This is a genomic window from Pseudoalteromonas distincta, assembly GCF_005877035.1.
Lineage (GTDB): Bacteria > Pseudomonadota > Gammaproteobacteria > Enterobacterales > Alteromonadaceae > Pseudoalteromonas > Pseudoalteromonas distincta.
On the sequence record NZ_CP040558.1, the window covers coordinates 2,941,249 to 2,998,919 of the forward strand.

General features: G+C 39.2%; 54 protein-coding genes (2 of these 54 only partly in view). 21 read left to right on the forward strand and 33 right to left on the reverse strand.

Annotated elements, in window-relative coordinates:
• Positions 1 to 205 carry the 3' portion of a DUF5522 domain-containing protein gene (locus FFU37_RS13120; protein WP_138489670.1) on the forward strand. Its footprint begins 155 nt before the window's first position, so only the last 205 of its 360 coding nucleotides appear in the window; its start codon lies off the left edge, out of view; its stop codon occupies positions 203 to 205.
• A gap of 450 nt (positions 206 to 655) precedes the next feature.
• Here FFU37_RS13120 and FFU37_RS13125 read toward each other — a convergent pair whose 3' ends face one another.
• The 8 genes from FFU37_RS13125 to FFU37_RS13160 all read right to left on the reverse strand — a co-directional run bounded on the left by FFU37_RS13125 (position 656) and on the right by FFU37_RS13160 (position 8,559).
• Entirely contained in the window at positions 656 to 1,489 is an 834-nt protein-coding gene (locus tag FFU37_RS13125; RefSeq protein ID WP_138489671.1) for a sulfurtransferase, read from the reverse strand.
• Positions 1,490 to 1,492: 3 nt separating this feature from the next.
• Positions 1,493 to 1,918: an FAD synthase family protein gene (locus FFU37_RS13130; RefSeq protein ID WP_004335499.1), complete on the reverse strand. Its 426-nt coding sequence runs from the start codon at positions 1,916 to 1,918 to the stop codon at positions 1,493 to 1,495.
• Between the two features lie 76 nt (positions 1,919 to 1,994).
• Entirely contained in the window at positions 1,995 to 3,059 is a 1,065-nt protein-coding gene (locus tag FFU37_RS13135) for a CDP-glycerol glycerophosphotransferase family protein (protein WP_039488297.1), read from the reverse strand.
• Positions 3,060 to 3,123: 64 nt separating this feature from the next.
• Positions 3,124 to 3,543: a group I truncated hemoglobin gene (locus tag FFU37_RS13140; RefSeq protein WP_024597015.1), complete on the reverse strand. Its 420-nt coding sequence runs from the start codon at positions 3,541 to 3,543 to the stop codon at positions 3,124 to 3,126.
• A complete protein-coding gene (locus FFU37_RS13145) occupies positions 3,543 to 4,376 on the reverse strand; it encodes a DUF3034 family protein (RefSeq protein ID WP_138489672.1) in 834 nt (277 codons plus the stop codon). Before FFU37_RS13145 ends, FFU37_RS13140 begins: the two co-directional genes overlap by 1 nt.
• Entirely contained in the window at positions 4,363 to 6,678 is a 2,316-nt protein-coding gene (locus FFU37_RS13150) for a bifunctional diguanylate cyclase/phosphodiesterase (protein ID WP_138489673.1), read from the reverse strand. The genes FFU37_RS13145 and FFU37_RS13150 overlap by 14 nt, the downstream gene beginning before the upstream one ends.
• Positions 6,671 to 7,333 carry a methylamine utilization protein gene (locus FFU37_RS13155; RefSeq protein WP_004335512.1) on the reverse strand — a complete coding sequence of 221 codons (663 nt, stop codon included), beginning with the start codon at positions 7,331 to 7,333 and terminating at the stop codon, positions 6,671 to 6,673. The genes FFU37_RS13150 and FFU37_RS13155 overlap by 8 nt, the downstream gene beginning before the upstream one ends.
• A gap of 122 nt (positions 7,334 to 7,455) precedes the next feature.
• The gene (locus FFU37_RS13160; protein WP_004335513.1) at positions 7,456 to 8,559 is read right to left on the reverse strand and encodes a phosphoribosylaminoimidazolesuccinocarboxamide synthase; all 1,104 of its coding nucleotides are present in this window, start codon (positions 8,557 to 8,559) and stop codon (positions 7,456 to 7,458) included.
• Positions 8,560 to 8,737: 178 nt separating this feature from the next.
• Between FFU37_RS13160 and FFU37_RS13165 the strand changes: the two genes are divergently transcribed.
• The 4 genes from FFU37_RS13165 to FFU37_RS13180 are packed head-to-tail and all read left to right on the forward strand — an operon-like array spanning position 8,738 to position 12,284.
• Complete coding sequence (locus tag FFU37_RS13165; protein ID WP_004335515.1) at positions 8,738 to 9,811, forward strand: CDP-glycerol glycerophosphotransferase family protein; 1,074 nt, start codon at positions 8,738 to 8,740, stop codon at positions 9,809 to 9,811.
• A gap of 9 nt (positions 9,812 to 9,820) precedes the next feature.
• The gene (locus FFU37_RS13170) at positions 9,821 to 10,519 is read left to right on the forward strand and encodes an ABC transporter ATP-binding protein (protein WP_138489674.1); all 699 of its coding nucleotides are present in this window, start codon (positions 9,821 to 9,823) and stop codon (positions 10,517 to 10,519) included.
• Positions 10,516 to 11,769 (forward strand): ABC transporter permease, encoded by a 1,254-nt coding sequence (locus FFU37_RS13175; RefSeq protein ID WP_138489675.1) that lies wholly within the window; start codon positions 10,516 to 10,518, stop codon positions 11,767 to 11,769. The genes FFU37_RS13170 and FFU37_RS13175 overlap by 4 nt, the downstream gene beginning before the upstream one ends.
• Positions 11,770 to 11,783: 14 nt before the next feature.
• Positions 11,784 to 12,284, forward strand: a complete 501-nt coding sequence (locus tag FFU37_RS13180; RefSeq protein WP_004335523.1) for a DUF3299 domain-containing protein — start codon at positions 11,784 to 11,786, stop codon at positions 12,282 to 12,284.
• A gap of 69 nt (positions 12,285 to 12,353) precedes the next feature.
• Here the strand turns inward: FFU37_RS13180 and mutM are convergent, their stop codons facing one another.
• Both mutM and FFU37_RS13190 read right to left on the reverse strand, forming a co-directional pair.
• Positions 12,354 to 13,163 (reverse strand): bifunctional DNA-formamidopyrimidine glycosylase/DNA-(apurinic or apyrimidinic site) lyase, encoded by an 810-nt coding sequence (gene mutM / locus FFU37_RS13185; protein ID WP_004335526.1) that lies wholly within the window; start codon positions 13,161 to 13,163, stop codon positions 12,354 to 12,356.
• Positions 13,163 to 13,678: a hypothetical protein gene (locus FFU37_RS13190; protein WP_004335529.1), complete on the reverse strand. Its 516-nt coding sequence runs from the start codon at positions 13,676 to 13,678 to the stop codon at positions 13,163 to 13,165. The genes mutM and FFU37_RS13190 overlap by 1 nt, the downstream gene beginning before the upstream one ends.
• A 118-nt stretch (positions 13,679 to 13,796) precedes the next feature.
• Between FFU37_RS13190 and FFU37_RS13195 the strand changes: the two genes are divergently transcribed.
• Positions 13,797 to 14,723, forward strand: coding sequence for a manganese-dependent inorganic pyrophosphatase (locus FFU37_RS13195; protein ID WP_004335532.1), 927 nt, complete (start codon positions 13,797 to 13,799; stop codon positions 14,721 to 14,723).
• A 201-nt stretch (positions 14,724 to 14,924) separates the two neighbouring features.
• Here the strand turns inward: FFU37_RS13195 and rpmG are convergent, their stop codons facing one another.
• The 3 genes from rpmG to radC form a co-directional block, all read right to left on the reverse strand.
• The gene (gene rpmG / locus FFU37_RS13200; RefSeq protein ID WP_004335545.1) at positions 14,925 to 15,080 is read right to left on the reverse strand and encodes a 50S ribosomal protein L33; all 156 of its coding nucleotides are present in this window, start codon (positions 15,078 to 15,080) and stop codon (positions 14,925 to 14,927) included.
• A gap of 11 nt (positions 15,081 to 15,091) precedes the next feature.
• Positions 15,092 to 15,328: a 50S ribosomal protein L28 gene (gene rpmB, locus FFU37_RS13205; protein ID WP_004335549.1), complete on the reverse strand. Its 237-nt coding sequence runs from the start codon at positions 15,326 to 15,328 to the stop codon at positions 15,092 to 15,094.
• Positions 15,329 to 15,602: 274 nt separating this feature from the next.
• Positions 15,603 to 16,277, reverse strand: coding sequence for a RadC family protein (gene radC, locus FFU37_RS13210; protein ID WP_138489676.1), 675 nt, complete (start codon positions 16,275 to 16,277; stop codon positions 15,603 to 15,605).
• Between the two features lie 144 nt (positions 16,278 to 16,421).
• Here radC and coaBC point away from each other — a divergent pair, with 144 nt between their 5' ends.
• The 3 genes from coaBC (at position 16,422) to FFU37_RS13225 (ending at position 21,223) form a co-directional block, all read left to right on the forward strand.
• Positions 16,422 to 17,615, forward strand: coding sequence for a bifunctional phosphopantothenoylcysteine decarboxylase/phosphopantothenate--cysteine ligase CoaBC (gene coaBC / locus FFU37_RS13215; protein WP_138489677.1), 1,194 nt, complete (start codon positions 16,422 to 16,424; stop codon positions 17,613 to 17,615).
• A gap of 111 nt (positions 17,616 to 17,726) precedes the next feature.
• Positions 17,727 to 18,314, forward strand: a complete 588-nt coding sequence (gene slmA / locus FFU37_RS13220) for a nucleoid occlusion factor SlmA (RefSeq protein ID WP_004335558.1) — start codon at positions 17,727 to 17,729, stop codon at positions 18,312 to 18,314.
• A gap of 140 nt (positions 18,315 to 18,454) precedes the next feature.
• A complete protein-coding gene (locus FFU37_RS13225) occupies positions 18,455 to 21,223 on the forward strand; it encodes a S9 family peptidase (RefSeq protein ID WP_138489678.1) in 2,769 nt (922 codons plus the stop codon).
• Positions 21,224 to 21,508: 285 nt separating this feature from the next.
• On the opposite strand, the gene FFU37_RS13230 is transcribed toward FFU37_RS13225, so the two are convergent.
• From FFU37_RS13230 to FFU37_RS13245, 4 genes are all read right to left on the reverse strand, one after another.
• Positions 21,509 to 22,666, reverse strand: a complete 1,158-nt coding sequence (locus tag FFU37_RS13230; RefSeq protein WP_138489679.1) for an ROK family transcriptional regulator — start codon at positions 22,664 to 22,666, stop codon at positions 21,509 to 21,511.
• 74 nt (positions 22,667 to 22,740) lie between these two features.
• Positions 22,741 to 23,982, reverse strand: a complete 1,242-nt coding sequence (locus FFU37_RS13235; RefSeq protein WP_138489680.1) for a glycerate kinase type-2 family protein — start codon at positions 23,980 to 23,982, stop codon at positions 22,741 to 22,743.
• A gap of 10 nt (positions 23,983 to 23,992) precedes the next feature.
• Positions 23,993 to 25,573, reverse strand: coding sequence for a sodium:solute symporter family protein (locus FFU37_RS13240; RefSeq protein ID WP_033020476.1), 1,581 nt, complete (start codon positions 25,571 to 25,573; stop codon positions 23,993 to 23,995).
• A 197-nt stretch (positions 25,574 to 25,770) separates the two neighbouring features.
• Positions 25,771 to 28,212, reverse strand: a complete 2,442-nt coding sequence (locus tag FFU37_RS13245) for a TonB-dependent receptor (RefSeq protein ID WP_138489681.1) — start codon at positions 28,210 to 28,212, stop codon at positions 25,771 to 25,773.
• A gap of 196 nt (positions 28,213 to 28,408) precedes the next feature.
• Here FFU37_RS13245 and FFU37_RS13250 point away from each other — a divergent pair, with 196 nt between their 5' ends.
• The 4 genes from FFU37_RS13250 to FFU37_RS13265 all read left to right on the forward strand — a co-directional run bounded on the left by FFU37_RS13250 (position 28,409) and on the right by FFU37_RS13265 (position 33,410).
• Entirely contained in the window at positions 28,409 to 29,710 is a 1,302-nt protein-coding gene (locus FFU37_RS13250) for an MGH1-like glycoside hydrolase domain-containing protein (protein ID WP_138489682.1), read from the forward strand.
• A 16-nt stretch (positions 29,711 to 29,726) separates the two neighbouring features.
• Positions 29,727 to 30,704: a carbohydrate kinase family protein gene (locus FFU37_RS13255; protein ID WP_138489683.1), complete on the forward strand. Its 978-nt coding sequence runs from the start codon at positions 29,727 to 29,729 to the stop codon at positions 30,702 to 30,704.
• Positions 30,701 to 31,900, forward strand: coding sequence for an AGE family epimerase/isomerase (locus FFU37_RS13260; RefSeq protein WP_138489684.1), 1,200 nt, complete (start codon positions 30,701 to 30,703; stop codon positions 31,898 to 31,900). The genes FFU37_RS13255 and FFU37_RS13260 overlap by 4 nt, the downstream gene beginning before the upstream one ends.
• A 232-nt stretch (positions 31,901 to 32,132) precedes the next feature.
• Positions 32,133 to 33,410 (forward strand): purine-cytosine permease family protein, encoded by a 1,278-nt coding sequence (locus tag FFU37_RS13265; RefSeq protein WP_082007359.1) that lies wholly within the window; start codon positions 32,133 to 32,135, stop codon positions 33,408 to 33,410.
• Positions 33,411 to 33,422: 12 nt separating this feature from the next.
• Here FFU37_RS13265 and FFU37_RS13270 read toward each other — a convergent pair whose 3' ends face one another.
• Positions 33,423 to 33,953: an Lrp/AsnC family transcriptional regulator gene (locus FFU37_RS13270; RefSeq protein WP_002957736.1), complete on the reverse strand. Its 531-nt coding sequence runs from the start codon at positions 33,951 to 33,953 to the stop codon at positions 33,423 to 33,425.
• A gap of 195 nt (positions 33,954 to 34,148) precedes the next feature.
• Here FFU37_RS13270 and FFU37_RS13275 point away from each other — a divergent pair, with 195 nt between their 5' ends.
• The 3 genes from FFU37_RS13275 to FFU37_RS13285 all read left to right on the forward strand — a co-directional run bounded on the left by FFU37_RS13275 (position 34,149) and on the right by FFU37_RS13285 (position 38,756).
• Positions 34,149 to 36,290 (forward strand): TonB-dependent receptor, encoded by a 2,142-nt coding sequence (locus FFU37_RS13275; RefSeq protein ID WP_138489685.1) that lies wholly within the window; start codon positions 34,149 to 34,151, stop codon positions 36,288 to 36,290.
• 74 nt (positions 36,291 to 36,364) lie between these two features.
• Positions 36,365 to 37,471 (forward strand): S-methyl thiohydantoin desulfurase family protein, encoded by a 1,107-nt coding sequence (locus tag FFU37_RS13280; protein WP_138489686.1) that lies wholly within the window; start codon positions 36,365 to 36,367, stop codon positions 37,469 to 37,471.
• A 181-nt stretch (positions 37,472 to 37,652) separates the two neighbouring features.
• Positions 37,653 to 38,756, forward strand: a complete 1,104-nt coding sequence (locus FFU37_RS13285; protein WP_138489687.1) for a GGDEF domain-containing protein — start codon at positions 37,653 to 37,655, stop codon at positions 38,754 to 38,756.
• A 2-nt stretch (positions 38,757 to 38,758) separates the two neighbouring features.
• Here FFU37_RS13285 and FFU37_RS13290 read toward each other — a convergent pair whose 3' ends face one another.
• A complete protein-coding gene (locus FFU37_RS13290; protein ID WP_138489688.1) occupies positions 38,759 to 39,943 on the reverse strand; it encodes a BaiN/RdsA family NAD(P)/FAD-dependent oxidoreductase in 1,185 nt (394 codons plus the stop codon).
• Positions 39,944 to 40,271: 328 nt separating this feature from the next.
• On the opposite strand from FFU37_RS13290, the gene FFU37_RS13295 reads away from it, so the two are divergent.
• Entirely contained in the window at positions 40,272 to 42,398 is a 2,127-nt protein-coding gene (locus tag FFU37_RS13295) for a S8 family peptidase (RefSeq protein ID WP_002957741.1), read from the forward strand.
• 105 nt (positions 42,399 to 42,503) lie between these two features.
• On the opposite strand, the gene FFU37_RS13300 is transcribed toward FFU37_RS13295, so the two are convergent.
• The 7 genes from FFU37_RS13300 to rplU form a co-directional block, all read right to left on the reverse strand.
• Positions 42,504 to 42,977 carry a peroxiredoxin gene (locus tag FFU37_RS13300; RefSeq protein WP_024594812.1) on the reverse strand — a complete coding sequence of 158 codons (474 nt, stop codon included), beginning with the start codon at positions 42,975 to 42,977 and terminating at the stop codon, positions 42,504 to 42,506.
• Positions 42,978 to 43,107: 130 nt separating this feature from the next.
• The gene (gene galU, locus FFU37_RS13305; protein WP_024594811.1) at positions 43,108 to 43,992 is read right to left on the reverse strand and encodes a UTP--glucose-1-phosphate uridylyltransferase GalU; all 885 of its coding nucleotides are present in this window, start codon (positions 43,990 to 43,992) and stop codon (positions 43,108 to 43,110) included.
• A gap of 284 nt (positions 43,993 to 44,276) precedes the next feature.
• Positions 44,277 to 44,654: a DUF3718 domain-containing protein gene (locus FFU37_RS13310; protein WP_002957744.1), complete on the reverse strand. Its 378-nt coding sequence runs from the start codon at positions 44,652 to 44,654 to the stop codon at positions 44,277 to 44,279.
• 78 nt (positions 44,655 to 44,732) lie between these two features.
• The gene (folA, locus tag FFU37_RS13315; protein WP_138489689.1) at positions 44,733 to 45,224 is read right to left on the reverse strand and encodes a type 3 dihydrofolate reductase; all 492 of its coding nucleotides are present in this window, start codon (positions 45,222 to 45,224) and stop codon (positions 44,733 to 44,735) included.
• 73 nt (positions 45,225 to 45,297) lie between these two features.
• Positions 45,298 to 46,455: an Obg family GTPase CgtA gene (gene cgtA / locus FFU37_RS13320; protein WP_002957746.1), complete on the reverse strand. Its 1,158-nt coding sequence runs from the start codon at positions 46,453 to 46,455 to the stop codon at positions 45,298 to 45,300.
• Positions 46,456 to 46,593: 138 nt separating this feature from the next.
• A complete protein-coding gene (gene rpmA / locus FFU37_RS13325) occupies positions 46,594 to 46,851 on the reverse strand; it encodes a 50S ribosomal protein L27 (RefSeq protein WP_002957747.1) in 258 nt (85 codons plus the stop codon).
• Between the two features lie 16 nt (positions 46,852 to 46,867).
• Positions 46,868 to 47,179, reverse strand: coding sequence for a 50S ribosomal protein L21 (gene rplU, locus FFU37_RS13330; protein ID WP_002957748.1), 312 nt, complete (start codon positions 47,177 to 47,179; stop codon positions 46,868 to 46,870).
• Between the two features lie 422 nt (positions 47,180 to 47,601).
• Here rplU and ispB point away from each other — a divergent pair, with 422 nt between their 5' ends.
• Complete coding sequence (gene ispB / locus FFU37_RS13335; protein ID WP_024596483.1) at positions 47,602 to 48,573, forward strand: octaprenyl diphosphate synthase; 972 nt, start codon at positions 47,602 to 47,604, stop codon at positions 48,571 to 48,573.
• 85 nt (positions 48,574 to 48,658) lie between these two features.
• Here the strand turns inward: ispB and mdh are convergent, their stop codons facing one another.
• Positions 48,659 to 49,591 (reverse strand): malate dehydrogenase, encoded by a 933-nt coding sequence (gene mdh, locus FFU37_RS13340; protein WP_002957751.1) that lies wholly within the window; start codon positions 49,589 to 49,591, stop codon positions 48,659 to 48,661.
• A gap of 225 nt (positions 49,592 to 49,816) precedes the next feature.
• On the opposite strand from mdh, the gene argR reads away from it, so the two are divergent.
• Positions 49,817 to 50,284: a transcriptional regulator ArgR gene (gene argR, locus FFU37_RS13350; protein ID WP_002957753.1), complete on the forward strand. Its 468-nt coding sequence runs from the start codon at positions 49,817 to 49,819 to the stop codon at positions 50,282 to 50,284.
• A 7-nt stretch (positions 50,285 to 50,291) separates the two neighbouring features.
• Here argR and FFU37_RS13355 read toward each other — a convergent pair whose 3' ends face one another.
• The 4 genes from FFU37_RS13355 to FFU37_RS13370 are packed head-to-tail and all read right to left on the reverse strand — an operon-like array spanning position 50,292 to position 54,925.
• Entirely contained in the window at positions 50,292 to 51,191 is a 900-nt protein-coding gene (locus FFU37_RS13355) for a Dyp-type peroxidase (RefSeq protein ID WP_024604544.1), read from the reverse strand.
• Positions 51,192 to 51,239: 48 nt separating this feature from the next.
• On the reverse strand, positions 51,240 to 52,289 hold the full coding sequence (locus tag FFU37_RS13360) for an ABC transporter ATP-binding protein (RefSeq protein WP_138489690.1): 1,050 nt from the start codon (positions 52,287 to 52,289) through the stop codon (positions 51,240 to 51,242).
• Positions 52,290 to 53,921 carry an ABC transporter permease gene (locus FFU37_RS13365; protein WP_138489691.1) on the reverse strand — a complete coding sequence of 544 codons (1,632 nt, stop codon included), beginning with the start codon at positions 53,919 to 53,921 and terminating at the stop codon, positions 52,290 to 52,292.
• The gene (locus tag FFU37_RS13370; protein ID WP_138489692.1) at positions 53,921 to 54,925 is read right to left on the reverse strand and encodes a Fe(3+) ABC transporter substrate-binding protein; all 1,005 of its coding nucleotides are present in this window, start codon (positions 54,923 to 54,925) and stop codon (positions 53,921 to 53,923) included. The genes FFU37_RS13365 and FFU37_RS13370 overlap by 1 nt, the downstream gene beginning before the upstream one ends.
• 187 nt (positions 54,926 to 55,112) lie before the next feature.
• On the opposite strand from FFU37_RS13370, the gene FFU37_RS20485 reads away from it, so the two are divergent.
• Complete coding sequence (locus FFU37_RS20485; RefSeq protein ID WP_275404352.1) at positions 55,113 to 55,241, forward strand: hypothetical protein; 129 nt, start codon at positions 55,113 to 55,115, stop codon at positions 55,239 to 55,241.
• A gap of 620 nt (positions 55,242 to 55,861) precedes the next feature.
• Positions 55,862 to 56,377 (forward strand): hypothetical protein, encoded by a 516-nt coding sequence (locus FFU37_RS13375; RefSeq protein WP_138489693.1) that lies wholly within the window; start codon positions 55,862 to 55,864, stop codon positions 56,375 to 56,377.
• Positions 56,378 to 56,387: 10 nt separating this feature from the next.
• Here FFU37_RS13375 and FFU37_RS13380 read toward each other — a convergent pair whose 3' ends face one another.
• On the reverse strand, positions 56,388 to 57,068 hold the full coding sequence (locus FFU37_RS13380; protein WP_138489694.1) for a tRNA-uridine aminocarboxypropyltransferase: 681 nt from the start codon (positions 57,066 to 57,068) through the stop codon (positions 56,388 to 56,390).
• A gap of 136 nt (positions 57,069 to 57,204) precedes the next feature.
• On the reverse strand, positions 57,205 to 57,671 hold the end of the coding sequence (lpdA, locus tag FFU37_RS13385; protein WP_002957761.1) for a dihydrolipoyl dehydrogenase. The gene runs 958 nt beyond the window's last position; the window shows 467 of its 1,425 coding nt (coding positions 959–1,425); the start codon falls outside the window, past its right edge; the stop codon is at positions 57,205 to 57,207.

The following is a 57,671-nucleotide window of genomic DNA, read 5'->3' on the forward strand; positions in this document are numbered from 1 at the left end:
TACTTTTTTAGAGGGTGTTTATACACAACCTATTAAAACCCAAATAGACTTTGCAAAGCAATATAGAGGTAACGACAATTTAATTGAAGGGCTCGACTACACCATGCAAAGTGGTTACATGGTATTTAGTAAGTGGTTCTTTTTAAAGCGTGGTTCGTGCTGCAAAAATGGTTGTAAAAACTGCCCTTATGGTTTTAGAAAGTAAAAGCTATTTAATACAACTACGAGCAAACATTGGTTTTTACCTTCTCATTTTCTTCTCTTTCACTTCTCCTTGTGAATAATATTTTTAAGTACTGTTATTCACAAGGAGGTTTAGAGGCGCTGCGCTTTTAGAGTAAGTGATTGTATAAAAAGAGTATTCAAATGCGAGCAAGCACTGGTTTTTACCTTCTCATTTTCTTCTCTTTCACTTCTCCTTGTGAGTAATATTTTTAAATACTGTTATTCACAAAGAGATTTAGAGGCGCTGCGCTTTTAGAGTAAGTGATTGTATAAAAAGAGTATTCAAATACGAGTAAGCATTGGTTTTTACCTTCTCATTTTATTCTCTTTCACCTCTCCTTGTGAGTAATATTTTTAAATACTGTTATTCACAAAGAGGTTTAGAGTCGCTGCGGCTTTAACGTGAGCAAGCTCTAAACCCACAACACATCTACTTTTCTCCTGTGGCGATGGGTAATGAATCACTTGCACCCCACTCGCTCCACGAGCCATCATAAACGCTTAAATTACTGTAACCACATTCAGTAGCAAATAACGCTAAAACACAGGCTGTAATACCTGATCCACAGCTAAATTGTAGCTGCTGCGCATCACCGATTACGTCACTAAATATCGCTTTAATTTCGGCAAGTGGTTTAGCTTCACCTTTATTAAGTAAATCCATAAAAGGCAACGAGCAACTATTTGGGATATGCCCGCTACGCATGCCTTTTCGGGGTTCACTTTCTTCGCCTGTAAAACGCTTATAAGCACGTGCATCTAGCAATACAGTGCTGGGCTCATCAATTGCGTCAACCACTTGTTGGCTATTGATAAAATACTCAGAATTATAGCTTGCCGTAAAATCACCTTTACCTAACGATTTGCTATAACCTTGCTGTGTGGCGTAACCGCTTTCTAACCACCTTTTAAGGCCACCACTGAGTACTTTTACGTTGTGGTGCCCCATAGCTTTAAACATCCACCACGCCCTTGCTGCGCTAAATAAACCGCCATCTTCGTATACAACTATAAACGAATCGTTATTTACACCTGCATTTTGCATCACGTGGGTAAACTGCTGCTCGCTGCATACCGTACTTGGTAAGGGATTTGATCTATCGGCCAACTCGTTTTTTATGTCAAAACGTTTAGCGTTGGGCAGCATTGCTTGCGGCGAATAAGTACCCAAAACACCTGGGCGCAGCATACCTGCATCAAATATCACTAATGCAGGGTTGTGGAGTTGCTCGTGTAATTGCTGACAGCTAATTAGGTTTTTCATTAACTATTTAGCACTACATATTTTGTCTAAGACGTTTCTTAATTTTGTACTAGATGTATGAGATGTATAAGAGAAATAACATATCTCAACATTAAACTTTTTAAAGTCAGCTTCTATTTGGTTCCACTTATCGGTGCCCTTCCAATCATCACCCACGAACATTTTATCAAATTTTAAGTTGTTCCAGGCTTCTTCTTTGTCATAATTAACCTGAGGAACAACTTCATCAACAAATTTTATTGCTTCAACTATTTCCATACGCTCCTGAAAAGGAATCACTGGCTCTTTATTTTTAGCTGACTTGCTTAACTCATCGGTAGTAATACCCACAATTAAGTAATCACACTCTAATTTGGCTCTTTTCAGAATATTTAAATGACCTATGTGGAATAAGTCAAAAACACCCGTTGTATATCCAATTTTTTTCATTTCTAAAGCCTAATTATAATTTAGAGTTTATAAATCCTTTTAGTAGTTCGATTACATCCAAATACTTTTGTAATAGTTACTTATTTTTCATTAAATATTGAACAATTCTATTACTTGCCTTACCGTCCATTTTACCCGCTAACTTTTCTGACAAAGACAATCTAATATTAGCTAAGCTTTCTGGTTCAGCCAGTTGTTGTTCAACTAACTTTTTAAGGTTTTTATATTTTTTGGCGTGTATAGCAACATTCGCATACTCACCATAATCTTGATCCATTCGCTTTTTAAAACGATATGAAAATATTCCTTTGTATCCCCACCGCAACTTCAAAAAATCGCACCAAATGACCGGCTTGTTTAACAGAGCAAATTCAAATAAAGCTGAAGATGCATCACTAATCAATAAATCTGCTTTATCTAAAAAAGGCACTAGCGAATAATCTTCTACTTTTGCTAAGTATACATTGGGATACGTTGACCAATGATCTAGCAATTTCAAGTGTTTTTTATAACGCTCTTTACTAATAGAAAAGTAATGAGGTTTTATTAAGATGTTATAATCGCCAAAATGTTCCGGCCAATTTTCAGGAAATAACTCTAAGCTGCTTGGATAAAATGTAGGAGCGTATAAAATAGTTTGTTTTTTATTATCAAAGTTAGTTAATTCTAACGTGCCATCAATTTTTTCCTTATTGAAAATAGGGTCTAATTTGCAAAAGCCTACATCAACAAATTCATCATTTGGATACATTGATTTTAAACGGTTTAGCCTGTACTGACCTTCAACAAACCTAACCGTCATTGCTTGACTAGACTTAGTATAGTAACTTGATTTAGGGCCTATTCCGTGTCCAAGCTGAGCGCTTTTAGATACTTTATGTAAGCGGTCTAGGTAACAAAAAGAGTTAGCAAAAAAAACCCAATCAGCTTTTTCATTTTCGTAATAAGCAATTGATTGTTGTTGTTCGTTAACCCAGATGTGCTCTAAGTCATAGTCATCTATAACACGCTGAATTAAATGTTCATGGCTATTTTTATAAAATACAAATTTACTTTTGATGCCATTTCTACATAATTCTTTATATACAGGGATATACTGAGGGAGATAGTAAAGGCTTTGTGTATCAAAAATTATATTCATATAGGATCACTATTATTTTTTCTTTATATTCTACCTTGAAAGGAGCATAACAAAAACAAAGTGATTACATTTTTATGATTTCATCACGAAGTGGCGCCATTCTAGAAAGAATATCGTTTTGTAAGCTATGGCTAACATCTTGCTCATTCATTGCATTTATAAGCAAATCAACAACATGATTAAAATCTTTCTCTGTAATATGCATACCAGTATGAATTGCCACCATAGAGTCGCCATCGTATGTACACGGGCCCTCTACTAACATGCACATATGATTAATAAATCCTTGGCGGAAATGCGCTATATTACTGTGTTCAAAGTAATGAATTATCTGCTCGTCATTGCCTATTTGATAGATAAAGCTATCAACAATCCTGCCTATCCCCGCTTTACCATCCAGCTTTTGATAAAGTGAGAGCTTAGTAGAATTTGCACACCCACTAAGCAACCCTAAACAAATCAAAAAAATACCAACGCTTTTCATTACCAATACCCTGTTACCGATAAATACCAACCTGTTTGATCGTCAGCCCCTGCAATGCTTCCTAAATCAAGGTAAGCCGCTGTCACACTCACATGCTTGTTAGGCATCCACGCTACAAATAAGTCTTTCCAATCTTGTTCACCTAAGTTTAAGTTATTTGATTTTTGACGATACTCAACACCTACGGCTACTTCACGACTAAAAAATAGTGCTGTGCTGCCTTCAAATAATACTTTTCCGCTAGTATTTTCTCCACCGTAACCAAGTAGACCAAGTTGATTAGCTTCACTGTATCGTGTAGTTACGTTCCAAAACCAGTTATAGCCAGCAATAGCCCCTAAATGTAATTTACTAGCAGCGAGGTAGTAGTCAGTACCGCTAGTCTCTTCTGCGCCTACAAGTGTTGCAATACTGCCATCATCCAGTGATTTATGCTGAATTCCTAAGCTAAGCTGTGGCCAATCACTGTAAACAATATCGCCGTACAAACGTATTTTAGCACCTGTAATTGATTGCTCTATTTCAGCATCAAGTGCTGGTACATCAAAGCGCTGTTGGGCATAACTAAGTTCAACACGATTAAATAAATTAAGTTGTGCACCACATACGTCAAGTGTGTAGTCGGTTACATCTGCGCGGCTACAAAAGCCATTTACCGAAAATTCATCATCACTTGCATACCCAGCAAGTTGTGCCCACGGTACAATCCCCCCGCCGCCACTGCCTTCAATTTGAGAAACTCCCGGCGTAGCTAGCAGTTTTCCATTGCTTGCAATGCTCGGCACACTAACTATTAAAAACAAACTTGCTAATAAGTATTTAATTTTTTGCATAGTATTCCTCCAGCCATTCTTCTAATAGTTCTGCTTTTAAAGGCCTACTTAAGTAATAGCCTTGTGCATGGTCGCACTGCATGCCTCTAAGTAAATTTAATGAGCCAAGCGTTTCTACCCCTTCAGCTACAACCGAGAAACCTAGCTGATGTCCCAACGTAATTGATGATTGCACTATAAATTGATCTTTTTGCGATTCATCAAGTTTTAGGATAAAGCACTTATCTAGCTTAAGCTCATCAATAGGCAGCATTTTTAATCTACCAAGTGATGTTTGCCCTACACCATAATCATCTAATGATATTTTAACGCCAATTGCCTTTAGGTTTTCGAGCGCTTTAATACCTTTTTCTTCGTTTTCGATCATATCGCGCTCAGTAAGCTCAATAGTGATCAGCTTAGAATCTACTTTGTACTTTTTAAGCGTACGAACTAATGCTGCATGAAAGCCTGGAAATGCTATGTCTTGCGCAGATACATTTATTGCAGCCTGTAAGTTTATATTTTTAGACTGCCAATCAGCTACTTGTGCTACAACCGTATTAACAACCCACCCAGTAAGTTCAACAATAAGACCCGACTGCTCAGCTAAGTCAATAAACAGTTCAGGATTGACCCAGCTACCATCTTTTCGCTGCCAGCGAATAAGCGACTCAACTTTATCTATTTTTTGCGATTTCAAATGTAATTTTGGCTGATAAGTCATAAACAATTGACCATCGTCATCACTAATAGCCTGCTTTAATTCATCAAGCATTATTAAGCGATCTAAGTGCGCTTCGTCTTCGCCATTTTGATAGTAATGTATGCTCTCTTGTTTGTTTGCAGCACTTTCAACTGCAATTAGCACACGGCGCATTAAGTCATCACTTGCAATACCTTGTGTAGGATACTGCACAATGCCTGCACTAAAGCGTAAATTAATTTTTAGTTTTTGAATGGTGTAGCACGCTTGTAATTGTGCCATTAAGCCGACAATACCGCTTTTGTGTTCACGCGCTGCCGCAGTCGGAAACACAGTTAAAAACTCATCGCCGCCAATACGGGCATGAAAGCCCCCTAACTCATCCGAAAACTCACTTATTCTGCAAGCAACGGCCTTTAGGCAGTCATCACCAATGCGCGGACCGAGCTTATCGTTTATGTGGCGAAGACCTTTTATGTCTATTGCAACGAGCGTGTACTCGGCTGATGAATCTAACTCATCATCAAGCACCTCAAGCATGGCTGAGCGGTTATAAAAGCCTGTTAGGGAGTCGTGTCTAGCTTGAAAGCTAATTTGTTGCTCGCGCTGATTAATATCATTACCCATGCTATCAAACGCTGCGACTAGCGTGTCTATTTCGGTACTTTGCCTTCGCCCTTTGAATTCAAATGCATAATTACCTTGTGCAAATTGCCTTGCTATTACAGCTAGTTGAGTAAGTGGCGTAGTTAAATTATTTGCAAATATGCTGCTTGTAATAACACCTACAAACATAGTTAAAATAGCTAAAATAATAAGTGTAAAAAGCAGTTTTTCGAAGTCACTATAACTTTGAGTTAAATCGGCGCTCAGTAAAATAATTATGGGATGGGTCAACAACGATGGTAAATCTATTTCTCGGTTACGATACACTAAATACTCACCAAAAAACCGCGATGTGGTTACGGTACTAAAATAGCTAACAGGTTCAAATTGCTCAGGACGATTAGCTAATGAGCTAATAACAATATCGTCAGCACTGCCTATAAAACTTACATCCATACCTGTTAAGCTTTTTAGTTCATGGGCTACATTGTCATCAATTTTAAAACCCACCAAACTATAGGCCACTGTACGTGGCGCTTTTACAGGTAATAAAATAACTTGATACAGCTCGTTATTAAGCACCACAAAGCTTGACTCTTCTGGCGCACTTAAAAGCTCTTCCATCAAGGGCTTTAAGTTGTGTGCAAAAGCGTCTTCGTCAGTATTAGCGGAAATTAGCTTACCCGATAAATCAAGTAACAACATTAATTCGGCATCAATACGCTGACTGTGATTAAACAGCACGCTGCTGATTGTACCTGCATCTCTCGTTGCTACAGCTTGCTTAAAACCAAAATCGGAGGTGAGTACTTTTGCAGCGGTTAACAGTAGGCTTTCTTTTGACTTTAAATATTGCTTATAAACATTTTGCGCTACGGTAATATCTTGATTTACTTTTTCTTCTTGAAACTTACTCGTAGACCACCAAAAACTAAACAAGCTGACCATAGTGGTTAATAACACTAAGCCAACACATAAAATGGTTATGCGATTTCGTAAACTATTAGTCATTACCAGCCTTAAACTTACTACCAAAGGTATTTCTAGGTGCTGGAGTTGATGTGTTTACTGTTATCTGTAACTGTTTTTGAGAATTAATTGTTATCATTTTTTTATTCTCCAATGGTGCTGTTTGTAATGGATGCCACACACTCACTTGTGCAGGCAGTGTATTAATAGGCAAATTTACATAGCCTTTTTTATCTGTTTTATATACGAATTCGCTGTTAGCTACATAAATATAGCCAACCATAGAGTCATGTATATTACACCCCAAAACAACAACTCCTTGTTGCTCAAACGTAATGGGCTCTTTTGGTTGGCCTGAATATAATCTTAGTTGAAAAGGCTTAGCTTGTGAAAAAGAATAAACATGATGGCGAATATTATCGCTGTTAGGAAAGTTAACTTTTTGACCCTGTTGTACAACTAATAATTCGGGTAAAAACTGCTTATGGACTTGATCCATTATAGCAATGGGCAAATTTGATGGTGTGGCTTGTTTACCAGCAATATTAAGCTCAACCACTGCACCTGATAACTTTTGGCCGTGTTGATCTTCTATTACTAATTCAATATTTGCACTTAAAGCAAACTGACTAAAAAACAAACCTATAGCTAAAAAGTAATGACTTTTAGCAAACTTTTGCAATGCCCGTTCAAACATAACAATACCTAAACATTAATGTTAGGTTAAGTTAATTAGAGACGAGCACTAATTGCAAGAATTATAGCCCAGTAACTAAAAATAAAGATTTAGTTACTGGCTTTATTAGCACTTAAGTACTGTTATTTAACAATTAATCCGTAATCGTTATCTAAAATAGTAATAACTTCTTGGCGAGGATCTTCAGGGATCACGATATCTCTGCCAACAATTTTACTCGCTATGCCAACATAGGTATTTGACACTTCAAGCATTACTGATTCTGGTAAAATATAATCTTTAGCTAACTGCTCACGCTCACTCATGCGATCTTTATTTAATAATACGTCGCTCTCTGGCACGTTATTAATCAGTAATTGACGAAAGCCTTCTTTAGAATTTTCAACAATTTTACCGTCTTTGTAAGCAGCTTCATCCCAAATACGTGACGAATCAGGCGTGCCTACTTCATCAATATATATAAGCTGTTGCGCGCCATTTAAATCCTCTACATAACCAAACTCAAATTTAGTATCTACAAAAATTTGGTCAAGCTTCGCTAGTTCATCACTAATTAATTTAAAACCTTCAACTAACAGTTTTTCGTATTTGGTTACATCATCTGCCGATTTAAAGTTAAATACATCTAAGTTATTAGTAATATTAGCGCGAGTAATATTCACATCATCAACAGGCGGAATATCAGCAACGCCTTCAATAATACCTTTTGTTGACGGCGTAATTAAAACGTTATCAAGCTTTTGGTTCGCTTTTAAACCCTCTGGTAATTCAATACCACAAAAGTTACGTATGCCTTTAGCGTAATCGCGCCACATGCTACCCGTAATATATTGGCGAGCAATTGCCTCTACCTTTACTGTACTGGCTTTACGTACAATCCACACATACGGATGCGGAATATCTACAATATGATTGCCCGCAAGACCCGCTTTATCAAATAACTTAAACCAATGGGCTGCCACTGAGTTTAGCGCTATACCTTTACCTGGTACGCCATTTAAACCGTTTTCGCCCTGCCAAATGCAATCAAATGCAGAAATTCGGTCTGAAATAACCATAATAGCAAGCTCAGTACCAGTCGGTACTTGATAGCCTTTATCTTTAATTAATCGAGCGCTGTCTTCATCAGTTAACCAATAAACTGAACGAACTTTACCGCTGTGTACTTCACCTTTGGTACGAATGGGTAAATCATCGTTTACGTCTAAAACTTTATAGCTAGTCATGCTATCTCCGGGGTTAGGGATGCTCTTTGAGCAAAGTATGGTATGGGGTTATATGGGCTGTATAATAATCTAGCCAACCTCAAAGCTCAATCGGATGCTTAAAACAAATAAAGGCATATATTTATAAGCGACTCGCAATGGGGTAAACTTAATGTGCTAATCAGCCTGAGGAGATAGCTTGAACTACTTAACTGCCACTAAAAATAAAAAATACTTAATGTATATTTCTCAAAATTATTCATATGCTATTTTGAGGCCCATTCAGGCTGCAATATTAGCTAATGGTGGTGAAGTGCGCTGGTTTTTACAAGGTGTGGCAGTCAATCCTAATTTTTTAAAAAAAGAAGAAAAACGGCTTAATACAATAGAAGATATTCACGAATGGAAACCCGATGCAACGTTTGCACCGGCTAATTTAATACCCACTTTTTTCCCTGGTATCAAAGTAGGTGTGTTTCATGGCTTTGATGCAGGTAAGCTAGATAAAAAAGGGAATAACGATCATCTTAAAGCTAGAGGTTGTTTCGACCTGTATTGTACACAAGGCCCAAATACAACAATCCCATTTAAAGCCTTACAAAGAAAACTAGGTTATTTCAAGGTAACAGAAACTGGCTGGCCTGCTCTTGACCGACTATTTGATGGCATCACCGAAACGCCTTATACAAATAAATCAGACACCCGACCAACCTTATTAATTTGCTCTACATTTTCAAAGCGACTATCGCTTGCACCAAAGCTATATGAGCAAATAAAACATTTTAGTGAAACCGGAAAATGGCGAATTTTAATGCAATTTCATCCAAAAATGCCAACTGAATTGGTGAGCAAATATAAGGCATTAAGCAATCAAAATTTAACGTTTATTGAGACCGACGACGTAGTCCCTTTATTAAAATCAGCCGATGTTATGTTATGCGATACATCATCAGTACTTTTAATGTTTTTAGTTCAACGAAAACCTGTGGTCACCTTTTGTAATAATGCTCCTGCGGAACACTTACTTAATGTTACAGACCCCAATAAAGTTGAAGAAGCCTTAGAGCAGGCTTTCACGTACCCTAAAACACTTATGAAAAATATTGAAAGCTATTGCCAGGAACTTCATCCGTATACCGATGGTCAATCTAGCCAGCGCGTATTAAATGCAGCTAATGAATTTTTGCAAAGTAACGAAAAACTAAAGCCAAAACCACTTAATGTAATAAGAAACTTTAAAATGCGTAAAAAGCTTAATTATTGGAAATGGTAAAATAAAGTAATGATCAACCTCAAAAATGTAACTTTTAAGTGGCATAAAAGCGATAGCTCACCCACGCTCAACATAAAAGAGTTAGTTATAGAAAAAGGTGAGCATATTTTTTTACACGGTCCTAGTGGCTCAGGTAAATCGACCTTATTAGCGATTCTTGCTGGCATTAATACAGCCACTAGCGGTGAGGTATCAATTTTAAACCAAAACCTAACTAAATTAAGCAATACCACCCGTGATGTTTTTAGAGCGGATCACATTGGCTACATTTTTCAAAACTTTAACCTGCTTCCTTATTTAACTCCTATTGAAAATATAACGCTTGGGTGTGAGTTTTCAAAAAGCCGAAAACAAAAAATATTAAAGAAATCATCAAATAAAAACTCTGCCTTACAAAAAGAAGCGATACGGTTATTAAATGCTTTAGGCCTTACTGCCCAGTATCACCATAAAGATGTAGCGACACTGAGTATTGGACAGCAACAGCGCGTTGCTGCCGCTCGCGCATTTATAGGCAGCCCTGAACTAATAATTGCCGATGAGCCCACATCTGCACTCGATACAAATAACCGTGAAAGCTTTATAAACCTACTGTTTGAACAAGCAAAGTTATCTAATAGTACGCTGGTATTTGTGAGCCACGATGAAACACTAAAGCCATTATTTAACCGCTCCATTGACCTTATAAATTTGCAGGAGCAGGTATGATCATCGCTAAACTTGCTTACAAAAGCTTATTAAATCGCCGCGCAAGTGTACTGCTTACATTATTTACTATCGCCATTAGTGTAATGCTACTTTTGAGTATTGAACGTGTACGAATTGATGCTAAAAGTAGTTTTAGTAATACTATTTCGGGCACTGATTTAATTGTTGGTGCGCGTACCGGCGATATACAGTTGCTGCTTTCGTCAGTATTTAGAATTGGCCATACTAATAACGGCGTAAGTTGGAAAAGTTATGAATACATAACAAGTCAGCGAGGCGTAAAATGGAGCATACCTATAAGCCTAGGCGACAGCCATAAAGGCCAAGCGGTACTAGGCACAACACTTGATTACTTTAGTCATTATCGCTTTGCAAAAAAACAAAATTTAACCTTTAACAAAGGCCACCCTTTTGCCGCAATTAACGAAGTGGTGCTAGGTAGCGAAGTTGCAAATAAACTAGGTTATAAACTTAACGACTCTATTGTTATATCGCACGGCATGGGGAACACCAGTTTTCATCATCATGACGATAACCCATTTAAAGTCGTCGGCATTTTAAACCCAACAGGCACGCCAGTTGATAAAACGCTGCACATTCCTTTGGCTGCAATCGATTTAATTCACGGCGGTAAAGCGAGCCATGAGCATGAGCATGAGCATGAGCATGACGAACATAACAACCTAGTCGGTCACCCAAAGCAAATTACAGCATTTTTAATGGGATTTAATTCGCCTTTGTACACATTACAAATTAGGCGCAATATAAATCAATATAAGCCAGAAGCCCTGCTTGGCATTATGCCAACCGTAACACTTAAAGAGTTATGGGAAATGCTCGCCATAGTAGAAAAAATACTATTACTATTCTCAGCTGTTGTCGTGTTAGTTAGCTTACTTGGTATGTTAACGACATTGCTTGCAAACCTAAGCCAGCGACGTCGCGAACTTGCTATATTGCGCTCAGTAGGCGCTCGCCCTTGGCATTTATTTACACTTATAAGTATTGAATCATTACTGACAACTTTACTTGGTTGCCTAGTGGGTAGTGCGCTTTACTATTTAGTTATTTTTTCAGCCGGCGGTTACTTACAAAGCCATGCCGGTATAAGCGTAAATATCACAATGCTCTCTTACTATGAACTGGGCTTAATCGGGGTTATTATGGCAGCAGGTTTTATTATTGGCTTAATACCCGCTACTCGCGCTTATTTTTATTCACTCAGCGATGGCATGAGTATAAAAGCATAATTTTTAGGTATTTTATGACATTTTTTAAAACAGCTTTTCAATACATTGCTGCTATTAGCTTATTATTTATAAGCGTAGCGAGCTATGCCAATCCACCAAAAGAAATTTTTTGGGAAGACTTAATTCCCAAAGGTCATATGCAAATAGACACTCAAGCACAAGCTAATCACGAAGGCAGCGATCAAAACTGGGTGCAACCCGATTTAGATGCTCCAGTGGTAAAAGCGCTTGATGGCCAATCGGTGAGTTTGCCAGGTTTTGTTGTGCCACTTGAGGGCGATAGCGAAGTCATTACTGAGTTTTTACTCGTGCCTTATTTTGGCGCCTGTATACACGTACCACCACCACCGCCAAATCAAATAGTCCATGTAACGATTAAAGGTGGTGTGCCTATAGATAGTCTGTACGACGCAATCGTTGTAACAGGAATAATAAGCACAGAAACATGGTCGGGCGAAATAGCGCAGGTAGGATATAAAATGAAGGCAGTCGGTGTAGCACCGTTTGAGCTTTAAAATGAAGGGCCCGCTTTTAAAGCTGGCCCTTAAATCTCATTAAATTTAGAGTCGGTAAAATTAAAATAACTACTTTTGGCAATTTGAGCAAAAAATAGTACTGCGTTGCCCCAATCTAATTTCTTCCAATTCGTTTTCGCACGTCATACATGGCTTGCCTTTGCGCCCATATACTAATAACTCTTGAGCAAAATACCCAGGCTTACCATCACTTTGTGCAAAGTCTTTAAGCGTTGTACCACCTTGTGTAATAGCCGCTGCAAGTGTGTCTTTTATAATAGGGATAAGTGCTTGATAACGTTTGAGCGATACTTTTCCGGCTTCTCGCTTTGGATGTATACCCGCTTTAAATAACGATTCATTCGCGTAAATATTACCAACACCAACCACCACTGCGTTATCCATAATAAATTGCTTTACCGGTACTTTTTTATTGCGCGATTGTTCGTACACGCGTTTAGCAAAAAAATCATCGGTAAGCGGCTCAGGACCAAGCTTAGAAAGTAGCTTATGCACTTCACCGGGCTCTTGCCATAAGCAACAACCAAAACGACGAGGATCGTTTAAGCGCAGCGCTTTACCGTTGCCAAAAATAAACTCTACATGGTCATGCTTTTTAAGCGGCTCACTTTTATCTACTACACGCAAATTACCTGACATACCCAAATGTAAAATAGTGCTCCCAAGCTCACAATGTAAAAGTAAATATTTAGCTCGTCGTTCAATACTTGTAACAATTAGCCCTTCAAGTTGATACACGTCATCGGGCACTGGCCAGCGCATACTGGCATTGTAAATATTTACCTTTGTAACAACTTGGTTTTGTACGTGGGGAGTGATGCCCATTCGGCTCACTTCTACCTCTGGTAATTCAGGCATTAATTAGACTCACTTTGTGAAAAATCAAAACTAGGGAATAACTGCTGAGCAGTTTTTAAATCGAGTGCGAGTATTCGCTGGCTTCTCTTTTCGAGTAAATAATATTGACCATCGCCTTTGTAGAGCAAATAAACCCACGGCATACTTTCGCCAGCTAACTCAAATGTAGCAACGTATAAAGGCGCATTAGGATTAAAAACAACAGACTCATTAACCCCCATTAACGCCGCGCTTTGCCATTGGTTAACTAAATCACTAAGCTGCTGCTCAGACGCTTTCCACACGAGCGGTATATCTTTTTGTAGTGGTGTTGTACGCCAACTTGTTCCTATTCGCTCAATTTTTTGATCAACAAATTGCAGTGTCAGTACAAAACTTTGCTGGGGGAGTACAGCTTGTAACGCTGGTTTATCCTCACCTCCTAAAAATTGCTTATGCCAGCCATTTAAAAAGAAGATCATAATCAACATCGAAAATATTATAACGTTGTTCCAACCTTTACGGCCCAGTCGCATATAAATACACCTAGTAAATTCAAGATTTTAAAGTGTAACTAAAACTTAATTGCGCTGTCTATATGTTAAAGGCCGCAGACTTTGTTAGAATATCGACAAATTTAAAGGAGTTCCGTCAATGTCTATGTATGTAGTGGGCCATAAAATCCCAGATTCAGATTCTATTTGTGGTGCAATTGCACTGGCTTATTTAAAAAACCAAATTGATGAGCCAGCAATTCCAACTCGTCTTGGTGAAGTTTCACCTGAAACTCAATTTATTCTTGATAGATTTGGTTTTGAAGCACCAGAGCTTAAGTTAAGCTACGCTGGTGAAGATGTGTATATTGTAGATCACACAGAAAAAACACAAGCACCTGATGATATCGACCAAGCTCGCGTTGTTGGTGTGGTAGATCACCATAAATTAGGTGACTTAACATCATCGACTCCGCTTGAATGTTGGATTCGTCCTGTGGGTTGTTCAAACACCATTATTAAAATGATGTATGACTTCTACAACGTAGAAATCCCTAAAGACATCGCTGGTATCATGATGTGTGCAATTTTAAGCGATACAGTTATATTTAAATCGCCAACATGTACCACAGCCGATATTAAATGTGTTGAAGCGCTTGCTGAAATTGCAGGCATCGAAGACTTTAAAGAACTTGGTATGGATATGTTCCGCGTTAAATCTGCGGTAGAAGACACACCAGCACGTGATTTAGTAATGCGTGACTTTAAAGATTTCAACATGAACGGTAACCTAGTAGGCATTGGCCAGCTAGAAGTAATCGACCTTGCTGTTTTTGACGATATTAAAGCAGACCTTGCAGCCGATATTGCTAAGCTAAAAGTTGAGGGCAACCGCCACTCTGTATTTTTACTGCTTACCGATATAATGAAAGAAGGCTCAGAAATGCTAATTGTATCTGACGATGCAAACTTAGTTGAGCAGGCTTACGGTGTAAAACCAGAGAATGATAAAGTATGGTTAGATGGTGTACTGAGCCGTAAAAAGCAAGTAGTACCACCACTACAAGATGCATTCACAAAAATCTAATGATACCAATTTTATTAAAAACATGATTATTTTATCGCATTAAATAAATCACTAATTAAATGCTATTGGTATAACGTTTTTTGATTTAAAAGCCTTGTTGGTTATGCCAACGAGGTTTTTTATGTCAATTCACTAATCATAGTTTAAAAACAAAAAACCCAGCCTAAGCTGGGTTTTTAAATTCTAAAAGAAGAACTAAAATTACTTAATTTTAGCTTCTTTAAAAAGAACATGTTTACGAATCTTTGGATCAAACTTTTTGATTTCCATCTTCTCAGGCATGTTACGTTTGTTTTTGTCAGTAGTGTAGAAAAAACCAGTACCGGCAGTTGAAACTAAACGGATTTTATCGCGCATGATTCAGATCCTTAAACTTTAACGCCGCGAGCACGGATTTCTGTAAGAACCGTGTCGATGCCTTTTTTATCGATAATACGCATACCTTTAGTAGTAGTGCGTAATGTTACAAAACGTTTTTCACTTTCAACCCAAAAACGGTGTGTTTGTAGGTTAGGTAGGAAACGACGTCTAGTCGCGTTTCTCGCGTGTGAACGGTGATTACCAACCGCTGGACGCTTACCTGTAACTTGACATACTTTAGACATGTCTATATATCTCCAATAACTTCGCTCGAGCTTAATTTAATCTAAGGCCGTGTATTTCCGCCCTAGAGATAAATCGAAGGGCGCTCTTTATACAGCTTTTACAGGCAAAGATCAAACACTGATCTATCCAATCAGCTCATATATGTAAATTTGATAGCGGCTAATTATAAAGATCGAATGCCCTTAGGGAAAGTAAAAACTGCATTTAAATTAAACTAATTTGCCAAAACACGTTAAACAGCTCATTTTTAACACACTTATGTGTCTAACAAAGCTAAATCAGGCCTCGCTCGGCAAACGAAACACAGGTTTCTCCACCAACAATGATGTGATCGAGCACACTTATGTCGACCAATTGCAGTGCTTGCTGCAATTTATTAGTAATAAGTTTGTCTGCTTGGCTCGGTTCTGCAATACCACTTGGGTGATTATGCGCAAAAATAACAGCGGCTGCATTATTTTTAAGGGCAGCCTTTACCACTTCACGCGGATAAACACTGGCAGAATTAATTGTGCCATAAAAAAGTATTTCGTCTTTTACTAATCTATTTTGGCTATCTAGGTATAACACCATAAATACTTCTTGTTGCAAGCCTCGCATTTGAATTGTTAGATAGTCATAAACTGAGTTTGGCGAATTAAACACTGCATCTCGTTGGCAACGCTCCTGCATATAACGTTGACTTAGCTCTAATACAGCTTGTAGCTGCACATACTTAGCGGTCCCTAACCCCTTTTGAGAGCAAAACTCCTCAATACTGGCATTAAACAAATTATGTAGGGATTTATTTTCATTTAATAGATGCTGAGCCAACTCAATTACATTCATTCCCGGTAACCCTGTTCGTAAAAATATGGCAAGGAGCTCAGCATCAGTAAGCGCTTTAGCTCCTTTGGAGATGAGTTTTTCACGAGGTCGAAGTGAGTTTGGAAGTGAAGTAAGTTGCATTGTTCATCCTTGAGAGGCGAAAGTGTCTTATAAATGTAATGCAAATTTAAAATTTAGCCTGTTATTTCGAATTAAAAAACTTCGCTGTACGGGTAAAGATTTGTTATTTTAAGCCCAATATTTAATAAAAACTGATGAACATTCATGACTAACTTAACAAACAAAAAAATTGTACTAGGTATTACCGGCGGTATTGCAGCTTATAAATGCGCAGAACTCGTTAGGCGATTAAAAGACGCTGGTTGTGAAGTAAAAGTAGTTATGACTGAATCAGCTAAACACTTTATTACACCACTGACCATGCAAGCCGTTAGTGGGGAAACAGTCTCTGACTCATTACTAGACCCTTCTGCTGAAGCTTCAATGGGGCATATTGAATTTGCAAAATGGGCTGACTTAATTTTAGTTGCCCCAGCTACCTGTAATATTATTGCAAAAATGGCAGCCGGCATTGCTGACGACCTACTAACAACGTTACTGCTAGCAACGCCTGCAAAAGTCGCAGTTGCACCAGCCATGAACCAGCAAATGTATGCACACGCAGCTACACAAGCAAATTTAGCCACATTAAAAGCACGTAACGTACTTATTTGGGGCCCAGGTAAAGGTGAGCAAGCCTGTGGCGATATCGGCGCTGGGCGCATGTTAGAGCCACATGAGCTAGTTGCACTATGTACAGCAAAAGAGCAACCGCAATTACTTGCAGGAAAAACAATTACAATAACGGCAGGCCCAACGCGTGAGCCTCTCGATCCGGTACGTTTTATATCAAATCACAGTTCTGGAAAAATGGGTTATGCACTAGCAGAAGCCGCTTTGCAATTCGGTGCTAAGGTTAATTTAATTTCGGGTCCTGTCACTATAAAAGCCCCTACTGGCGTAAACCTTATTAATATAGAAAGCGCTGAGGAGCTATTAACTGAGTCACTTACCTATGCACCACAATCTGATGCTTTTATAGGTTGCGCTGCTGTTGCGGATTATCGAGCTGCAAGCATTGCGACTCAAAAAATGAAAAAGCAAGGCGACGAACTCACTCTTACTTTAACTAAAAACCCTGACGTAATTGCAGCTATTGCAAACCTTACACAAAACCGCCCTTATACGGTTGGATTTGCCGCCGAAACTCAAAATGTAGAAAGCTATGCTAAAGGTAAACTACAAAATAAAAATCTAGATATGATTTGCGCTAATGACGTATCAAAAAGTGGCTTAGGGTTTAATTCCGATCATAATGCTTTAACACTGTACTGGCACAATGAACAACTAGAATTACCAACAACAAGTAAAGTAGAAATAGCTCGCAAGGTGATCGAACAGCTGGCTAAACATCTATAAAAAGGCTGGAAACAAACTGAATAAAACATTAACATACGCCAATCATTTGAACAAAAAATGACTAGGGTTCTTAACTGCGCCACTAAGAATAACTAATAAAAAGGAATGTTCATGCCTGCGACAAAAAGAAGTAATCGCAAAGAGCAAATACTGCAAGCACTCGCACAAATGTTAGAAACTAATTTAGGGCAACGCATCACCACAGCAAAACTAGCTGCTGAGGTGGGTGTGTCTGAAGCCGCGCTATACCGTCATTTTCCGAGCAAAGCGCGTATGTTTGAGGGCTTAATTGAGTTTATTGAAGATACCCTTTTATCTCGTATAAATATTATTATTGAAAACGAAAAAGAAAGCCAAACGCGCATTTACAACATTTTATTATTACTTCTAACCTTTGCTGAAAAAAACCCAGGCATTACTCGTATTTTAACGGGTGATGCTCTGCAAGGTGAGCAAGAACGTTTACGCGAACGTGTACAAACCTTGTTTGAAAAACTAGAAACTCAGTTTAAACAAGTACTTCGTGAGCGCAAATTACGTGAAGGTAAAAACTTTCAAAGTGATGAGCTTACACTTGCAAACTTTTTACTAGCCTACGTTGAAGGCAAAATGAATCAATTTGTACGTAGCGATTTTAAAGCAAAACCAAGTGTTCAATTTGAAAAGCAATGGCTTGAGCTACAAAAAATTTGGCTGTAATGTTTGCTAAATTAATAAATTGAATACTAAAAAACGACCTACGGGTCGTTTTGTCGTATGTAGCTGCCATTTATCTGATCCGCTCGAATTATGAACCAAACTCGTTACAATGAAACAATGTCATAATACGAGAATCAATAATGAAAACAAAACTCACCTTATTAAGCACGGCACTCGTTGCCAGCTTAACTAGCATCGGCATACACGCCAAAGAATCGCTACAATTTAAAGACGTATTTAGTTTTAAATCAGCTAAAAGCACACAACTATCTGACAATGGTCAAGTACTCACTTTTAGTGCAACGCCGTATCGTGGAAATGCAACTGGTCAAGTTTACTCACTACAAAGCAATACACTTATCGCAGAAGTAGAACGCGGCACTAAGCCTCATATTAATAAAGCCGCTAACTGGGTCGCTTTTACACAAGTACCTACCTTACTTGAAAAAGAAACAACCAAAAAAAAAGACACACTTAAAAACAATCTGGTACTCGTAAACACACAATCAGGTGCCCAACAAAGCTTTGCAGATGTAAAAGATTACACGTTATCTGATGACGGTATGTGGCTTGCTTATCGTTTAAATAAAAAAGACGATGACGCAAAAGTAGAAGATAAAACCGATAGCACTAAAAACGAAGAAGACAACGCTATCACGCCCGATAAAAAAGATAAGAGCTATGCGCTTGTTATCGTAAATTTATCTGATAAACGCACCCATACAATAGAAAACGTATTTAGCTACGCTATTAACTCAGCTAACAGCCAGCTATTAGTGAGTCAAAGTTACAGCGATGGTAATAACAACCAAATAGCGTTAATTGAGCTCAGTGACTTTAATAGCAGCGTATTAATTGATGAACCGGGCGTAATCGCAAATAAAATAGCGTGGCACCCCACTGACAATATTGCAGCGTTTACATTGGGTAACTATGTAAATGATGACACGCGCCGCCGAAGCTACACTTTACAGCTATATAAAAACGAGAAGCTCTCAACTATAGATTCACCTAATAAAACATGGACTCTAGGTAAAACAGCTTCCCTTGAATGGTCAGAAAATGGCGAGCGTTTATATTTTGAAAACCATCCTAATTTGGCAGCCAAAGTAAAAACTAAAGAATATACCGACGAAGCCTCACTATACGATTTTGACACCATTGTTGAACACAAAGGTCTTAATGTATGGCACAACAACGATGCGCAAATAAAACCACGTGAAGAGCAGCAATGGAACGAAGTTAATAAAAATCGCCATTACAGTGCGGTGTATCACGTTAACTCGCAAAAAGTTGCGCAACTTAGTACACCAAACATGCCAGAGGTTGCACTAAACCCTCAGCGAGATGTGTCTTTACTTGGCTCATCTAACATCCCCTACCTAGAAAAAATAATGTACGGCGGTTTTTTTGCTGATTACTTTGCAGTAAATATAAATACCGGTAAACAAACTCCAATTATAAGTAACTACCCGTTTAGACCGAGCCTTGCCCCTAATGGTGAGTTTGCAGCTTATTTTAGCGATAGCCAAATACAGTTAAAAGATTTAAAAAATAATAAAGTAACACTGCTTACAAAAGCGATTCAGGCAACCTTTGCTGATGATAAACACGACTACCCATCTACTCAACCTGGTTATGGTTTTGCAGGTTGGATGACCGATAGCAGCCAAGTGCTTGCTTATAGCAAATACGATATTTGGGCATTTGACGTAAAAACTAAGCAAGCTAAACGCCTAACTAATGGTAAGCAAAGCAATACGCAGTACCGTGTTATTAAGCTTGATAAAACCCAAGTGGGCTTTAAAAAAGGCGATACATTACTTGTCTCTGCTATTAACTTACAAACTAAACAAAGCGAAGTTGCAAAGCTCGACTTAACCACTAACACACTAACTAAGGTGCTTAGCGGTAATAAACGCTTTGATATGGTTAAAAAAGCCAAAAAGGCTGACAAGTACTTATTTACCTCGCAAACTTATAGCCAATTTCCTGATTACTACCAAACTGATTTTAGCTTTAGCGCACCAAAACAAGTGACCACGCTAAACCCACAAATTAGTAATTTTGCGTGGGGCGAAAAGCCAGAACTAATAAGCTATAAAGGTTTTGATGGCGAAGACTTACAAGGCGTACTAATAAAACCTGCGGGATATAAAAAAGGCGATAAAGTGCCTGTGGTTGTGTATTTTTACCGTTACATGAGCCAGCGTATGTTTGATTTTCCAAAAATGGAATTAAACCATCGCCCTAATTTCCCTATGTTTACCTCAAATGGTTATGCGGTATTTTTACCTGATATTCGTTTTGAAATAGGTCACCCGGGTAAATCGTCAACGCAAACCATGATAAACGCCACCCAAAAATTAATAGATTTAGGCATAGCCGACCCTGATAAAATAGGTTTACAAGGTCACTCTTGGGCGGGCTATCAAAGTGCGTTTATGATAACCCAAACAGATATGTTTAAAGCGGTTGTATCTGGCGCGCCAGTATCAAACATGACAAGTGCTTACAGTGGCATACGTTTAAAATCAGGTCTTGCTCGTCAGTTTCAATACGAAACAGGGCAAAGCCGTATAGGTAAAAACTTATTTGAAGCACCAGAACTGTACATAGAAAACTCACCGGTGTTTTTTGCAGATAAAGTAAATACCCCTATTTTAATTATGTTTGGCGATAAAGACGATGCAGTGCCTTGGCACGAAGGCGTGCAGTACTACTTAGCACTTCGCCGCGCTGGTAAAGATGCAACCTTTTTACAATACGAAGGTGAACCACACCACTTGAAAAAGTTTCCTAATCAGGTCGATTTTTCAGTACGTATGATGCAGTACTTTGATCATTACTTAAAAGGCAAACCAGCTGCAAAGTGGATGACACAAGGCGAAGCATTCGTTGAAGAGTAAATAACCCACACAAAAAAGCCGATATTACATAAAACAATATCGGCTTTTTCGTTTTTAAAATGTGTATTTCTTATACCAATTCGCTTAATTAAATAAGCTATTTTGAGGCTGGAAAAACGTGTTGATAGCTAGGCAAAAAATTCGATATTTAGTTGTTCTCGGCAATTGCTCCTGCATTGCTCTACCTTCTGCATCCATGCAGTCGTAAATGAGAATTTTTTAACGCAGGTAGCGACACGTTTAGCCCCGCAAAATGATTAAGTATTATTGCGGATTGGTATTAAGCTACAAACACAACTCTCTAAATGGCAATGTGGCTGCGCCAATTGATACCGGAAAATTATCAATATTAGATACCACCAGCTTTGGCATAGGGCGTTTAGCGCCACGTCTAAATTGTGCATAAACCTCAGTTCGTGCAATAACTTTTTCAGCCAACTCTTTTGGAATATGGCCACCAATAATAATCGCTTCAGCATCTAATAATGCAGAGCAACAGGTTGCCACTAAATCAAATGAGTCTTGAACTTTAAACAGCCATTCTTCAACACCTGGCCAATCGGGGTCAAAGTTGTCATGCAGGTCGTAAATAGAAGTAACCGCTACGCCATTTTTTTTCAAAATACGTTTTAGTAATTCAAGATTGGGGTGGGCATATAATTTAGGCGGTAGCATGTCGCCAAGCTCACCTGCATTTCCGTATGTACCGCGCAGTACGTCGCCATTATTTACAATACCGCCACCAAATGCGGCCGACACAAACATATAAACAAAGTTTTTATACTCGCGTCCAATACCAGCAACACCCTCACCTGCGGCTGCGCCTGTAGCATCGTTAACAACCCAAGTAGGGAGTTGAAAATGCTGCGACACAATATCGATAATATCAACCTGCGACCACTCTTCTAGCATATGGTGGGTATTCATTTTCCCATCCATTGAGCTAAAAAAGCCAGAGATACCCACACCCATTCCCAGTACTTTTTCACTTGAAATGTCACGCTCAGCGCTTATATCTTCTACCAGCTTTTGTGCACATTTAAGCACATTATTAATGCTCATATCCGACATTAGCTGCATATGGGTATAAACCACCTTTCCCGTAAAATCCATTACGGCAAGCGAAATAGCATCAAGCAAAATAGCTAAGCCAAAGGTAAATCCGTAATCGGGATTAAGGGCAATGCCAAATCCAGGTTTGCCTTTTTTATTAGGAATTAGCGTATCAGTTTGTACAATTACACCGTGTTGGGTTAACGACTTAAGTAAACGCGACACAGTTTGCTGTGGAATACGAGTTGCGCTCACAATATGACTTTGAGTTACGCACTTTTCCCAAAACACCACTTTTATAATATCGCGCTCAATATCTTGAAATAGCTTTTCGCCTTTTCCAAGCTCAAAACCAGAGCGTAATAAGTTACTGTTGTTTAACGAAAACATAGGTATTAACCCTAACAAAATTGGAGCACAAGATTACGTGAAACCATTATAAAGAACAAGTGGGCAAACTGCGCCTACTCAATCACTATCACTCTAAAATCGTTCACATTTGTGTTAGTTGGCCCAGTAATAATTAAATCATCAATAGCTTTAAAAAACTGATGGCTATTATGACCTTCTAACTGTGCATGTAAGTTTTCGCCAGCATCTTGTGCGCGAGCAATCGTACTGTTATTTATATACGCACCCGCTACATCTTTACTACCATCTACACCATCGGTATCACAAGCAAGTGCGTAAATACCCGCTTCGCCATTAAGTGCCTCAGCCAACGCCATTAAGTATTCTTGATTGGGCCCGCCATCGCCATAAATATCAGCAACGGTTACGGTAAGCTCGCCACCAGAGAACAACATAACGCGCTTGCCTTGGGATTTTTGATCAAGAGCGATAGCCGCATGTTGCTTTGCAACCTCTTTAGCCTCGCCTTGAATATCATACCCTAGTACCTGGGTTTCCCAGCCTTCGTGCTGTGCAACACTTATAGCGCTATCAATAGCATGCTGTGCATTTGCAACAATAAAGTACTCACCCACGGTGTCAGCAACTCGTTCTTGCTCTGGTTTTAATAAATGCGCTTCAACCTCTGCAATTACCGGCCAATTGTACTTTTGTAAAATAGCCAGTGCATCGGCTTTAGTACTGCCATCGCTAATAGTAGGGCCTGATGCTATATCACTTGGTTTGTCCCCTACTACATCTGAAATAATGAGCGTAACGTAATCCGACTTAGCGGCCTGCGCTAACTTACCGCCTTTAACAAGTGACAACTGCTTACGCACTACATTTATTTCATCAACGCTTGCACCACTTCTAAGTAAAAACTGATTAAGCTTTTGCTTTTGTGAAAAAGGCACATCATCAACAGGTAGGCACATCAACGACGAACCGCCCCCCGAAATAATAAACAAAATAGGAATATCAGCCGGATTATTTTTTACAAGTTCTAATAACTCTTTGCCAGCGGCTAAGCTGTTATCGTCTGGTGTTGGGTGGTTTGCACTAAGCACTTTAATTCGCCCAGTATCACCGCTACTTTCGTAGCCATAACGCGTTACCACTGCGCCAAAACATTTATCACCATAAAAGCGATTAACTTCGGCGGCCATTTCAGCGGCGGCTTTACCCGCCCCTACTACACACAAACCTTTGCTTGCATCTATATTTTCTAAATACTTACTCATGCAAGCACTTGGTTTACAGGCATTTACCGCAGTGGTAAATAAATCAATTAAAAACGACTTTTTAGAATCCATTAGTCACAGCTCACGAAAAAATTGAAGGAATAGCTAAACAAATTAATATCATCACAATAAACATGCTAAGTAGCATAACGATATCTTTGCCAGTTAAAATTGAGTTTGATACGGTCTCGGCATTTTGTACTTTTGTGACTTCGTTTACCTCTCTTGGAATTAAACGACTCGTAACATAAATAATCACCGCAGCGCTTACAAAACCGATAAAATTCCACCAAAACCAAAAAACATCTGGCGCAAATACCGACACCAACAAATTAATTAATACACCACTAATTAAGCCAATATTGGCATGCAATGCAGCACTGCGTTTACTTAATACAGCAACTAAAAATACCGCCAATATTGGGCCATAAAATAACGAGCCGACTTTGTTAATAGCTTCAATAATGGTCGGCGCAATGTCACCGGCAAAAAGTGATAGTACTAAGGTAATTGCGCCCCATGCTAAACCTAAGTATTTAGCTAACTTTAAGTAAGATGGTTGGTCTAGCTCTTTATTTGAAATACGGCTGTAATCTTCAATACTTACCGCCGAAAGTGAATTAATTGCAGAGCTAAGTGACGACATCGCTGCCGACAAAATAGCGACAACTAACAAACCAATTAAGCCGTGCGGTAGGTAATCTAAAATAAATATAGGCATCATCCAATCAGGGTTATCTGCTGGAATTTTTGCTAAAAATTCAGGGTTACTCATTGCCAGTGTGCCAACGATTAAACCCGACACACAATATAAAATAGTAATAGGGAAGCGCACTACACCATTTGCTAAAATCATGTAGCGTAGATTTTTAGGATCTTTTGCACTGAGCGCACGCTGCGCTTGCGTTTGGTCACATCCGTAGTAAGAGGCGTAAAGTACCACACCACCAAAAATCATCGGTAAAAAGCCAAAGCCATCACCACTAAAACCAAATGAATCAAACTTAATCGCTTCTAATCGGCTCGAGTCAACATTGGCAATAAAGGTATCAACCCCACCTAAGTGATATAGTCCAAACCCAATACAAGCAATAGTACCCAGTACAATGATGATCATTTGAATTGCATCACCGTACACTACAGCTTTCATCCCGCCTTGCAATGAATACAAAACGGTTATAACACCCGTTAGTACAATAGCTTGCCATGCTTCTATTCCCATGGTGCCTTGTAATATAAGCGATACCGCGTAAATCATAATGCCGGTGGCAAACGCACGGCTAAATTGAAACACCACACTAATAAGCACACGGGTTGAGCGGCCAAAGCGCATTTCTAGATAATCGTAAATACTGACAATGCCGCTTTTATAAAGCTTGGGTAAAATAGTCGCTAAAATTAAAATCATCGCCAGCGGAACACCCAACTCATACGAGAGCCATTGCATACCACCGCCTTCACGCAAACCAACAAATGCAGGAGCCGAAATAAAGCTAATAGCCGAAAGTTGAGTGGCCATTACCGACAAAGCCAAAGGTTTCCAACCTAAGCTTTTACCCCCTAAAAAGTAATCACTTTTATTGGTTTGTTCGCGTAGCATAAATCCCATTACCAATAAGGCACCAAGATAAAGAGCAACTATTGAAAAATCTAATATATTCATAATTTATTCGCGTATTCACAATATGAAAACACTGCGCCTTTTCAAAATTAAAATACCAAACGGCTACCTGCCCTTACCTTTTTGAATAAACGAGCCTAGTCAAAAAGATAAACCTGTAGCTAACTTAGCTGAAAAATGCATCACAATGCAAAAAGCCTATTAACCCCAAAGTGAGTTAATAGGCATAAAGCATTTATTTAAAAGTCGTATTTAACTCTTAAAGTAACGCGTCGTGGGAGAATTGGGCGACCTACAAAGTATGGGTTATCTGCCGTTTGGCTGTTACCTAGACGAGGCGAACCTTCAGTAACACCGTCAGAATCAAACAGGTTAAATACCCCAACGCTTAAGCGTACTGTTTGCTCTGGTGCAACTTGCCAGTTATAGCCTGCATCAAATCTAAATAAGTGGAATGAATCAAGTTCCACAGAGTTTGCATCATTAGCAAAGTTTTTACCTGTAAAGTTATGGTAAATCGATGCATCCCAGTTATCTGCGGTGTAGCTAATAGATGAGTTAAATAATATTTTTGGTTTACGACGTAATTCGTTACCAATAATAGAAGTGTCTGAGTCAAATTCAGTAAATTCGTGATCGGTATAGGTCATGTTGGCATCAACAGCCCACTCATCGGTAATATCGTAACGACCGGTAAGCTCAACACCCGTTGCTTTAGTTGATTGCATAACTGGCAGCTCTAATACGCCCCCATTACCATCATTTACAAAGTCTACGCTGCGTCTGTCTTTTAAGTCAGTTCTAAATAACGCAATGCTGCCGCTAAAGTCGTTATCAAAAAACTTAACACCTAGCTCGCCTTGCTCAACAATTTCGGCTTCGTAGCTGGCAGGCTCGCCTAAATCATTAAACTGAATACCTCTAATTTCTGGGAAGAAAAACCCGCGAGATGCATTGGCATATACATTTAAATTATCAGTTAAGCGATATAACGCCGCCCCTGATACAGCAAATTCAGACGTGTCGACTTCGCCGTAAGTCATTACACCACTGCCCGTAGTGTTAACTTGTAAGTTAGGTGCAAGCGTTGGATCATCTGAAATCTGAACTACTTGGCTGCCTTCGCGACTAATTTTTCCTTCAATTTCTTCGTAGCGAACACCAAAGTCAAAAATCCAATCGTCGCTTTCCATTTGATCCGCTACGTACAATGCTCTGCGGGTAGCGCTAATGGTTTGGTTAGTATAAGAAATGCCTGGGCCACTAATACCATTTTGAGTGTACTGAACCTCATCGCCATTAACATCGGTATACGTTAAGTCGATTAAGCGAGGGTTGTTATTAAACTCACCTAAATAAGTTGTAATAACGTTATCGTCGTCGGCTTCACTGTGCGAGAAAAATGTACCGACTGTAATATCATGGCTAAAATCACCTACAAAAATACTTTTGATGATATTAAATTCTGCAGAAAAATCTTCAGCTGGGCGGTCGCGGTCTAAAATACGGTTAGCAAATAGTAAGTCATCGCTTGCAAGTGCGACACCTGAATTAACATAAGAAAACTCAGCACCGCTTGCATCACCTAGCCCTCTGTTAGCTAAAAAGTCGTCTTGGCTTTCAGGTACATTAATAATACCGTCGCCGTCTAAAAATAGATTAAATTCGTGTTGGTATTTAGCGTATTTACTGCGCATATTAATGGCAAAATCGTTAGCGAGTTCTTTTTCAAACACCACTGAAATAGAACCACCTTTAGTAACTACACCATCACTGATTGGCGATTCATAACGACCATTTGCTGTATCGTACGTTAAGTTAGATACTTGCGCCGTTTGCAGTGATTCGACTTCACGACCATCGTTACCAATTAAGCGCTCGCGGCTGTCGCCATCAAGTGGAATAGGTAAGTAAAACTGAGCTTGGTCGTCAATGTACTGTCCGTAAACAGTAAATGAGCCAGAGCCATCATCAAATTCTTTACGAATATTACCACGCAACTGTGTACCTTTAGTCTCAAGGCCTGTATCTAAAGGGCCCTCGTCGTAACGGTAAAAACCAGAAAGCGCATAATATAAGCCGTCTTCGTTAAGTGGACCGCTCGTTGCAAAATCTAAGCGAGTACGCCCTTGGTCAGAAAGCTCCATTTGTACGGTACTTTGCGGATCATCACTGCCCGTTTTAGAAATATAGTTAATAATGCCGGCCACAGAACCTTGGCCAAATAAATTAGATACACCACCACGCACAAACTCTACGCGCTCAATACCCAAATCATTACGGTAATACACATCAAACGCCGATGAGTTTAAACCAAAAACACTCAAACTAGGTGAACCGTCGTACGACAGTGGCGTAAACTGAAACTGACCCGATGAAGGTAAGCCTCTTACTTGTAGGTTAGTAGCGACTTCACCGCCACCGCCTTCTACTTTAATACCCGGAATATAGCGAAGCACATCCGCTTGGCTACTTGAAGAGAGCTTTACCAGCTCGTCTTCACTAATAGATGTTACTGATTGTGGAGTGTCTGAAATAACACGCCCTTTACTGGTACCAGAGACGATAATACGCTCAACGTTATTAGCTTTTTTTGCTGTATCTGGTGCAGCTTCTTCTGCTGCATAAGCGCCCTGTGCAAGGCATAAAGATACAATAGAGGCGATCGTTGTTTTATTCACGGGTATTCTCCAATTGTGCTAGTTGTCTGTGTGTATTTACTTAGAGTGTGGCTAAGCAAAGCCGAAATAATCAAGTAAACATGTTAGTTTTTTGTTACTTCGAACAGGATTTAAGCACAGAAAAAAAACATTTACAACCCATAATGAGTGCTTTAATATTGTGAAAATCGGAAATAACACACAAAGAGCACCCAATATGACGACTATAAACAGCGGTAAAATTGACTCAGCAACGGCTTCATCGCTTGCAGACCTTGCTACTAAAACACTTATAGCAAACGACTTAGGTGGCTATACAGTACCAACACATGGCCTATACCCGTTTCAGTGGAACTGGGATTCAGCCATTACAGCGCTAGGCTGGATGAAATCAGACGAAAGCCGAGCATGGCAAGAAATTGATGTGTTATTTTCAGGCCAATGGGATGATGGCATGGTGCCGCACATCTTGTTTCATAAAGATTCTGATACTTATTTTCCTGGTCCTGACGTATGGGGTTCGGATAAAAAAATTAAAAGTACGTCTATTTCACAGCCGCCAGTAGTCGCCACTGTAATGAAAGAAATGCTTGCCAGCGCTAAAGATAAAACACTTTCAGAACAAAAAGTTAAAGCGTTATTTTCACAAGTAGTTGATTATCATTTATGGTGGTACAACGACCGAGATCCTGAAAAAACAGGTTTAGTTGTAACCTACCACCCGTGGGAATCGGGCATGGATAACAGCCCATCGTGGGATGACGCTCTTCATGCTGTGCCATGTGTGGATTGGGAATATACGCGCCGCGATACAAGTCATGTAGATTCTTCTCAGCGCCCACATAAAAGTGAGTACGACCGCTTTTTATACCTTGTAGACTTTTTTAAACGTAACAACTTTGACAGTAAAGTAATTTACGAAACCTGCCCGTACAAAATGAATGACCTAGGTATTATTGCTATTTTACACCGTGCAACCAAAGATTTACTCAAAATGGGTGAACAACTTGGCTTAAACGATGCTCGCACTGATTACTTAGCACAGCGCTTACAAATAACAGAGCAAGCCATAAACACTTTATGGTGTGAACAAAGCCAGTACTTTTATTGCAGAGATGTATTAACTAACAGCTTGGCTAAAGTTAAAACATCAGCCGCGCTATTAACTGTATATGCAGGTTTAACAAGCGATGAGCAAACTAAAATAATTAATACAGCCACCGAAGATTTTATTGAGTCGAGCCAATTTAGTGTGGCATCTACTCACCCTAAAGAGGAAAAATACGAGCCACAACGCTACTGGCGTGGCCCGATTTGGTTACACATCAACTGGATGATAGCCATAGGCCTTAAAGAGGCAGGCTTTGCAACAACGGCTGACAAAATTCAAGATGACACTCGCAACTTAGTTGTTAAGTCAGGCTACTACGAATATTTTAACCCAGAAACAGGTGCAGGCTGTGGTGGTAAAGATTTCTCGTGGACGGCTGCAATAGCATTACATTGGCTACTTGACTAATAACTAAGGCAAGATCATGAAACACACAATATGCTTTGGTGAAGTACTGGTTGATTTACTTTCAAATAAATTGAGCCAAAACAGCAACGAACACGAAGCGTTTACAAAGTTTGCAGGCGGTGCGCCTGCAAACGTAAGCGTTGCCATTGCAAAGCTAGGCGGTAATGCCTACTTTGCAGGAATGCTAAGCACTGATAGCTTTGGCGACTTTTTACATAATGCATTAAAAGAGCAAGGTGTAAAAACCGACTTTATGCGTTTTACCAACCAAGCAAAAACAGCTCTCGCGTTTGTATCACTCGATAACGATGGCGATCGCACGTTTGAGTTTTACCGTGATAACACCGCCGATTTGCACTTTAGTAACGATGACTTTAGTCGCGAATGGTTTGAGCAATGCGATATTTTTCATATTTGTTCAAACACATTAACCGACAAAAACATCAGAAACACCACCGCTTACGGTGTTAAATTTGCAAAACAAAATAACTCAATTGTGAGCTTTGATATTAACTTGCGCCTCAATTTATGGCCAAGCGATGCCAACCCTCGCGAGCATATTTTACCGTTATTAAAAGACTGCTCAATTATTAAAGCCTCAAAAGAAGAGCTTGAATACTTAGCGGGTGAGCAATCGAGCGATGAGTTTATTGCCCAAACACTTAATAACGGTTGTGAGCTATTTGTAGTTACCGATGCAGGCAACCCTATGCATTGGTATACAAAAAATGCCAAGCAAACGCTTCACCCTCAAAAGGTTACTATGGTTGATGCCACCGCTGCAGGAGATGCGTTTGTAGGTGGATTACTGTATCAACTAGGCTTACAAAACCTGACACCCAGCTCTTTTAGCGAGCTTTGCAACACGCCTGAAATACTAACAACTATTTTTGAATTTGCTTCGTTATGTGGTGCCCATGCCGCATCTTACAAAGGGGCATTTAACTCCCTACCTAACCAAAAGTCTCTACACGATTTTAGGAGCGAATTATGAAAAGCACACCAGATAACTTTAAAAGCCGTGAATTTTTAACGCAGCACATTAACGACACGTTAGCGTTTTATGAGCCAAATATTGACGATGAACACGGTGGTTTTTACCAAAACTTTTCTGATAACGGTGAGGTATTTGATAAACACACGCGCCACTTAGTAAGTTCTACTCGTTTTGTATTTAACTATGCGCGTGCGTACCAAACCTTTAATGACGAAAAGTACCTAAACCGTGTTAAATCGGGGATTGAGTTTATTCGTAAGCATCACCTTGTTGAGCAAACAGGTGGCTACAACTGGTTATTAAAAGTTGAAAACGGCCAAGCTACCGTGCTTGATAACACCAATCATTGCTATGGCTTTGCATTTGTAATTTTAGCGTACAGCTGGGCATATCGCGCAAGTGTTACTGAGGCGCGCGAATACCTAAACGATACATTTCAAACAATGGAAACACATTTTTGGGATGCAAAAGCCGGTTTATATAAAGATCAGCATAACAGCGACTTCACAAAATGTGATTCATACCGCGGCCAAAATGCCAACATGCATACTTGTGAAGCACTTATTGCCGCCTATGAAGCCACAAAAGACGAAATATTTTTAAACCGTGCGCTCACACTTGCCGACAACATGGTTAACCGCCAAGCTAGTTTAATGGGCGGATTAATCTGGGAGCATTACGATATAAATTGGCAGGTCGATTTAGAGTACAACAAAGACGATCCTAAAAATTTATTTCGTCCGTGGGGCTTTCAACCTGGCCATCAAACAGAGTGGTCAAAACTGCTTATGTTTTTAAATAAGCATAAGCCACAAAAATGGCTTATTGAACGCGCTCAAGCCTTATTTGATAACTCAATAAATGTAGCATGGGATAAAAAACACGGCGGTATTTGCTACGGCTTTGCTCCTGATAAAACTATTTGCGATGACGATAAATACTTTTGGGTGCAAGCCGAAACTCTGTGTTGTGCAGCGTATCTTTATCAAGCAACAGGGGATGAAAAATATCAGCAATGGTATGACAAAATTTGGCAGTATTCGTGGCAGCATTTAGTTGATCATAAATACGGAGCCTGGTTTAGAATTTTAACCGCTGACAATAAAAAAATAGACACGATGAAAAGCCCAATAGGTAAAACTGATTACCATACAATGGGTGCCTGCTTTGATGTGCTCGAACTATTAAAGTAACTATGTAGTCATAACTTTTACAGTGTTGTGTAGACCTTTTAACCGCCAGTTTGGCGGTTTTTTTTGCGCTGGATTTAATTCACCTCAAAAAGGGCTATCAACTTAACAAAATAATATTTTTTTACAGCCATTTTTTTAAACCTAATCTTTTGAATACCACACCAATAATAGAAAATTTTGCACGCCAGCAGCGTATAGTAATATTAAAGATATAAAAATAAGAGAACAGGTAATGCCCAACGAGAAAGATCCCCACGCCATATGTACAAGCGAACAAGTTGCTTGGCCACGTATTGCCGCAATTGCTGCAATGCTAAGCTTTTCATTACCCACATTTATAACCGGCTTAGAAATTCATCAAAGTTCAAGTGTGAGTAATACACTTTGGGCGTTAGTCATTGGATCTATCATTTTAACCGTAATTGGCGGTGCCATGGGCACAATAGGTGTAAAAAGCCGCTTAAGCTCTTATCTGTTAGTGAAAATAGCCTTTGGTAATGCAGGTGCTGGCATTGTAAATATAGCTTTTGCTTTGTCATTAATTGGCTGGTTTGGAGTAAATATTGACTTGTTTTCGAATGCAGTAGTACGTCTACTGAGCGCTGAATTTAATATTATTATGCCTGAGTGGCCAATTGATATAGCTGCTGGCTGCGCCATGCTCATAACCACATTATACGGATTTAAAGCTATTAATGTACTGGCCTCTATTATGATCCCCATTTTAGCTGTTGTGACCGCAATGATGCTATTTGGCGCATTAGATAACATGCCATTTATTGATTTTATTAATTTAGAAAAGTCGGCAGACTTATCACTTGAAGATGGTGTAGCCGCTATTGTTGGTGGCGTTATTATTGGCGCAATTATCTTGCCCGATATAACCCGTTTTTCTAAACAAAAACGTGGCGGCATATACACCTCTTTTATTGCTTATATGATTATTGAACTGCTCGTTATTTTTGTAGCTGTATTTGCAGCAGCCGCCATGCAAGAAACCGAAATACTCAGTTTAATGCTTGCGCTCAACCTAGGATTTTCGGCTTTTTTTATTGTGATTGCAGGAAGTTGGATTTTAAATTCACTAAACTTATACAGTACCGCACTCAGTGTAGAAGCAACTTTTCCGCATTGGCATAAAAAGTGGGTTATTGTTTTATTAGGGCTAGTAGGAATTGGCGCGGCATTTATAAATATTTTAGATATGTTTATTAGCTTTTTAGCATTTTTGTCAGATATTTTTGTGCCCGTTGCAGGCGTTATTATTGTTGATGCATTATTTATAAAGCCTGATGCGTACAACGCCAGTACGCTTACCAATAACGCGCGCTTTTCTATACCTGCATTTACAGCTTGGTTTGTAGGTGCGGCATTTGCTGTGTGTAATGGGGCAATATTTAACGTGTCATTGAGTGGCATTACCGTTATTGATGCTATTATTTTAACCGCAATTATTTATACTTTTTTTGTAAAGGTAATTAAACCAAAACCAGTTAATAAGCACTTATAACTAATCAAGGCGCTAATCAGCGCCTTGTTCGTCTTCTTCTATTTTCATTTCGTCTCGCCATCTTAGCTTTTCAAGCGGGTAGCCTAAAAAGAACTTGGCTCGCTCAAGCACGATACGTGTGGTTAATTTTTTAATCGTATAATTACTACTGCCCGTTAACTTATCGCACATTGCGTTAAGCGCCTGAATATCTGCAAAACAACAAAACGAAATATAATCAATATCACCACTTAACTGCATGCAATCCATTATTTCAGGGATATCGTGTATTTCAGCTAAAAACTTACGCCTAGCTGCTAAATTATTGTCCTCAAGAGTAAACTCCATATAAGCAAACACATGTTCACATATTTGTTCAAGATTAATATCGGCATGAAATGTACGAAAATACCCAGCTTCTTTTAATGCTTTAACGCGTTGAAAACAAGCGCTAGGAGAAAGGTTTACTCGCTCTGCTAACTCTACATTAGTGAGATCGGCAGTAAGATGCACTATTGCTAATATTTTTTGGTTATATCTGTCTATTTTTATCGTTTTTTTCATAACTGGTTTCACATTGAAAAATAATTAATTTTGTAAACCTATTGTCAAAATGTACATAAAACTTAGCGCCTGCTAGATATTTTCACAATATGTTTGTGCTTATTTGAGGTTTTACAAAATATTATTTTGTCTGAAAAAGCGACAATGTTTGTACGTTAAAAACATTACCTTAGTCGTGACATTAGGACATATAACATGAGCAGATACAATAGAACAAAATTCCATAAAACGCTTTTAGCATCGGCGGTGAGTTTATCGTGCTTGTCACACGTTAATGCACAAGAACAAAATAATACAGCCAACACTATCGAAAAAATTTCTGTTATCTCTCGAGGACGTGTTGAGTCAATTCAAAACGTGCCAGACTCTGTTACCGCCTTTAGCGCCGATACGATTGAAAAATCTCGTATTACCAGCTTTCGTGATGTTGCTAATTTAACGCCTAATCTATCGCAACTTGATAACTTTAGACCCGGCCTTGCGCGCATAACTATTCGAGGGTTAATTACACCGCAAGTAGGCGATCCGCCACTGGCGTTTGTTGTTGATGGTGTAACCGCCCCCGATTTAGAGTTTATTAACCAAGACTTAGTAGATATTGAGCGCATTGAAGTTATGCGTGGCGCGCAGGGCGCGTTATACGGTAGAGGCGCTATTGGTGGTGCGGTCATTGTTACGACAAAAAAACCTATTGAAGACTTTGAAGGTAAAGTTAAAGGCTCAATTGGTAATGGTAATACATATAACCTAAATGCAGTTGTGTCAGGGTCGTTAAATGATGAAAACACGGCTTATTTTAGAGCCGGTGGTTATATAAAAGATACCGATGGCCTTATTAAAAATACTTACACGGGTGATAAAGCCGATCCATTAAAAGAACAATCTGTATTTTCGCAATTAGAATTTGAATTGACTGAAGACACATCAATAAACCTTAAAGGTAAATACACGTCAAGCGAAGCAGGTTTTGCTTACTATCAAAGCGTAAACGATGACACCATTGAAGACTTCTCTATTAATACCTCACAAAATATTATTAACGAAGATGAGCGTGATGTATATGAGCTAAGCGCTAAGCTGACGCAATATTACGATTTAGGTAAATTTGAATTTGTTACCGCTTACAGCAATTCTGAAAATGAACATTTTTACGATGGCGACTACTCAGCTGATGCAACCTTTATTGACGAAGACGGTTTTTTTAGAGCACCGTTTGGTACTGAGGGATTATACGACATTGAATCGTTAACTGTTGAGTCTCGATTTATATCTCAGTCAGATCAGGAGTTTAGATGGTCTGTGTCGGCATTTTATCAACAGCGCGACCGCGACACTGCGGTACTTTTTTATGATGACTTTACGAATGCACAAATACTCACCCGTAAAGACTTTGCAAACGATGAACCTTACTTATCTATTATCGATAATAACAGCAGTGATGCGTGGGCTCTTGCGGGGCAATTTAACTACGATATTACCTCGCAGTTAGAGCTAACCGGAGCACTACGTTACGATCACGATACTCGCGAGTCGTTTGACCCAACTAATAAAACAGATACTTACGCTAAAAAGTCGTTTAGCCAACTACAGCCAAAAGTAACTTTAGGATACCAAGTTACGGATGACTTTTTACTTTATACGGGTTATTCGCACGGATTTAGAAGTGGCGGCTTTAATGAGCCTGCAGAAGGAATTAGCCGTACCTTTGATCAAGAAGTGTCTGATAGCTACGAAATGGGTTTTAAAACGTCTTTGTTTGATAGCAAATTAACCCTTAATGGAGCTGCGTTTATTATTGACCAAGACGATGCTCAATTTACGCAATTTAATGTAGATACATACACCCTCGAAAATCTATCAATTGATGAAGTGCAAACCAAAGGCCTAGAGCTAGAAGCGGCCTATGCAGCCACCAGCAATTTAAGCATAAACCTAAGCGCCGGTATTATTGATTCAGAAATAAAAAGCTTTGCACTGCGCCCTGAGCTTACTGGCAGACCACAGTTTTGGGTCCCTGAATACAACTACAGCATATCGGCCAATCATAATACGCAATTAAATGGTCAGTGGTCACTGTTTTCCCGCGCGGAGGTATTAATAGAAGGGCCTAAAACCTTCAGCATTGATATTCCAGATGTAGAGTCATCACGCTACACCTACCTCAATGCCGGGATTGGCATTAAATCTGAGCAATGGACAGTGCAAGTTTACGTAGACAACCTCACTGATGAGCGTGCCATTGAAGATATATTTTTATATGGCGATGGGATTACTGAACTTGCGCGCCAACCTAATAAACCACGTAGTTACGGCGTAGAGCTAAGCTTCGACTTTTAATTTCAACTCTCAAATAGCTGCTTTAAACAATCTTAAGGCAGCCTCTTTTTTAGATAACCAATAGCGATACACACATGCAAATTCTTAATCGTGAACAACTAATTGATATTTTATACGGCTGCGCCATTTTAGGTACCGGTGGTGGCGGTGAGCTAAGTGAAGGCATAAATTACATTGACGAAGCCCTTGCACTAGGTAAAACGTTTAAACTTATTAGCGCAGATGAAGTACCCGCAGGCGAACTTGTATGCACACCTTATATTTTAGGGGCAATCTCGCCACTAACAGATACGGAAGAGCGCGCTTACGCTAATCTCCCACGTACAGGTAAGCATTCTATTTTAGCGGCCTACGATCGCGCCCTTGAGTACATGGGTAAAGAATCTATTTACGGAACGATTTGTTGCGAACTAGGTGGCGCTAACACTGCGGTATCGTTTTATTTAGCGGCTATGTTTGACGGCTACATTATTGATGCCGACCCTGCTGGACGAGCAGTTCCTGAAATTACCCACTCAACCTATTATTTAAATAATTTACCCGCAGCACCAATTATTACCGCAAACGAATTTGGCGAATGCTTTATTTGTGAAAACGTTATGGATGACTTACGCGCTGAAACCGTAGTGCGTGCCCTTGCCAAAATAAGCCGTAACGACATCGCGGCCATTGATCATATTCTTCCTATTGAACAGATGAAAGATGCGGTTATTCACGGCACGATAAGTAAAGCATTAAAGCTTGGAAGAGCCATGCGTAAAGCCAACAACTCAAATGAAAACACTATTAATGTAGTTGCCGAGCAAGGTAATGGATTTGTCGCGTTTGAAGGAATTGTTAGTGAGTTTGAATTTAAAACACTTGAAGGCTTTACCATAGGCGAAGTTATGCTTGCTGGTACTGGCGAGTTTGCTGGTAACAGTTATAAAATTACGGTTAAAAACGAAAATATGGCTGCGTTTTTAAATAAAGAAGTACACGTTACCATCCCTGATTTAATTTGTTGCCTAAACACACAAGCAGGTACGCCAATCACCAACCCAAATTATGAAATAGGTATGCCTGTATCCGTTATTATTTTGCCAGCACCTGTTGAGTTTACAACACCAAAAGGACTTTCTATATTTGGCCCTAATTACGCAGGTGTTAAGAGTGATTATCGCCCTGCTATAAATAGTTAACTATTCAGCTCTAGCCTGAATTATTATAAAGCTTAGCGTGGTTAGCGTTTAACCCGTTAAGCTTTTATATAAATAACTCACTTCCAACCTGCAATACTCTTTTAATCAAAGTTAAAAAGCTATAATAAAAATCTTATATAGGTAATAATCTTTAAATTAATGGACTCAAGGATTATTTTGTATGCTAGGTTTTTGGTATAAGGAGTTTCCGCAATACCCTAAAGATCATAAAGACTTTTGGCGTACTCGTTTAATAGCCCACTCTTTACTAATAACTACGAGTTATTTTTTAGTTTTAACACTCCTCAACCTTTTCTACTTTGAAAGCTATGACATTGCTTTAATTGATGCCTTAGGGTTGACTATATCACTAGGTATCTATACTTGGTTTAATAAAACAGCCAACGTAAATGCAGCAGCATGGGCCGTTGCCCTTATGGTTGTTAGCTTAATAATGATGTTTGTGATTTCTGTAGGCGGACATGCGCATTCTTTATTTTGGGCAACGTTGATCCCGCCTTTTAGCTTTTTTTTAGTTGGAAGAAACTGGGGAAGCCTATTTAGTACAGTCGCTTTTGCTATTTGTGCGTATCTTGTGTATTTACAACAACAGCAAACTGTAACAATTGGCTTAGGCTCTTTATTTAATCTTATAGAGGTAAGCCTTGCTCATATTTTAATTTTTAGGTTTTACGAAAAAACACGGTTTTCGGCATACACTCGATTATCTATCCGTAACTTAGAAATTCAACACTTAGCAGAAACCGATAAGTTAACGGGGCTTTATAACAGGCAAAAATTTGATTTTGAATTATCACAGTTAATTGCTAAAAATGACGTTTTTAAAACCCCACATTGCTTACTTATTTGCGATATAGACCACTTCAAAAATATAAACGATACCTACGGGCATTTGGTTGGTGATAACGTGCTAACTGAATTTGCAAAAATATTAAAAAGCCGTATGGGAAATGACGCACTTATTGCGCGATGGGGTGGAGAAGAATTCACTATTATTTTATCCAACACCTCTTTAAATGATAGCGCTAAAAAAGCTGATGACCTGAGAAAGTATATTGCCGAAAACACAGTTACAAATATAGCATTTACTATAAGTATTGGGTTAGCAACGATACAAAAAGACGATACAGTGCTAAAACTATTGGAGCGGGCTGATACAGCGCTATATAAGGCTAAAAATAATGGACGCAATAAAGTATGTGTTAGCGATAACGATTCAACCGTTATCGCTCAATCAACTTACTTAAATGGGTCTATAGCCTAAGCTTAAGCGTACTGCCCACAAGCAAATCCACAGCTCCAAGCATACTGGAAATTGTAGCCCCCAAGCCAGCCCGTTACATCGGTTACTTCACCTATAAAATATAAGCCTTTAGCTTTTTTAGCTTCAAAGGTTTTTGAGCTCAACTCGTCAGTATCTACACCGCCCAATGTTACTTCTGCTGTTCTATAACCTTCTGTGCCATTGGGTTTAATTTGCCACGCATGAATATAATTTACTAACTCATTTATTTGAGCATGGGTAAGCTGATTAATATTACAATCTGGTATCGCTTTGCTTTCGTGCAGTATTTCTATAAAGCGTTTAGGTAAAATAGTCGAAAGGCTGTTTTTTAACGACTTTTGGGCTTGTGTTTCACGCCAATCAGCAAGTTGTTGCCTTAAATCAATTTCAGGTAGCAGGTTTATAGTGACAGCCTGCCCTGCTCGCCAAAATGAGCTTATTTGCAATATTGCTGGGCCCGATAACCCTCGGTGAGTAAAGAGGATGTTTTCTTTAAATACGGTGCCGTCTTCGCTTGAAACTTCACATGGAATGCTAATTCCCGAGAGCCCTTCAAAACGCTCTTTATCATGTTGATGCAAAGTAAACGGCACAAGTGCAGCCATAGTTGGTAACACGCTTAAGCCAAACTGCTCTGCAATTTTATAACCTATTGGTGTAGCCCCTAGTTTTGGCATAGTTAAGCCACCTGATGCTATAACTAACGACTTACACCTTAAGGTTTCTTGCTCTGTGGTAACGCTATAGCCGGTTTCGGTTTTTGATACGCTGATCACTTCACTGCGTAGTTTTATATTTACCCCGGCCCACTCACATTCGGTCAGTAAAATATCAACAATGTCTTGTGCATTGTTATCGCAAAAAAGCTGACCTAGTGTTTTATGGTGATACGCCAAGCCATGTCTGTCTACCAGCTCAATAAAGTCATGCTGTGTATAGCGACTTAAACATGATTTAACAAAATGAGCATTTGCGCATAAGTAGTTATCAGGGGTTGCGTTTTCATTTGTAAAATTGCAACGCCCACCACCACTTATTAAAATTTTACGACCTGGTTTTTTCCCCATATCAAGTACTGTAACGCTTCGGCCACGGTATCCAGCTTGCGCTGCACACATTAATCCTGCTGCTCCCGCACCTATTACAATTACATCTACTTGACTCATTATTTTACCCTACTAAAAAATTTTTCCGATTATAGCAAAATTTGATAGCTAACAACGTAGCATTTAAATTATTAGCAATAACACAACAAAAACGCATCAGTAATAAGTCGGTAATAATTACCCGCACAACAAATCAATCCTTTATACTTATTTTTAATTTATATGACAAATACTAAACAACGAGTAAACCGCTAAAAACCTGAGTTATAACTAAATGAAAGAGGTACATAATAAATTGATATTTTAACCTAGTTAACAGATCGTTTACTTTTGTTCCCGCATCGTGATCTTACATCACGAAATAATAAATAAAAATCTAGGGATAATTATGACAACAAGTAAAACTTTTAAAAGATGCGCAATTGCAATTACAGTTAGTACGCTTTTTGCTGCAACATCTGGCATGGCTCAATCAGTTTCAAGTTCAATGGCTGAAACATCGGCTAAACTACAAAGCCAAGGCGGTTTCGAAACTCAGTTCATTATTAAATATAAAAATAATAACGAAATGGCGAGCCTTTCAACTGCAGACGCAAGCCCAGCTAGCATGAAAAAGCGCGCACAAAGCTTTGTTAAAAACTTCGCTTCTAAAAAAGGCAAAGTAAAAGCAAAATACGTTCGTGCAATGGCACTTAATAATCATCACGTAATGCGTGCTGATAAAAAATTAAGTGCGGCTGAGGCCCAAGAGTTTATGCAAGAAATGGTTGATTCTGGCAATGTGGAATACATTGAAGTGGATCAAATGTTAAAGCCGTTTTCAACTCCTAACGATCCACGTTTTGATGACCAATGGCACTACTACGAGCAAGCCGGTGGTTTAAACTTGCCGACCGCATGGGATACCGCAACGGGTAGCGGTGTAGTTGTAGCTGTACTAGATACGGGCTACCGCCCTCATGCTGATTTAAACGCTAATATTTTACCGGGTTACGATATGATCTCTAACCTTTCGGTAGCTAATGACGGTGGTGGTCGCGATAGCGATGCACGTGATCCTGGTGATGCAGTTGCTGCGAATGAATGTGGCACTAACGGTGCACAAAACTCTAGCTGGCATGGCACGCACGTAGCCGGCACAGTTGCTGCGGTAACCAATAACGGTGAAGGTGTTGCAGGCGTAGCTTATAACGCAAAAGTAGTGCCTGTTCGTGTACTCGGTAAGTGTGGTGGTTTAACCTCAGATATTGCAGATGGTATTATTTGGGCATCTGGTGGAAGTGTTTCAGGTATTCCTGCTAACTCAAACCCTGCTGATGTAATTAATATGAGTTTAGGTGGCAGCGGTTCATGTAGCTCTACAACTCAAAATGCAATTAACACAGCACGTAGTAACGGCACTGTGGTAGTTATTGCTGCAGGTAACGATAACGATAACTCAGCAAACTACAACCCAGGTAACTGTAACGGTGTAGTAAATGTAGCCTCAGTGGGCCGTAATGGCGGCAGAGCTTATTACTCAAACTACGGTAGCAATATTGATGTTGCAGCACCAGGCGGCGCACAAAGCTTTGCAAACGACTCTGAAGGCGTTCTATCAACATACAATTCAGGTTCGTCTACACCTTCAAGCGACAGCTATGGCTTTTCACAAGGTACATCAATGGCTGCGCCTCACGTAGCAGGTGTTGCGGCACTTATTAAGCAAGCAAAACCAGATGCAACGCCTGACGAAATAGAAAGTATTTTAAAATCAACTACCCGTTCGTTCCCTGCAACATGTACTAGCTGTGGTACGGGTATTGTTGATGCTGCCGCAGCTGTTGCAGCAGCAAGTGGCGGCACTACTCCACCTACCGGTGGCGATAGCGAGCTTATTAATGGTGAAGCTAAAACAGGTTTAAGTGGGGCTGCAAATGCACAAGCATTTTACACGATGACAGTACCAAGCGGTGCAACTAACGTAACATTCACTATGAGTGGTGGTACTGGCGATGCTGATTTATACGTACGTGCAGGCAGTAAACCTACAACTACTACCTATGATTGTCGTCCATATAAAGGCGGTAATAGCGAAGAGTGTTCTATTGATAACCCTACTGCGGGAACTTACCACGTAATGCTTAACGGCTACTCTGCGTATTCAGCTGTTAGCTTGGTAGGTAATATTACTGGTGGTTCATCATCGGGTGGCGGTTCAGGTACTCCACAAGCAGGCGGCGGCACGATTAGCGATGTGTCAGCCAATACTGGGCAATGGAAACATTACACGTTAGATGTACCAGCTGGAATGAGTACGTTTACAGTAACAACATCGGGTGGCAGTGGCGATGCTGATTTATTTGTAAAATACGGTAGCCAACCAACAGCAAGCTCATACGATTGCCGCCCTTATAAAAATGGCAATGCAGAAACATGTACATTTACTAATCCACAAGCAGGTACTTGGCACTTAAGCGTTAACGCTTATAGCACTTTCTCTGGTTTAACGCTTAGCGGGCAATACCAACCGTAATTTAAAGTTTGGGCCTTTAATAAAAAAACCGATGTTGTTGCCAACATCGGTTTTTCAATAATAACTAGCAGATTAGTTAAAGCTAAAATCTACACTTTATTACTGTTATAGCTTCTCTAGTACTGATTCTGCGCGGCTTACAACAAACTCTTTGTCTTGTTCTACAAATAAACCTGTGACTAGCGCATTTTCAATAATCATAGCGTAACGTGTTGAACGTATACCACCAAAACTAGCAGTATCTTTATCAAGCCCTAACGATTTAGTGAAACTTCCATCGCCATCCCCAAGCATTGTAATTTCTTGCGCGTTTTGTGAGTCACCCCATGCTTTCATAACAAATGCATCATTAACAGATACACAGTAAATAGCATCAACACCTTTTGCTTTAATTTTATCAGCAAGGGTAATAAATTCAGGTAAATGAGCATTTGAACACGTTGGTGTAAACGCACCAGGTACTGCAAATAACACGACTTTTTTACCTTCAAACAATTCTTTATTTGTAAGAGATTGCATACCGTCGTCAGTTAATTGCGTTAACGTCACTGCTGGTAATTCTTGGCCTTGCTCAATCATGGTAATTCCTTGAAAAGATTAATACAGAATAAGTAACAATCGTACTACGTAGCCTACTACTAGGTATAAAAAGTACGGCTAACTTAGTAGCTCAAAATAGCCTACCATAGAACGAAGAATACGCTCTGTATTAAGGTAAATTCAAATCATTTATAAAACTTGAAAAATCATTACCTAGCTTTTCGTCTCGCAGACTGTACTCAACAATTGCTTTTAAGTAGCCTAACTTGTCTCCACAATCGTGAGAGCGACCACTCATATGAAATGCTTCAACGGTTTCTTGTGCCATTAATGCGTCAATAGAATCTGTAAGTTGTATTTCACCGCCAGCACCTACAGACGTTTTTGCAAGTAGAGGCCAAATATTCTTACTCAGTACATATCGCCCTACAACAGCCAGATTAGAAGGCGCTAAATCTGCATCAGGTTTTTCAACCATTGCTTTAATTGCAGCACTTTTACCTGGCATTAACTCAACCCCATTTATATCAGCAATACCATATTTACTAACGTCTTCTTTAGCTACCGGCTCAAGCATTATTTGGCTTGCTTGAGTTTCTTTAAAGCGTTTAATCATGGCCGCTAAGTTTTCAGTTTCTTGATCCGCAGTATAGGCATCAAGTATCACATCAGGCAGGAGCACAACAAAGTTGTTATCACCAACTATTGGTTTAGCGCATAAAATAGCATGTCCAAGCCCTTTAGCTTCACCTTGGCGTACACTCATAATAGTTACATCATTTGGACAAATAGAGCGAATTTCATCTAATAAAGCTCGTTTAACACGCTTCTCAAGAGTCGCTTCAAGTTCATAACTTGTATCAAAGTGGTTTTCGATTGCATTTTTAGAGCTATGCGTAACTAATACAATATCTTTAATACCAGCGGACACACATTCGCTGACAATATATTGAATTAGAGGCTTATCGACTATTGGGAGCATTTCTTTTGGGATAGCTTTTGTCATAGGGAGCATTCTCGTCCCTAAGCCAGCTACTGGAATTACAGCTTTCATATCTGTCCTTAGTGATTAAGTTTGTAAATAAACTAGCAGATACAAAATAGATACCAGCTGAATAAAGTTACCTCTTTTGAAGAAGTAAATTTGAAGCTGCTTTTAAAGTGAAGACTCTACACTTTAGGAATATAAAATAGATAGGTAAATAGTGAACTTATTAATGATTTTGTTGTGGGGTGAGATTACATTAGCTAAACGAAAAAAGCCTGGGTTTGCTATAAATAACAAACCCAGACCAATAAATTTCTAACTAAAGGTAGCGTTACAAAACCTTTTTATAATTAAAGACCTGCACGATCTTTAATTACTGCAATAAGCGGTGAGCTGGCAAAATTACCTTCAGCCCAAGCAATGTCAGCACCATCTGTTAACGCACTTTTTGATAAGTTTTTAACTATATACTCACCAGTATCTACTGCATTACTAGCAACAGCATGGCGTAATAAGTTATTACCATTACATTGTACTGCATCATAAATATTACGAATTTTTACACGAGAGCTTTTAAGCTTGCTGCGTAATCGGTTTTTATCATCTGCCGCAATATATTCACAAATAGATACTGCTAATTGATCTTCAGCATTTACAGGTGCTGTATACGAAAACGAACTAACAGCTACAACGGCAGTAAGTGCAACTAGCTTTGGTAATTTAAACATGACAAACCCTTTATAATACTTTGTTCTTATATAGACTATCGAATATTATATCAATCTATCAAAATTTACGCAATAATGTTAACGTTCTTTATATAAAGTTACGAATTTATAACTAGATAAATTCTTGTCATCCGGATGGTTTTCTTGCTCTTCTTTCACGTACCAATTAGCAACTTTATTGTAATCAGGAAACTGTGTATCGCCTTTAACATCTAAATCAATAAAAGTTAGATACAGGCGCTCTGCTTTTGGTAAAAATTGCTCATAGATATTACCACCACCAATAATCATTACTTCTTCAGCAGTAGCAACGAGTTCTAATGCGGCATCTGGCGTAGTTACTACTTCAATACCCTGTGCAGTATATTCGCTGTTTCGAGTAATAATAATATTACGGCGCCCAGGTAATGGACGGCCTATAGACTCAAAAGTTTTACGACCCATGATCACAGGCTTACCCGTAGTGACCTTTTTAAAATGCTGAAGATCTGCAGGTAAATGCCATGGCATTTTATTATCTAGACCAATTACACGGTTATTTGCCATTGCTGCTATCATTGAAATTATCATAATAAACACCTAGTACTTTATTCTTAAACAAAGAAAAAGGAGCATAAGCTCCTTTTTAGTAAATTCTATTTAATTAACGCTCGTAGACAACTTCTACGTCGTAATCATCTTCATCCCAGTCATCCCAATCATCATCATTGCCCTTACCTTTAGTGGCTTTTTCATGATAGGTATCCCACTTAAATTCAACTTCTTCATCTTCCACTTGTACAAACTTCTCTTTAGGCATGCTATCAAGTAGTGTCATTATGTTGTGGATTAATGGTTGAGTGTTAAGTTTATTAATTGCTGAAATGTGATAGATATTTTCAGTTTCGCCCAGCTCTTCTGCAATCGATTCGCATAACGCTTTTGCTTCATCCTCTGGTAATAAATCTATTTTATTAAATACTAACCAGCGTGGCTTCTCAGCTAATTTAGGGCTGTATTGGTGCAGTTCGTTAATAATCGAAAACGCATTATCAACAGGGTTTGAACCATCTACCGGCATTACATCAATAATGTGTAATAACACACGACAACGCTCTAAATGTTTCAAAAAGCGAATACCTAGGCCTGCGCCATCAGATGCACCTTCAATTAGACCCGGAATATCGGCTATAACAAATGATTTATTTGCTTCAGGACGTACTACACCTAAATTAGGAATAAGCGTCGTGAATGGGTAATCAGCTACTTTTGGTCTTGCTGCAGATACACTGCGGATAAACGTAGATTTACCGGCATTTGGTAATCCAAGTAAACCAACATCAGCTAATAATAGTAACTCTAATTTTAAGTTACGTACTTCACCTGGTGTGCCTAATGTTTTTTGACGAGGTGCTCGGTTAGTACTTGATTTAAAACGCGCATTCCCCAAGCCGTGGAAACCACCTTTTGCAACCAAAATTCGTTGACCATGTTGCGTTAAATCGCCAAGTCCCTCTTGGGTATCAACATCCATGATGCGCGTGCCTACAGGCACCATAACAAACAAGTCATCAGCTTTTCGGCCTGTACAGTTACGGCTACGACCGTTAGTACCACGTTCAGCTCTATGGAAGCGCTCAAACTGATAATCAATTAAGGTATTTAAGTTTTCATCAGCTTGTAGATAAACACTACCACCGTCTCCACCGTCACCGCCGTCTGGTCCACCATCTGGAACATATTTTTCACGACGGAAAGACACGATGCCGCTGCCACCGTCTCCAGCTTCTGCGCGAATTTCTACTTCATCTACAAACTTCATGATTACTCACTTTAGGGATTGGCTTGTTTAATAACTCTATTATATACCCAAGCCAGCACAAATGCAGGCTTGGGTATATATTGGCTGACTACAAAACAAAAAACCCCGCAAAGGCGGGGTTTTTAACTACCTTACTGATTACTCAGTTACGATAGTTACGTATTTACGGTTTAAAGGACCTTTTTGTTCAAACTGAACTTTACCATCTGCTTTTGCGAAGATAGTGTGGTCTTTACCGATACCTACGTTAGTACCAGGGTGGAAACGAGTTCCACGCTGACGAACAATGATGCTACCCGCTAGAACTGATTCGCCACCAAAACGCTTAACACCTAGGCGTTTGCTTTCTGAATCGCGACCGTTACGAGTACTACCAGCTGCTTTTTTATGTGCCATTTCTAAGTACCTCTAATTAAGCGCTAATGCTAGTGATTTTAACTTCAGTGAACCATTGACGATGGCCCATTTGCTTACGAGAATGCTTACGGCGTCTAAATTTAACAACCTTAATCTTCTCACCGCGACCATGTGAAACAACCTCAGCTGTTATCTTGCCACCGTTTACGAACGGTACACCGATCTCGATTTTCTCACCATCAGCAACTAAAAGTACTGAATCAAATTCTACTGCCGCACCAGTTTCAACGTCTAATTTTTCAAGACGAATCGTTTGACCTTCAGTCACACGATGCTGTTTACCACCACTTTGGAAAACCGCGTACATAATTAACTCCGTCTGTGCACCCTCAAATCGGCGCAACTAAAATATTCTTCGATAGGGCGCGAAGTTTACGCTAACGCGAAATAACTAGCAAGCCTATTTTGTAATTAAAATGAATAAAAAGTAGCTGCTTTGAGAGCAATTCAATATTTACCCCATTTTATATTAATTAGCCCTTTTGCCAAGCGCTTTTTAACTCTTAGCCGAAATAAATTAATGTACTCAAATATGACCCTCACAGCTCAATATCTAAGCACACCATAAACTGTATATTGATTATCAATTAATCAGTTATCTTGGCTAATTCAGTCTAAATTAAGTACTTTAATAGTGTTTTTTCAATCAATCGTCACAAAATATCGAGCTAGTGCATTTTTTGTTGTACAATCTGCGCCGTTCACACATAAAAATTGGCTCGGAGATCAATGGATATAAAAGCTATCCAGGCGTTAATCGAAAGCGATATGAATGACGTCAATCAACTTATACATGCGCAAATGCGCTCAGATGTGGCGTTAGTTAATCAGCTTGGTTTATATATAGTTAGCAGTGGCGGCAAACGCGTTCGTCCAATGCTGGCTATTTTAGCAGCCAAAGCGCTCGGTTATCAGGGTAAAGATCACATAACACTTGCAACAATTGTTGAGTTTATCCATACAGCAACGCTATTGCATGATGATGTTGTAGATGAATCAAACTTACGACGTGGCACGCCTACAGCAAATGCTGAATTTGGTAATGCTGCTAGCGTATTGGTTGGTGACTTTATTTACACTCGCTCATTTCAGCTTATGGTTGGCCTTGGAAAAATGCAGATTATGCAAGTACTTGCCGATGCAACAAACATTATTGCTGAAGGTGAAGTATTGCAGCTGATGAACTGCAATGACCCAGATACGACTGAAGCCAGCTATATGCAGGTTATTTACTCTAAAACAGCTAAATTATTTGAAGCAGCTACAGGCCTTGCTGCCATTATCACAGAGCAAGACCAAGCGACACTTGATGCACTAAACCTATACGGTATGCATTTAGGTACTGCGTTTCAACTAGTAGATGACGTACTCGATTACAATGCAGATGCTGAGCAGCTAGGTAAAAACATTGGCGATGATTTAGCTGAAGGCAAACCAACCCTTCCGCTTATTTATGCTATGCAACATGGTAGCGAGCAGCAAACACAGCTTATTCGTGATGCAATAGAGCACAGTAATGGTATGGAGCATTTAGAAGAAATTTTAACTGCACTAAAACAAACTAATGCGCTTGAGTTTACAATGCAAAAAGCAGAGCTTGAGGCCGAAAAAGCCATTGCCTGTTTAGACTTTTTAGCTGAGTCTGACTATAAGCAAGCACTTATAAGCCTTGCCCGTATTGCGGTTGACCGGGACCACTAGTTTTAACTAGTTACACAGTGTGACATTAATTCTGAGCAATAAAAAAGCCTGCAAATGCAGGCTTTTTTGTTGCTTAAACCGGCTATTACGCCATGAAATCAACACCTTCTTTGATGTCTTTTTTCAGAGTTTCAAGCATGTCATTTTTTGCTTTTGTTTCAAATGCGCTTAGTTCGCCGTAAGAAAGAATTTCTTCTACGCCGTTTTTACCTAAACGTACTGGATGTGCAAAGTACTCTGCATCGCCATTTTCAACAGCAACGTAAGCGTAATCTACAACTTCTTCACCTTGTAGGCCTTTAACTAAAGACATACAAAAACGAGCTGCAGCAGCACCCATAGATAGCGTAGCTGAACCACCGCCTGCTTTAGCATTTACAACTTCAGTACCCGCATTTTGGATACGTGGAGTAAGTGCAGCAACTTCTTCATCAGTGAAAGAAACACCTTCAACTTGAGAAAGTAGAGGCAGAATCGTTGTGCCTGAGTGACCACCAATTACTGGTACTTTTACAGTTGCTACGTCTACGCCTTTAAGTTCAGCAACAAATGCTTCTGAACGAATAACGTCAAGCGTAGTAATACCGAATACGCGTTTAGCGTCGTAAGTACCTGCTTTTTTGAATACTTCAGCAACAATTGGAACTGTGCCATTTACTGGGTTAGTAATAATACCTACTAACGCTTTAGGGCAGCTGGCAACAATGCCTTCTGCTAAAGTTTTGATGATGCCAGCATTTACATTGAATAAATCAGCACGATCCATACCTGGTTTACGTGGCATACCCGCTGGGATAAGAACGATGTCAGAACCTTCAAGCGCTTTATTTAAATCGTCTGCGCCAAAGCCTGCAACTTTAACATCTGTTGGGATGTGAGAAAGGTCAACCGCAACACCTGGTACTACTGGTGCAACATCATAAAGTGATAATTCAGAGCCAGCTGGTAAGCCTGTTTTTAATAATAAAGACAACGCTTGGCCGATACCGCCTGCAGCACCTAATACAGCAACTTTCATTGGAATTCTCCGTAATTTGAGGTAGGAAACATTTGTGGCTCTTAAGATAATGAAATTAGCGACTAAAAACAAATTTATCCTGTCTATTTCAAGTATATTTTCGACCATAGTCGTAAACTTATGTGATTTAACGCATCAAACTGGCAAGTTAACTAAACAACTGCTGCATAATTATTCATTTTTGTGTAGAATTTGCGGCATAAATAACAAAAACGAATAAAGACTATGCAACCACAAGATAAACAAGAAGCACTGGTAAAAGCATTTAAATCACTATTAAAAGAAGAAAATTTTGGCTCTCAAGGCGAAATAGTTGATGCGTTAAAAGATCAAGGTTTTGACAATATAAGCCAAAGTAAAGTATCACGCATGTTAAGTAAGTTTGGCGCTGTACGCACACGTAATGCCAAACAAGAAATGGTTTACTGCTTACCTGCTGAAATGGGTGTACCTACGGCTAAAAGCCCATTACGCCAATTAGTAATCGACATTATGCACAACGAAATGATGATCATCATTCGTACCAGCCCAGGTGCTGCTCAGCTTATTGCACGTTTATTAGATTCATTAGGTAAAGCAGATGGCGTACTAGGAACTATTGCCGGCGATGACACTATTTTTATCGCTCCTGCTAAAATATCTGAAATAGATGTAACACTTGAACGCGTTCGCATTTTATTTGATACGGTTTAATAGCAAATTAAATTTGTTTTAAAAACCCTATTGAAGGTGCAAAGAAAGCAGAACCCATATCGGCTTGAGTAAAATCAAGCCAGTGGTCGTAGCAATCCCCTTCCCCTAAACGACTATTAAGTACTTTTTCAAATGCGGTGCCCGTACAAGCGCATGTAATTGATAACATTCCCTGCTCATACACGTCGCCATAAGGCATGCTTTGATTTAATAGTAGCGGTTGTCCGTCTTCGTCTTTTAGCTCACTTCGCGAAGCATGGCTGGTTTCGACCGCTGGGGTAATTAGCGTGTTATCAAGACGCGTACGTCCCATTATTTGCTCTTGCTCACTCAATGATAAATGCTGCCACATAGTTAAATCATGTTTATAACGCTGAACATGAATATAACTCCCCTGATCTTCAAAGCTACCAGGGTTGCTGATTAAAGCCGTAGCGCGCTTTTTTCTTCCATGTGCGGTGTCGCCACCATAAATAAAACCGTTAAAATCACGACCATCTAAAAAGCGAAAATTCCGAATTTGCTCCACCAGCTCTACATCGGGGGCAAATAATTTTAAAATTTGTAGCGCAAATAAATGGTTAACGTCTTCACGGTCAGAGCGAATTTGCACAAATAAATCGCACGGTTGTACGCTCATTTGGTGATCGCTATGGGTTATATTAGGAAAGCTCTGTAATTCGCTTGGAATGTATTCAGGGAGGATATGCGGCCAGTATTGCGCACCAATAGCAACCATACAAGAGAGCATTGATTCTGAAAATTGATCGCTAAACTCTTCTTCTATAGCGCTTACTTGTTTTAACTTTGCGCGAAGTGATTCGTCTTGACCATCAAACACATTAAAAAATAAGTGCAAACCGTGTAAGTTTGCTTCAGCACAAATCCCTGATTGCGCTTGCGCCATTGTTATTCCTTAGTTTTACAGATAAAAACACAGCGAATAACAAATTAATTACGATTCGAAAAAATTCACCGTGTGAGGTTTTATTTTTATTATAACCTGATCATTATTTTCAAATGACTGGCCATATTGTGCAGCAACTTCAATTTCTTGTTCATCAATAACGAGCGAATAAACATACGCCGAACCAATAAAGCGACGACTTATGATTGTAGCTCGCTTGCTGAATTTGTCACTTTGGTTATCTGCCACTAATTCTATTTGATGAGGGCGCACATATATAAGCCCTGCACTTACATTATGCTTACTCTCAACATAAGATTCGACTAAACCAAATGGTGTTTTATATTCAGTTGCGGTTAACACTTCTGCGCTTAAGTATATGCCCTGACCCAGAAACTCTGCAACCTCCTTTGAACATGGAGCTGCAAAAAGCTGCTCTGGCGTGCCTTGTTGTGCAATTTTACCGCGATGCATAATGGCAAGTGTATCTGAAAACGCAAACGCCTCTTCTTTTGAGTGTGTAACAAACACAGCAGATACTTGAGTTGCTTTAATAATTCGACGTATATCGGCAATTAATTCAAAGCGCACTTGTGTGTCGATGTTTGAAAAAGGCTCATCAAGGAGTAATAAACTAGGTTTATAAGCTAATGCACGAGCGATAGCGACGCGTTGCTGTTGGCCACCCGATAACTGATGTGGAAACCTGTCAGCACAGCCAATTAAATGCACAAGCTTAAGCATTTCATCAACGCGTTGCTGCTTTTGAGCTTTGCTCATATTACTAAGCCCAAATGCGATATTATTTGCCACCGTTAAATGCGGAAACAATGCATAGTCTTGAAACATCATGCCGATGTTACGATGCTCAGGTGAGACAAACGATTGCTCATCACTCACTAATTTACCGTCTATAAAAATAGACCCTTGCTTGGCTTCAATTAAACCTGCAATCGCTTTTAATGTGGTTGTTTTTCCGCATCCACTCGCCCCGAGTAGGCAAACAATTTCGTCTTTACCTACTGTTAAATCTAAATCGAGAATAACCTTTGTGCCGTTATAGTGATAGCTCACGCCTTGTAAAATTAAACTACTCATTTAACTACGCTGCTCCATAGAACGATTAATAAAATACAAAGGAATAAACCCAACAATAACAATAAATAATGCAGATATTGAAGCAAGCTCTAATTGCTCGTCACTCACATACTGAAATACATGAGTAGCTAAGCTTTCAAAATTAAACGGTCTGAGCAATAGCGCAGCTGGCAACTCTTTCATACATTCAATAAATACCAATAGGGCTGCAGTGAGTAACCCTCTTCGCAGTAAAGGTAGATGCACTAAACGCAGCGTTTGCCCTTGGCTTTTACCCATTGATTGGCTTGCCATATCAAGTGATGGACTAATACGTAAAAAACTCGACTCAATTGCTCCGTGTGCAATGGCGTAAAACCTAACAATATAAGCAATAATAATAGTAAGAATGCTACCTGTAAGCAGTAAGCCAATGTCTAAATTATACTTCTCGAGCGCTGTGTTAATGGTGTTCTCTAATAATGTAAGAGGTAATAAAACCGCAATAGCGAGTACTGTGCCAGGCAACGCATAACCCGTGCTTGCTAAGCGCCCAGGAATAAGCGGATACGCTTGCTTTGCAACACGCTGATAAAAAACCACAAAAACACTCAATGTAATCGTTATAACACTTACAACCCCTGCCACTTTTAAACTTTGCCAAGCGTAACTAAAAAACTCTACATCCCATGCTTTATCAAAGTAGGTAATGGCGTAATTTATAAGTACTGCAATAGGAATTACAAAAGCGATAAGTAAAATAAAGCTACAAAATGCCGTTGCGAGCCAAGCAGACTTTCCTTTTAATACATAGAGAGATTCGCTATTTACACTTGATTGTCGCTCAAATACCGCTTGGTTTCGGCGACTAAAACGCTCTGCCATTAATGCTAAAAATAACAGCAGTAACATCACACCCGATATTTTAGCGGCCGCTGTAAGTGAGTAATAACCAAACCACGTATCGTATACGGCGGTTGTTAATGTACTTACGGCAAAATAACTCACTGTTGCAAAGTCGGCCATGGTTTCCATACTAATAAGTGCAAGGGCCGCCACAATTGCCCCACGAGAGAGCACTAAACTGACTTTAAAAAAGCTTTGCCAAGGAGATAGCCCCATTAACTGGCTAGCTTGTACTAATTTGAATGACTGCTCGCGAAGGGCCGTTTTAAAAATTAAAAATAAATACGGGTAAAGTACCAAGGCAATCATAACGATGGCGCCGGGTAATGTACGTATATCAAAAAACCAATAGTCGCTAGGTGATTGCCAGCCAAACCATTTTCTCAATGCTATTTGCACCGGGCCCGCATAATCTAATAAATCAGTGTATACATAGGCAATAATATAGGTAGGCATAGCAAGGGGCAGCATAAGTGCCCATTCAAACTGTTTTTTACCCGGGAAACTACAGTAAGCCGTTAGCCACCCAAGCGGCAAAGCTATGGCGCAGCTCAGGACGCAAACACCTAAAACTAACAATACGGTATTGGTTATGTAATCCCAAAGCACGGTATCCCACAGGTGAGAAAACACCTCAGAGCTACCTTGTAGAGATTCAAAAAGAAGAAAAAACAACGGGGCCGATAGTATTAAGCCAGTCGACCACGCAAAGAGCTGCCATTTAGACAGCTTAAATTTATTAGTCATTAAAGATCGAACTTCACCTCATCAATTAGCTTAAGTGCTAACGGACGATATTTACTAATCTCATCAAGTGGCAAGCTGTCTTCTTTAAAACTCCCCCAAGAGGCAACCAAACTTGATAATTCAACACCCGACTTAACTGGATACTCCATATTTAATGAGGCATACATGTTTTGTGCTTTACTGTCGGTCATATATTCTATGAGCTTTAATGCATTTCCAGGGTTTTTAGCGTATTTGGTAATAACCGCACCCGATACATTTATGTGTGAGCCACGATTAACTTGATTCGGAAAGTTAATATTTACGGCCTCTGCCCAACCTTTTTGTTCTTTATCTTCTAGCATTTTGCCAAGGTAGTAACTATTACCTAATGCCAAGTTACATAAACCTTCTTTAACAGCTTTAACTTGAGCACGATCGTTACCTTGGGGCTTGCGTGCTAAATTAGCCTTAACACCTTCAAGCCACTCTTTAGTTTGCGCTTCACCATGGTGTGCAATCATAGAAGCCACTAAACCTAAATTATATGGATGTTTGCCAGAGCGCGTACAAATTTGTCCTTTGTATTTGGAGTCTGCTAAATCTTCATAAGTAAGCTTAGGTAACTCACCAACTCGCTCTTTTGATGAATACACATTACGCACTCGCTTAGTAAGCGCAACCCATTGGCCATCACCGTCACGAAAGGCGGCTGGAACATTATTATTTACACTGTCACTTTTTATAGTTTGTGTTAATTTTAAATCTTCTAATTGAATAAGCGCGCTAAAGTTAGAGGTTAATACTAAATCAGCTTTACTGTGCTTGCCTTCGCGTTTAACACGCTCAATTAGCCCTTTTTTAGCAAAAACAACATTGGTTTTTATACCTGTTTGCTTTGTAAAGTCTTCTAAAATTGGCTGAATTAAAAACGGTTGACGAAAAGAGTAGATGTTAACAACATCGTTTGCAAAGACTGGTGCCGATGCAACTACCCCTAAAACAAGTGCAAATACTTTCTTCATTATTCCACCTAAATAACTGTTATTATCAACGAATTCTACCGTGCTCATTCTAAAAGTGCACACTTTAAATAAATGTAAATATGTAAATAACGCCCAAAAAGGAAATACCGTGTAAGAGATGTCTTACGGATGTGACAGCTAATGAGTAAAAAACAAGATAAAAAACAACCCAAAAACAGCTAAACCCATGAATTACATCGAATTTACATTTATTACTATTGCAAAAACACTAATTGAATGTAGTTTTATCTCTATTTTAGTTGCTCTATTGCACTATAATTTACGCATCAACCAAGCAATGACGCTTATTGAGTAAAAGGAAATGGACTGCTTACTCAACCAACCAATGATTAGGTTATCAGGACAACACGGATTTTAGGACAGGCTCAGGATGAGTATCACAACGCAATGTTGTAAAAAGGACAGCGTCAGGAAGATGCGAAAAGGATAACAACAAGGCTAAGTTGTTCAACAGGATGTTGAAGGAATAAATGGACAGGCCTTTAAGGCAACACAAGGGATTGGTTAAAACAAGGATACACTAGGAAGTGTAATCAAGGATTTGGTAATAGTATTTACCCTACAGGATGTTTAGGAATTTAAGGATACAGGCCCGGACGGTCTACATTACATAGAACTAAAAAGTAATATAGTAATAAACATGGATTAGTGAAAATTGGAGTTGATTAAGTTCAATTGCAGGATGCAGAAAATTAGAAGATTCCGCAAGCGCGCCTAGAGATAGAGCGCGCTTTTCTTTGCCTAAAATTTGGGTGAGTAAAGCACTGAGCAATTATCACTAATCTTTACTGAGTAATATCGCATCACAGCCAATCAATGCTAAGACCTTAAAATACTTTATTAATATTTTAAATTTCGCTAAGTTTTTTATTAATTGCGCCGATAACTAAATAACGCAAGGATCATAAATACTCAATGGATATGAATTTTAAAACATCTCAAAGTAATGCCTTTTTATGTAAAGTATCAGACGCAAGTACAGCAAAACCAATTGGTGTTTTTAGTGCCCCAACTCCCGACGAAAATCCCTATAAAGCTTTATTTAACCCCAAAGGTTATAACTTTTTAAATATACCAATGAGTGAGTTTAAAAATATACTTAACGAAATTATTAAGTTAGAACGCGATATTCGTATTAGTAAGTGGGGTGAAGGTGCTCGACCTGATGAGTTTAGCTATCAACTTAATAGAATAGCAAACGCAATTGCAACGACTCAATTTAATGGCAAAATAGACATTAGCTGCTACTTTTTAAAACGAGTTGAAGAAGCAAAAGAAATGATTGGTGAAGACTGCATCTCGTTTATTCAAGTGCATAATAGTATAAGCCAATTGTATAATACTGTTTTACAATTAACATCTGAAGAAGGCTTCAGAGCAATTCAAAATAAAGCACTTGCTCACTTAAAAAATCAGCAAGCATTTGCTTAACTTCGTAAAATTAATCTTCTAGCGGTCGGCCCTTGTTGCGCTTACCCAATAAATAGGCATCACGAAACTTAATAAAATGCTGCTCTAATTTTGTCGATGCATCCATTTCGCCCGCAAGTGCTAATACCATAATAGCCACTTCAGCAGTGCCTAGTTGATGTGCATGAGGGGCTACACGTAATCGGTAATCAGATAGTTTATCAGCAGTAACAGAAAGTACAGGCAAGTTATCTAAATAAGGGCTTTTGCGAATCATTTTTTTAGCTTCGCGCCACGTACCATCTAAGAATATAAATAGCGGCTTTTTACCTGATTCAATACTCACTTCTGTAATGGCTCTGCCCTCTTCTACATCTTCTGCGGGAAAGACGACCATAGGCTGATACTGCGAATCATTTATTAAAGCTAAAAGAGCGGGGTTAGGATCTGTTCTATCCCATCTAAATGCGTGGTTATCTGGCACTATTTCAGCAATTAAACGCCCTGTATTAGAAGGTTTAAAGCTTTCATTATGATACATCAGTAAGCATACAGCGGCCTTACAATCTGCATGCTCAACACCTTTACAAATACAGTAGTGCTTAGCAATCAGGCATTGTTCACAGCGATCTAATTTACCGCCTCGAGCATTAAACTCTCGACGAGATTCACTTATTTGTTGAGCGCGTAATGCTAGAACTGAGTTTTTCACTGTATTTACCTTCAATTAATTAAGCGCGCATTGTAACGACTTCTTGTTATTTAATCTTATATTTATCTAAGTTAAAAATAGACATAAAAAAACCCAACCGAAGTTGGGTTTTTCAAGCAAATACTAAAAAGTTAAATTACTTCTTTTTAGCTGCTTTTTTGTTTGGTAAATCAGTGATTGAACCTTCAAAAATTTCAGCTGCAAGGCCGATTGATTCGTTCAATGTTGGGTGAGCATGAATTGTAAGCGCTAAGTCTTCACCATCAGCACCCATTTCAATACCTAAACCGATTTCGCCAAGCATTTCGCCCGCGTTAATACCGATCATAGCACCACCGATTATACGGCCACTTTCTTTATCAAAGATAAGTTTAGTAGAACCTTCAGTACGAGCAGATGCAATTGCACGACCAGATGCTGCCCACGGGAATACCGCAGTTTCAACTTTTAAGCCTTGCTCTTTTGCTTCTTTCTCAGTAACACCTACCCAAGCGATTTCTGGGTCTGTGTACGCAATTGAAGGAATACATTTAGGGTCGAAGAAATGCTTCTGACCAGAAATAACTTCTGCAGCAACATGACCTTCATGAACCGCTTTATGCG

Bases quoted from the DNA above. Each gene is read 5' to 3' on its own strand.
- radC (WP_138489676.1), bottom strand. From the start codon at position 16,277: ATGCAACTTACTTCACTTCCAAACTCACTTCGACCTCGTGAAAAACTC.
- mdh (WP_002957751.1), bottom strand. From the start codon at position 49,591: ATGAAAGTTGCTGTATTAGGTGCTGCAGGCGGTATCGGCCAAGCGTTG.
- FFU37_RS13145 (WP_138489672.1), bottom strand. From the start codon at position 4,376: ATGCAAAAAATTAAATACTTATTAGCAAGTTTGTTTTTAATAGTTAGT.
- FFU37_RS13265 (WP_082007359.1), top strand. From the start codon at position 32,133: ATGCCCAACGAGAAAGATCCCCACGCCATATGTACAAGCGAACAAGTT.
- FFU37_RS13130 (WP_004335499.1), bottom strand. From the start codon at position 1,918: ATGAAAAAAATTGGATATACAACGGGTGTTTTTGACTTATTCCACATA.
- cgtA (WP_002957746.1), bottom strand. From the start codon at position 46,455: ATGAAGTTTGTAGATGAAGTAGAAATTCGCGCAGAAGCTGGAGACGGT.
- FFU37_RS13375 (WP_138489693.1), top strand. From the start codon at position 55,862: ATGGATATGAATTTTAAAACATCTCAAAGTAATGCCTTTTTATGTAAA.
- FFU37_RS13230 (WP_138489679.1), bottom strand. From the start codon at position 22,666: ATGTTTTCGTTAAACAACAGTAACTTATTACGCTCTGGTTTTGAGCTT.
- FFU37_RS13290 (WP_138489688.1), bottom strand. From the start codon at position 39,943: ATGAGTCAAGTAGATGTAATTGTAATAGGTGCGGGAGCAGCAGGATTA.
- FFU37_RS13155 (WP_004335512.1), bottom strand. From the start codon at position 7,333: ATGTTTGAACGGGCATTGCAAAAGTTTGCTAAAAGTCATTACTTTTTA.
- FFU37_RS13225 (WP_138489678.1), top strand. From the start codon at position 18,455: ATGAAAACAAAACTCACCTTATTAAGCACGGCACTCGTTGCCAGCTTA.
- FFU37_RS13295 (WP_002957741.1), top strand. From the start codon at position 40,272: ATGACAACAAGTAAAACTTTTAAAAGATGCGCAATTGCAATTACAGTT.
- FFU37_RS13190 (WP_004335529.1), bottom strand. From the start codon at position 13,678: ATGCGACTGGGCCGTAAAGGTTGGAACAACGTTATAATATTTTCGATG.
- FFU37_RS13150 (WP_138489673.1), bottom strand. From the start codon at position 6,678: ATGACTAATAGTTTACGAAATCGCATAACCATTTTATGTGTTGGCTTA.
- FFU37_RS13355 (WP_024604544.1), bottom strand. From the start codon at position 51,191: ATGGCGCAAGCGCAATCAGGGATTTGTGCTGAAGCAAACTTACACGGT.
- FFU37_RS13240 (WP_033020476.1), bottom strand. From the start codon at position 25,573: ATGAATATATTAGATTTTTCAATAGTTGCTCTTTATCTTGGTGCCTTA.
- FFU37_RS13270 (WP_002957736.1), bottom strand. From the start codon at position 33,953: ATGAAAAAAACGATAAAAATAGACAGATATAACCAAAAAATATTAGCA.
- FFU37_RS13260 (WP_138489684.1), top strand. From the start codon at position 30,701: ATGAAAAGCACACCAGATAACTTTAAAAGCCGTGAATTTTTAACGCAG.
- FFU37_RS13280 (WP_138489686.1), top strand. From the start codon at position 36,365: ATGCAAATTCTTAATCGTGAACAACTAATTGATATTTTATACGGCTGC.
- FFU37_RS13365 (WP_138489691.1), bottom strand. From the start codon at position 53,921: ATGACTAATAAATTTAAGCTGTCTAAATGGCAGCTCTTTGCGTGGTCG.
- ispB (WP_024596483.1), top strand. From the start codon at position 47,602: ATGGATATAAAAGCTATCCAGGCGTTAATCGAAAGCGATATGAATGAC.
- rpmG (WP_004335545.1), bottom strand. From the start codon at position 15,080: ATGCGCGATAAAATCCGTTTAGTTTCAACTGCCGGTACTGGTTTTTTC.
- FFU37_RS20485 (WP_275404352.1), top strand. From the start codon at position 55,113: ATGAATTACATCGAATTTACATTTATTACTATTGCAAAAACACTAATT.
- FFU37_RS13255 (WP_138489683.1), top strand. From the start codon at position 29,727: ATGAAACACACAATATGCTTTGGTGAAGTACTGGTTGATTTACTTTCA.
- FFU37_RS13180 (WP_004335523.1), top strand. From the start codon at position 11,784: ATGACATTTTTTAAAACAGCTTTTCAATACATTGCTGCTATTAGCTTA.
- coaBC (WP_138489677.1), top strand. From the start codon at position 16,422: ATGACTAACTTAACAAACAAAAAAATTGTACTAGGTATTACCGGCGGT.
- mutM (WP_004335526.1), bottom strand. From the start codon at position 13,163: ATGCCTGAATTACCAGAGGTAGAAGTGAGCCGAATGGGCATCACTCCC.
- rpmA (WP_002957747.1), bottom strand. From the start codon at position 46,851: ATGGCACATAAAAAAGCAGCTGGTAGTACTCGTAACGGTCGCGATTCA.
- rplU (WP_002957748.1), bottom strand. From the start codon at position 47,179: ATGTACGCGGTTTTCCAAAGTGGTGGTAAACAGCATCGTGTGACTGAA.
- FFU37_RS13135 (WP_039488297.1), bottom strand. From the start codon at position 3,059: ATGAATATAATTTTTGATACACAAAGCCTTTACTATCTCCCTCAGTAT.
- FFU37_RS13370 (WP_138489692.1), bottom strand. From the start codon at position 54,925: ATGAAGAAAGTATTTGCACTTGTTTTAGGGGTAGTTGCATCGGCACCA.
- rpmB (WP_004335549.1), bottom strand. From the start codon at position 15,328: ATGTCTAAAGTATGTCAAGTTACAGGTAAGCGTCCAGCGGTTGGTAAT.
- FFU37_RS13170 (WP_138489674.1), top strand. From the start codon at position 9,821: ATGATCAACCTCAAAAATGTAACTTTTAAGTGGCATAAAAGCGATAGC.
- FFU37_RS13175 (WP_138489675.1), top strand. From the start codon at position 10,516: ATGATCATCGCTAAACTTGCTTACAAAAGCTTATTAAATCGCCGCGCA.
- FFU37_RS13160 (WP_004335513.1), bottom strand. From the start codon at position 8,559: ATGACTAGCTATAAAGTTTTAGACGTAAACGATGATTTACCCATTCGT.
- galU (WP_024594811.1), bottom strand. From the start codon at position 43,992: ATGAAAGCTGTAATTCCAGTAGCTGGCTTAGGGACGAGAATGCTCCCT.
- FFU37_RS13250 (WP_138489682.1), top strand. From the start codon at position 28,409: ATGACGACTATAAACAGCGGTAAAATTGACTCAGCAACGGCTTCATCG.
- FFU37_RS13140 (WP_024597015.1), bottom strand. From the start codon at position 3,543: ATGAAAAGCGTTGGTATTTTTTTGATTTGTTTAGGGTTGCTTAGTGGG.
- FFU37_RS13360 (WP_138489690.1), bottom strand. From the start codon at position 52,289: ATGAGTAGTTTAATTTTACAAGGCGTGAGCTATCACTATAACGGCACA.
- FFU37_RS13275 (WP_138489685.1), top strand. From the start codon at position 34,149: ATGAGCAGATACAATAGAACAAAATTCCATAAAACGCTTTTAGCATCG.
- FFU37_RS13285 (WP_138489687.1), top strand. From the start codon at position 37,653: ATGCTAGGTTTTTGGTATAAGGAGTTTCCGCAATACCCTAAAGATCAT.
- FFU37_RS13125 (WP_138489671.1), bottom strand. From the start codon at position 1,489: ATGAAAAACCTAATTAGCTGTCAGCAATTACACGAGCAACTCCACAAC.
- FFU37_RS13235 (WP_138489680.1), bottom strand. From the start codon at position 23,982: ATGGATTCTAAAAAGTCGTTTTTAATTGATTTATTTACCACTGCGGTA.
- FFU37_RS13195 (WP_004335532.1), top strand. From the start codon at position 13,797: ATGTCTATGTATGTAGTGGGCCATAAAATCCCAGATTCAGATTCTATT.
- argR (WP_002957753.1), top strand. From the start codon at position 49,817: ATGCAACCACAAGATAAACAAGAAGCACTGGTAAAAGCATTTAAATCA.
- FFU37_RS13310 (WP_002957744.1), bottom strand. From the start codon at position 44,654: ATGTTTAAATTACCAAAGCTAGTTGCACTTACTGCCGTTGTAGCTGTT.
- FFU37_RS13300 (WP_024594812.1), bottom strand. From the start codon at position 42,977: ATGATTGAGCAAGGCCAAGAATTACCAGCAGTGACGTTAACGCAATTA.
- slmA (WP_004335558.1), top strand. From the start codon at position 17,727: ATGCCTGCGACAAAAAGAAGTAATCGCAAAGAGCAAATACTGCAAGCA.
- folA (WP_138489689.1), bottom strand. From the start codon at position 45,224: ATGATAATTTCAATGATAGCAGCAATGGCAAATAACCGTGTAATTGGT.